Annotated in this window: 67 protein-coding genes and 1 pseudogene (1 of these 68 running past the window's edge); 41 read left to right on the top strand and 27 right to left on the bottom strand. The window is 67.6% G+C overall.

Annotated elements, in window-relative coordinates:
• The 5 genes from MYCSM_RS34530 to ligD form a co-directional block, all read left to right on the top strand.
• Positions 1–259, top strand: partial view of a PIN domain-containing protein gene (locus MYCSM_RS34530; protein ID WP_015298185.1) — the 3' portion only. The gene continues 146 nt to the left of window position 1, outside the view; only the last 259 of its 405 coding nucleotides appear in the window; its start codon lies beyond the left edge, outside the window; its stop codon occupies positions 257–259.
• The gene (locus MYCSM_RS34525; protein WP_015298184.1) at positions 256–642 is read left to right on the top strand and encodes a hypothetical protein; all 387 of its coding nucleotides are present in this window, start codon (positions 256–258) and stop codon (positions 640–642) included. Before MYCSM_RS34530 ends, MYCSM_RS34525 begins: the two co-directional genes overlap by 4 nt.
• A 2-nt stretch (positions 643–644) precedes the next feature.
• Positions 645–1,565 (top strand): discoidin domain-containing protein, encoded by a 921-nt coding sequence (locus tag MYCSM_RS34520; RefSeq protein WP_015298183.1) that lies wholly within the window; start codon positions 645–647, stop codon positions 1,563–1,565.
• Positions 1,566–1,773: 208 nt separating this feature from the next.
• Positions 1,774–2,775 carry an FtsK/SpoIIIE domain-containing protein gene (locus MYCSM_RS34515; RefSeq protein ID WP_015298182.1) on the top strand — a complete coding sequence of 334 codons (1,002 nt, stop codon included), beginning with the start codon at positions 1,774–1,776 and terminating at the stop codon, positions 2,773–2,775.
• Between the two features lie 321 nt (positions 2,776–3,096).
• Positions 3,097–4,089, top strand: a complete 993-nt coding sequence (gene ligD / locus MYCSM_RS34510) for a non-homologous end-joining DNA ligase (protein WP_015298181.1) — start codon at positions 3,097–3,099, stop codon at positions 4,087–4,089.
• A gap of 8 nt (positions 4,090–4,097) precedes the next feature.
• Here ligD and MYCSM_RS37645 read toward each other — a convergent pair whose 3' ends face one another.
• Both MYCSM_RS37645 and MYCSM_RS34505 read right to left on the bottom strand, forming a co-directional pair.
• Positions 4,098–4,274, bottom strand: coding sequence for a hypothetical protein (locus tag MYCSM_RS37645; RefSeq protein ID WP_015298180.1), 177 nt, complete (start codon positions 4,272–4,274; stop codon positions 4,098–4,100).
• Between the two features lie 35 nt (positions 4,275–4,309).
• On the bottom strand, positions 4,310–6,061 hold the full coding sequence (locus MYCSM_RS34505; RefSeq protein WP_015298179.1) for a serine/threonine-protein kinase: 1,752 nt from the start codon (positions 6,059–6,061) through the stop codon (positions 4,310–4,312).
• A 152-nt stretch (positions 6,062–6,213) separates the two neighbouring features.
• On the opposite strand from MYCSM_RS34505, the gene MYCSM_RS34500 reads away from it, so the two are divergent.
• Together MYCSM_RS34500 and MYCSM_RS38665 are read left to right on the top strand one after the other, a co-directional pair.
• Positions 6,214–6,441, top strand: a complete 228-nt coding sequence (locus MYCSM_RS34500) for a hypothetical protein (protein WP_015298178.1) — start codon at positions 6,214–6,216, stop codon at positions 6,439–6,441.
• 142 nt (positions 6,442–6,583) lie between these two features.
• Entirely contained in the window at positions 6,584–8,140 is a 1,557-nt protein-coding gene (locus MYCSM_RS38665; protein ID WP_015298177.1) for a hypothetical protein, read from the top strand.
• A 47-nt stretch (positions 8,141–8,187) separates the two neighbouring features.
• On the opposite strand, the gene MYCSM_RS34485 is transcribed toward MYCSM_RS38665, so the two are convergent.
• Positions 8,188–8,568, bottom strand: a complete 381-nt coding sequence (locus MYCSM_RS34485) for a type II toxin-antitoxin system death-on-curing family toxin (protein ID WP_015298176.1) — start codon at positions 8,566–8,568, stop codon at positions 8,188–8,190.
• Positions 8,565–8,768 (bottom strand): hypothetical protein, encoded by a 204-nt coding sequence (locus MYCSM_RS34480; RefSeq protein WP_041316222.1) that lies wholly within the window; start codon positions 8,766–8,768, stop codon positions 8,565–8,567. Before MYCSM_RS34480 ends, MYCSM_RS34485 begins: the two co-directional genes overlap by 4 nt.
• Positions 8,769–8,815: 47 nt before the next feature.
• Between MYCSM_RS34480 and MYCSM_RS34475 the strand changes: the two genes are divergently transcribed.
• The 7 genes and pseudogenes from MYCSM_RS34475 (at position 8,816) to MYCSM_RS37970 (ending at position 12,111) form a co-directional block, all read left to right on the top strand.
• Positions 8,816–9,067: a type II toxin-antitoxin system VapB family antitoxin gene (locus tag MYCSM_RS34475; RefSeq protein ID WP_015298174.1), complete on the top strand. Its 252-nt coding sequence runs from the start codon at positions 8,816–8,818 to the stop codon at positions 9,065–9,067.
• Positions 9,068–9,184: 117 nt separating this feature from the next.
• Positions 9,185–9,661, top strand: coding sequence for a type VII secretion target (locus MYCSM_RS34470; RefSeq protein WP_015298173.1), 477 nt, complete (start codon positions 9,185–9,187; stop codon positions 9,659–9,661).
• A gap of 13 nt (positions 9,662–9,674) precedes the next feature.
• Entirely contained in the window at positions 9,675–10,100 is a 426-nt protein-coding gene (locus MYCSM_RS34465; protein ID WP_015298172.1) for a hypothetical protein, read from the top strand.
• Between the two features lie 146 nt (positions 10,101–10,246).
• Positions 10,247–10,894, top strand: a pseudogene (serB, locus tag MYCSM_RS34460) (phosphoserine phosphatase SerB); the annotation flags it as partial.
• Positions 10,895–10,951: 57 nt separating this feature from the next.
• A complete protein-coding gene (locus tag MYCSM_RS34455) occupies positions 10,952–11,305 on the top strand; it encodes a hypothetical protein (protein WP_015298171.1) in 354 nt (117 codons plus the stop codon).
• A 354-nt stretch (positions 11,306–11,659) separates the two neighbouring features.
• Positions 11,660–11,818 (top strand): hypothetical protein, encoded by a 159-nt coding sequence (locus MYCSM_RS38660; RefSeq protein ID WP_232425905.1) that lies wholly within the window; start codon positions 11,660–11,662, stop codon positions 11,816–11,818.
• A 131-nt stretch (positions 11,819–11,949) separates the two neighbouring features.
• Positions 11,950–12,111, top strand: a complete 162-nt coding sequence (locus MYCSM_RS37970) for a hypothetical protein (RefSeq protein ID WP_015298169.1) — start codon at positions 11,950–11,952, stop codon at positions 12,109–12,111.
• Here the strand turns inward: MYCSM_RS37970 and MYCSM_RS34445 are convergent.
• Complete coding sequence (locus MYCSM_RS34445) at positions 12,108–12,317, bottom strand: type II toxin-antitoxin system prevent-host-death family antitoxin (protein WP_198345152.1); 210 nt, start codon at positions 12,315–12,317, stop codon at positions 12,108–12,110. The genes MYCSM_RS37970 and MYCSM_RS34445 overlap by 4 nt on opposite strands.
• A 306-nt stretch (positions 12,318–12,623) precedes the next feature.
• Here MYCSM_RS34445 and MYCSM_RS34440 point away from each other — a divergent pair, with 306 nt between their 5' ends.
• On the top strand, positions 12,624–14,111 hold the full coding sequence (locus tag MYCSM_RS34440) for an RNA-guided endonuclease InsQ/TnpB family protein (RefSeq protein WP_015298167.1): 1,488 nt from the start codon (positions 12,624–12,626) through the stop codon (positions 14,109–14,111).
• 221 nt (positions 14,112–14,332) lie between these two features.
• Here the strand turns inward: MYCSM_RS34440 and MYCSM_RS34435 are convergent, their stop codons facing one another.
• A complete protein-coding gene (locus tag MYCSM_RS34435; protein ID WP_015298166.1) occupies positions 14,333–14,755 on the bottom strand; it encodes a hypothetical protein in 423 nt (140 codons plus the stop codon).
• A gap of 168 nt (positions 14,756–14,923) precedes the next feature.
• Here MYCSM_RS34435 and MYCSM_RS34430 point away from each other — a divergent pair, with 168 nt between their 5' ends.
• The 5 genes from MYCSM_RS34430 to MYCSM_RS34405 all read left to right on the top strand — a co-directional run bounded on the left by MYCSM_RS34430 (position 14,924) and on the right by MYCSM_RS34405 (position 20,074).
• Positions 14,924–15,283 carry a hypothetical protein gene (locus tag MYCSM_RS34430; protein WP_015298165.1) on the top strand — a complete coding sequence of 120 codons (360 nt, stop codon included), beginning with the start codon at positions 14,924–14,926 and terminating at the stop codon, positions 15,281–15,283.
• 35 nt (positions 15,284–15,318) lie between these two features.
• On the top strand, positions 15,319–15,927 hold the full coding sequence (locus MYCSM_RS34425) for a hypothetical protein (protein WP_015298164.1): 609 nt from the start codon (positions 15,319–15,321) through the stop codon (positions 15,925–15,927).
• A 719-nt stretch (positions 15,928–16,646) separates the two neighbouring features.
• Positions 16,647–19,097 (top strand): hypothetical protein, encoded by a 2,451-nt coding sequence (locus MYCSM_RS34415; protein ID WP_015298162.1) that lies wholly within the window; start codon positions 16,647–16,649, stop codon positions 19,095–19,097.
• A 12-nt stretch (positions 19,098–19,109) separates the two neighbouring features.
• A complete protein-coding gene (locus tag MYCSM_RS34410; RefSeq protein WP_015298161.1) occupies positions 19,110–19,694 on the top strand; it encodes a hypothetical protein in 585 nt (194 codons plus the stop codon).
• 5 nt (positions 19,695–19,699) lie between these two features.
• Complete coding sequence (locus MYCSM_RS34405; RefSeq protein ID WP_015298160.1) at positions 19,700–20,074, top strand: hypothetical protein; 375 nt, start codon at positions 19,700–19,702, stop codon at positions 20,072–20,074.
• Between the two features lie 241 nt (positions 20,075–20,315).
• Here MYCSM_RS34405 and MYCSM_RS34400 read toward each other — a convergent pair whose 3' ends face one another.
• Both MYCSM_RS34400 and MYCSM_RS34395 read right to left on the bottom strand, forming a co-directional pair.
• Positions 20,316–20,579: a hypothetical protein gene (locus MYCSM_RS34400; RefSeq protein WP_015298159.1), complete on the bottom strand. Its 264-nt coding sequence runs from the start codon at positions 20,577–20,579 to the stop codon at positions 20,316–20,318.
• Positions 20,580–20,810: a hypothetical protein gene (locus MYCSM_RS34395; protein WP_015298158.1), complete on the bottom strand. Its 231-nt coding sequence runs from the start codon at positions 20,808–20,810 to the stop codon at positions 20,580–20,582. It lies immediately after the preceding gene.
• A 76-nt stretch (positions 20,811–20,886) separates the two neighbouring features.
• Between MYCSM_RS34395 and MYCSM_RS34390 the strand changes: the two genes are divergently transcribed.
• On the top strand, positions 20,887–21,171 hold the full coding sequence (locus MYCSM_RS34390) for a hypothetical protein (RefSeq protein ID WP_157681635.1): 285 nt from the start codon (positions 20,887–20,889) through the stop codon (positions 21,169–21,171).
• 24 nt (positions 21,172–21,195) lie between these two features.
• Here MYCSM_RS34390 and MYCSM_RS34385 read toward each other — a convergent pair whose 3' ends face one another.
• A complete protein-coding gene (locus MYCSM_RS34385; RefSeq protein ID WP_041316218.1) occupies positions 21,196–22,398 on the bottom strand; it encodes a hypothetical protein in 1,203 nt (400 codons plus the stop codon).
• 194 nt (positions 22,399–22,592) lie between these two features.
• Here MYCSM_RS34385 and MYCSM_RS34380 point away from each other — a divergent pair, with 194 nt between their 5' ends.
• From MYCSM_RS34380 to MYCSM_RS38825, 5 genes are read left to right on the top strand one after another with little or no spacing between them, the layout of a single operon-like run.
• Positions 22,593–22,790: a hypothetical protein gene (locus tag MYCSM_RS34380; RefSeq protein WP_015298155.1), complete on the top strand. Its 198-nt coding sequence runs from the start codon at positions 22,593–22,595 to the stop codon at positions 22,788–22,790.
• 47 nt (positions 22,791–22,837) lie between these two features.
• Positions 22,838–23,080 (top strand): hypothetical protein, encoded by a 243-nt coding sequence (locus tag MYCSM_RS34375; RefSeq protein ID WP_015298154.1) that lies wholly within the window; start codon positions 22,838–22,840, stop codon positions 23,078–23,080.
• Positions 23,077–23,400, top strand: a complete 324-nt coding sequence (locus tag MYCSM_RS34370) for a type II toxin-antitoxin system PemK/MazF family toxin (protein ID WP_015298153.1) — start codon at positions 23,077–23,079, stop codon at positions 23,398–23,400. Before MYCSM_RS34375 ends, MYCSM_RS34370 begins: the two co-directional genes overlap by 4 nt.
• Entirely contained in the window at positions 23,397–24,038 is a 642-nt protein-coding gene (locus tag MYCSM_RS34365; protein ID WP_015298152.1) for a hypothetical protein, read from the top strand. Before MYCSM_RS34370 ends, MYCSM_RS34365 begins: the two co-directional genes overlap by 4 nt.
• Positions 24,035–24,169: a hypothetical protein gene (locus MYCSM_RS38825; protein ID WP_015298151.1), complete on the top strand. Its 135-nt coding sequence runs from the start codon at positions 24,035–24,037 to the stop codon at positions 24,167–24,169. The genes MYCSM_RS34365 and MYCSM_RS38825 overlap by 4 nt, the downstream gene beginning before the upstream one ends.
• Here the strand turns inward: MYCSM_RS38825 and MYCSM_RS34360 are convergent.
• The 5 genes from MYCSM_RS34360 to MYCSM_RS34340 all read right to left on the bottom strand — a co-directional run bounded on the left by MYCSM_RS34360 (position 24,166) and on the right by MYCSM_RS34340 (position 27,093).
• Complete coding sequence (locus MYCSM_RS34360) at positions 24,166–24,570, bottom strand: hypothetical protein (protein WP_015298150.1); 405 nt, start codon at positions 24,568–24,570, stop codon at positions 24,166–24,168. The genes MYCSM_RS38825 and MYCSM_RS34360 overlap by 4 nt on opposite strands.
• A complete protein-coding gene (locus MYCSM_RS34355) occupies positions 24,557–24,874 on the bottom strand; it encodes a hypothetical protein (RefSeq protein WP_015298149.1) in 318 nt (105 codons plus the stop codon). Before MYCSM_RS34355 ends, MYCSM_RS34360 begins: the two co-directional genes overlap by 14 nt.
• Positions 24,875–24,968: 94 nt before the next feature.
• Complete coding sequence (locus MYCSM_RS34350; protein ID WP_015298148.1) at positions 24,969–25,451, bottom strand: hypothetical protein; 483 nt, start codon at positions 25,449–25,451, stop codon at positions 24,969–24,971.
• Between the two features lie 3 nt (positions 25,452–25,454).
• Positions 25,455–25,742 (bottom strand): meromycolate extension acyl carrier protein AcpM, encoded by a 288-nt coding sequence (gene acpM, locus MYCSM_RS37625; RefSeq protein WP_041316247.1) that lies wholly within the window; start codon positions 25,740–25,742, stop codon positions 25,455–25,457.
• A gap of 337 nt (positions 25,743–26,079) precedes the next feature.
• Positions 26,080–27,093: a hypothetical protein gene (locus MYCSM_RS34340; RefSeq protein WP_015298146.1), complete on the bottom strand. Its 1,014-nt coding sequence runs from the start codon at positions 27,091–27,093 to the stop codon at positions 26,080–26,082.
• A gap of 181 nt (positions 27,094–27,274) precedes the next feature.
• Here MYCSM_RS34340 and MYCSM_RS34330 point away from each other — a divergent pair, with 181 nt between their 5' ends.
• The gene (locus MYCSM_RS34330) at positions 27,275–27,472 is read left to right on the top strand and encodes a hypothetical protein (RefSeq protein ID WP_015298145.1); all 198 of its coding nucleotides are present in this window, start codon (positions 27,275–27,277) and stop codon (positions 27,470–27,472) included.
• 206 nt (positions 27,473–27,678) lie between these two features.
• Positions 27,679–30,264, top strand: a complete 2,586-nt coding sequence (locus MYCSM_RS34325) for a DEAD/DEAH box helicase (protein WP_015298144.1) — start codon at positions 27,679–27,681, stop codon at positions 30,262–30,264.
• A gap of 17 nt (positions 30,265–30,281) precedes the next feature.
• On the opposite strand, the gene MYCSM_RS34320 is transcribed toward MYCSM_RS34325, so the two are convergent.
• The 4 genes from MYCSM_RS34320 to MYCSM_RS34305 form a co-directional block, all read right to left on the bottom strand.
• Positions 30,282–30,512: a hypothetical protein gene (locus MYCSM_RS34320; RefSeq protein ID WP_157681633.1), complete on the bottom strand. Its 231-nt coding sequence runs from the start codon at positions 30,510–30,512 to the stop codon at positions 30,282–30,284.
• A gap of 143 nt (positions 30,513–30,655) precedes the next feature.
• The gene (locus MYCSM_RS34315; RefSeq protein WP_015298142.1) at positions 30,656–30,943 is read right to left on the bottom strand and encodes a hypothetical protein; all 288 of its coding nucleotides are present in this window, start codon (positions 30,941–30,943) and stop codon (positions 30,656–30,658) included.
• Positions 30,943–31,389, bottom strand: coding sequence for a hypothetical protein (locus tag MYCSM_RS34310; protein ID WP_015298141.1), 447 nt, complete (start codon positions 31,387–31,389; stop codon positions 30,943–30,945). The genes MYCSM_RS34315 and MYCSM_RS34310 overlap by 1 nt, the downstream gene beginning before the upstream one ends.
• Before the next feature lie 49 nt (positions 31,390–31,438).
• Positions 31,439–31,888 (bottom strand): hypothetical protein, encoded by a 450-nt coding sequence (locus tag MYCSM_RS34305; protein WP_015298140.1) that lies wholly within the window; start codon positions 31,886–31,888, stop codon positions 31,439–31,441.
• Positions 31,889–32,038: 150 nt separating this feature from the next.
• Between MYCSM_RS34305 and MYCSM_RS34300 the strand changes: the two genes are divergently transcribed.
• From MYCSM_RS34300 to MYCSM_RS34275, 6 genes are all read left to right on the top strand, one after another.
• Positions 32,039–32,467 carry a hypothetical protein gene (locus MYCSM_RS34300; RefSeq protein ID WP_015298139.1) on the top strand — a complete coding sequence of 143 codons (429 nt, stop codon included), beginning with the start codon at positions 32,039–32,041 and terminating at the stop codon, positions 32,465–32,467.
• Entirely contained in the window at positions 32,454–34,304 is a 1,851-nt protein-coding gene (locus MYCSM_RS34295; RefSeq protein WP_015298138.1) for a hypothetical protein, read from the top strand. The genes MYCSM_RS34300 and MYCSM_RS34295 overlap by 14 nt, the downstream gene beginning before the upstream one ends.
• Entirely contained in the window at positions 34,301–35,050 is a 750-nt protein-coding gene (locus tag MYCSM_RS34290) for a hypothetical protein (RefSeq protein WP_015298137.1), read from the top strand. The genes MYCSM_RS34295 and MYCSM_RS34290 overlap by 4 nt, the downstream gene beginning before the upstream one ends.
• A gap of 441 nt (positions 35,051–35,491) precedes the next feature.
• Positions 35,492–38,656 (top strand): helicase-related protein, encoded by a 3,165-nt coding sequence (locus MYCSM_RS34285; RefSeq protein WP_232425904.1) that lies wholly within the window; start codon positions 35,492–35,494, stop codon positions 38,654–38,656.
• A gap of 89 nt (positions 38,657–38,745) precedes the next feature.
• Positions 38,746–41,388, top strand: coding sequence for a DUF1156 domain-containing protein (locus MYCSM_RS34280; protein WP_232425903.1), 2,643 nt, complete (start codon positions 38,746–38,748; stop codon positions 41,386–41,388).
• A 40-nt stretch (positions 41,389–41,428) separates the two neighbouring features.
• Positions 41,429–44,434: a DUF499 domain-containing protein gene (locus tag MYCSM_RS34275; protein ID WP_015298134.1), complete on the top strand. Its 3,006-nt coding sequence runs from the start codon at positions 41,429–41,431 to the stop codon at positions 44,432–44,434.
• A gap of 23 nt (positions 44,435–44,457) precedes the next feature.
• On the opposite strand, the gene MYCSM_RS34270 is transcribed toward MYCSM_RS34275, so the two are convergent.
• The 9 genes from MYCSM_RS34270 to MYCSM_RS34235 form a co-directional block, all read right to left on the bottom strand.
• Positions 44,458–45,066 (bottom strand): uracil-DNA glycosylase, encoded by a 609-nt coding sequence (locus tag MYCSM_RS34270; RefSeq protein ID WP_015298133.1) that lies wholly within the window; start codon positions 45,064–45,066, stop codon positions 44,458–44,460.
• On the bottom strand, positions 45,063–46,016 hold the full coding sequence (locus MYCSM_RS34265; RefSeq protein WP_015298132.1) for a hypothetical protein: 954 nt from the start codon (positions 46,014–46,016) through the stop codon (positions 45,063–45,065). Before MYCSM_RS34265 ends, MYCSM_RS34270 begins: the two co-directional genes overlap by 4 nt.
• 79 nt (positions 46,017–46,095) lie before the next feature.
• Positions 46,096–46,803 (bottom strand): 8-oxoguanine DNA glycosylase OGG fold protein, encoded by a 708-nt coding sequence (locus MYCSM_RS34260; protein WP_041316208.1) that lies wholly within the window; start codon positions 46,801–46,803, stop codon positions 46,096–46,098.
• 45 nt (positions 46,804–46,848) lie between these two features.
• The gene (locus tag MYCSM_RS34255) at positions 46,849–47,559 is read right to left on the bottom strand and encodes a hypothetical protein (RefSeq protein ID WP_015298130.1); all 711 of its coding nucleotides are present in this window, start codon (positions 47,557–47,559) and stop codon (positions 46,849–46,851) included.
• A 4-nt stretch (positions 47,560–47,563) separates the two neighbouring features.
• A complete protein-coding gene (locus MYCSM_RS38820) occupies positions 47,564–47,689 on the bottom strand; it encodes a hypothetical protein (RefSeq protein ID WP_015298129.1) in 126 nt (41 codons plus the stop codon).
• On the bottom strand, positions 47,686–48,402 hold the full coding sequence (locus tag MYCSM_RS34250) for an HNH endonuclease family protein (protein WP_015298128.1): 717 nt from the start codon (positions 48,400–48,402) through the stop codon (positions 47,686–47,688). Before MYCSM_RS34250 ends, MYCSM_RS38820 begins: the two co-directional genes overlap by 4 nt.
• Positions 48,399–48,710, bottom strand: coding sequence for a hypothetical protein (locus tag MYCSM_RS34245; protein ID WP_041316205.1), 312 nt, complete (start codon positions 48,708–48,710; stop codon positions 48,399–48,401). The genes MYCSM_RS34250 and MYCSM_RS34245 overlap by 4 nt, the downstream gene beginning before the upstream one ends.
• Before the next feature lie 52 nt (positions 48,711–48,762).
• The gene (locus MYCSM_RS34240) at positions 48,763–49,344 is read right to left on the bottom strand and encodes an exonuclease domain-containing protein (protein WP_015298126.1); all 582 of its coding nucleotides are present in this window, start codon (positions 49,342–49,344) and stop codon (positions 48,763–48,765) included.
• A 386-nt stretch (positions 49,345–49,730) separates the two neighbouring features.
• Complete coding sequence (locus MYCSM_RS34235; protein WP_041316203.1) at positions 49,731–50,177, bottom strand: helix-turn-helix transcriptional regulator; 447 nt, start codon at positions 50,175–50,177, stop codon at positions 49,731–49,733.
• Positions 50,178–50,312: 135 nt separating this feature from the next.
• Between MYCSM_RS34235 and MYCSM_RS34230 the strand changes: the two genes are divergently transcribed.
• The 7 genes from MYCSM_RS34230 to MYCSM_RS34200 all read left to right on the top strand — a co-directional run bounded on the left by MYCSM_RS34230 (position 50,313) and on the right by MYCSM_RS34200 (position 53,846).
• Entirely contained in the window at positions 50,313–51,047 is a 735-nt protein-coding gene (locus MYCSM_RS34230; RefSeq protein WP_015298124.1) for a hypothetical protein, read from the top strand.
• 281 nt (positions 51,048–51,328) lie between these two features.
• Positions 51,329–51,598, top strand: a complete 270-nt coding sequence (locus tag MYCSM_RS34225; RefSeq protein WP_232425902.1) for a hypothetical protein — start codon at positions 51,329–51,331, stop codon at positions 51,596–51,598.
• Positions 51,595–52,131, top strand: coding sequence for a hypothetical protein (locus tag MYCSM_RS34220; RefSeq protein WP_015298122.1), 537 nt, complete (start codon positions 51,595–51,597; stop codon positions 52,129–52,131). Before MYCSM_RS34225 ends, MYCSM_RS34220 begins: the two co-directional genes overlap by 4 nt.
• Positions 52,128–52,463, top strand: a complete 336-nt coding sequence (locus MYCSM_RS34215; RefSeq protein ID WP_015298121.1) for a WhiB family transcriptional regulator — start codon at positions 52,128–52,130, stop codon at positions 52,461–52,463. The genes MYCSM_RS34220 and MYCSM_RS34215 overlap by 4 nt, the downstream gene beginning before the upstream one ends.
• Complete coding sequence (locus tag MYCSM_RS34210) at positions 52,460–53,092, top strand: hypothetical protein (protein WP_015298120.1); 633 nt, start codon at positions 52,460–52,462, stop codon at positions 53,090–53,092. The genes MYCSM_RS34215 and MYCSM_RS34210 overlap by 4 nt, the downstream gene beginning before the upstream one ends.
• Positions 53,089–53,568 carry a WhiB family transcriptional regulator gene (locus MYCSM_RS34205; protein ID WP_232425901.1) on the top strand — a complete coding sequence of 160 codons (480 nt, stop codon included), beginning with the start codon at positions 53,089–53,091 and terminating at the stop codon, positions 53,566–53,568. Before MYCSM_RS34210 ends, MYCSM_RS34205 begins: the two co-directional genes overlap by 4 nt.
• Positions 53,565–53,846, top strand: a complete 282-nt coding sequence (locus tag MYCSM_RS34200; RefSeq protein ID WP_015298118.1) for a hypothetical protein — start codon at positions 53,565–53,567, stop codon at positions 53,844–53,846. The genes MYCSM_RS34205 and MYCSM_RS34200 overlap by 4 nt, the downstream gene beginning before the upstream one ends.
• Positions 53,847–53,870 lie beyond the last annotated feature (24 nt).

The following is a 53,870-nucleotide window of genomic DNA, read 5'->3' as shown; positions in this document are numbered from 1 at the left end:
CGGCCTCCCCACCGAGGCCACCGAGCACGCCCACCACGTCCTGGCCGGCATCGACGCGGTGGGAGTCACCGATCGTCTCCTCGACGCCGCCATCGCCCTGCGCCCCGCGCCGGCACGCACTGTCGACGCCCTGCACATCGCCGCCGCGCTGAGCGCCGGGCCGCGCCTGCGCACCCTCGTCACCTACGACCCAGAGCTGGCCAGCGCCGCCGCCGGCCACCACATCACCACCGTCAGCCCAGGAAGGGAGTCACCGTGATCCGCGCCCTCATCGCCGCGGCACTGATGACCGGTGCCGCGGTTCAACTCCTCCACGCCGACCCGTACAACGCCGGCCTCTACAGCGTGGTGCTCAGCCTCGGGCTGTGGTTCTTCTGGCCGCTGCTGCGCCGAATCATGCGCCTCGCCGCCCACCGCCGCGGCCGCCGACGCCACCAGCCCACCCGCACACCAAAGACCACCACCGCAACGCCTGCCCTGACGCAGGTGAACCACTACCACTTCTACGGCCAAACCCCGCTCGTGCCGAACGTGATGCCGCGCCCCGACTACAGTCGCCCGGCGCTGCCCCGCCGCACGATGGGCCAGCAGGCCTCCGACGAAATTCTGCACATCATCGACCTGAACGACGAGACGCGGTGACCATGCCCGACGACGACCTGCAGCCCGACCTCGGATGGGAAAACAGGCGCCTAATCCTCGCCTCCCTGGCCCCGCGCACGACCACCCGGCCCGCCCGACGCGGCACCACACCCGACGTCGACGACACCGACCTCCGCGACGCCACCGCCAGTCCCAAAAAGCCGGGACTGCTCAGCCGCGGAGTGCGCGCCGGCGGCCGGGCCGCAGCCGCCGGCGGCCGCGCATTCAACAACCGAGTCCCGCGCGAAAACCGACTGCGCGTAGCGATCCTCACCGTGGGCGCCGTAGTCGTCCTGCTGATCGCGCTCGCCTTCGTCAACTTCGTCACCACCGACGTCAGCCCCAAGCCGACCCAGACCACCCCAGTCGCCGCGCCCCCGCCTCCACCCACGCAGGCCCCGCTCAACCGTGATCAGATCCTCAACGGCGTCAAGGCCGCCGACGTCTGCCCCAAGGACGCCAACTACTCCGACGCCAACCGCGCCTTCGACGGCGACTTCAACACCGCCTGGGTGTGCACCCGCGCCAAGAATCAGGACGGCCAGCAGCTGCAAGTCGACTTCGGCCGACAGGTAACCCTGACCCAAATCCGCATCATCGGCGGCTTCGACGCCACCGCCCCCGACGGCACCGACCAGTGGTCCAAGCACCGCATCGTCACCAAACTCGAGATCTACTTCCCGCGCGAGCTGCACCGCGATCCCGTCACCATCGACACCGGCGGCGCCCGCGACTGGCGCTTCGTCGCACTCAACCCGCCAGCCACCGTCAGCAAACTACTCATCCGCGTCGCTGAAACCTCCGACCCGCCACAACCTGTCACGCCCACAAGCGAAACCGCCGCGCCCAAAGCCGATGACGTCACCTCCGTAGCAATGTCGGAAATTCAGTTCATTGGCTCCGATGGTGCTGCCGGCAGTTAGGTGCCCTCGGGTGTCCCAGTCGCCCCCTACACTGTTTGGTGTGCCGCCCGCGGCGGCCTGACTCCCGATCGGAACGAATCGCCCACATCGGTTCGCACCACCTACGGGACAAGACCCACGGGGTTCCGCGACACCCAACCGAAGACCGTTGCACCGCAGATGTGGGCTGCGCCGCAACGGATACCTTTGGACGGGAGAACAATTCGCGATGACCGACGACAACGCGTTCAAGCGCAAGGCACGAAAACACCAACAAGCGACTGGCGACTCCTACACCCGAGCACGCCGCCAGGTAGACGATCAGCGAGCGGACACGGCGGACGCCACCCCAACGGCCACACTGCTGAAACTGCTGGATGAAACCACCTCATTGGGCCCCTCAGCGCCCGCCCTCCAGATCCCGGCCGGCCTTCAACCCGATGGCACGCCCATCTGGCTGGACCTGCGCGACGAACACGAGGGCGGCAGTGGACCCCACGGACTCATCACCGGCACAACAGGCAGCGGCAAATCGACCGCGCTGATGAGTCTGATCTTTGCGCTGTGTATCCGGCACTCACCCGACGAGGTGCAGCTGATCCTCGGAGATCCCCGCAAGCACAGCATCGCCGACACCTTCGCCGACTTCCCGCATGTCCGTGCTTGCTTCACCGACCTGGAACGTGTTGACCGTTCGGCCACCGAGTTCGTCGACACCATCCGATCCGTCCTCGCCGAACGCACGCGCATCCTGGCCGACGCCGGCCCCAACGGCGCACCGTTCGACACCATCAGCGATTACCACCAGGCCCACGCCGCACCGAACTCCACCCTGCCCGCGCTGCCCTTCCTCATCGTCGTTGTCGACGACGTCTATACCCTCCACAGAAGTCGCCCGACGCTCCTCGACGCCCTCGACGTACTCACCCGGAAGGGGCGCGCCCTCGGGGTGCATCTGCTGGCCTCTACGTCCAGAATCAGTTCACCGCGACCGCTTTTCGACAACACGACTTGTCATATCGTGCTCAGAACCGCCACCGAGGCCGAATCCCGCCGGCTGCTGGGCACCGTCGAGGCCGCACACCTTCCTGCTGCTCGACCAGGCGCGGGTTGGCTGGTCACAAAAGGCAACCAGACCTCCGTTGCGTTCAACGGTTTTCACCCATCACGCTCGGCCATTTCGGCGGCAGCTCGACGGTTCGCACCCGCGACGCAACAACAGCCTGGGTGACACCGCGAAGCTGGTACGAGCCCACAGCGAAGCGCTAAGATCAGTGCGTCTCGGTGAAGAGCCGGGGAAGTGGAGCCGGGAGCCAGCACGTTTTGCTGGTCGCCCGGCTTTCGCGTTTCTCCGCATGTTTTCGCCGGGCCGCGGTGTCCATCAACGCTGTTAGCGTGAAATTCAGCGCCCCCTCCCCCCTGGGGCGCGTCCGCGCCCCGGCCGTCCCTCCCCCCTGACGGCCGGGGCGCATCACATTCGCAGGTGATGCAGGCTGCATCACCGCCCGGTCACAGAAGCGGCACCGTCGGGTCTCGCGCGTACCGTCGAAACGTGTCCACCAGCCGCAAGCTCGCCGTACGCGATCCCGCGTTCGCGCCGATGCTCGCCACCCTGGGCACCCCACCCCCGGCCAGTGACGACCAGGCTGTCGAAGTGAAATTCGACGGCCAACGCGCGACCCTCCTGCTGGCCAACGGCAGGGTGACCGTGTTCTCCCGCAACGGCCTCGACGTGTCGAGCTGCTTCCCGGAACTGTCCCGCGTCGCCGCAGCCGTCGGTGATCGCCCGATGGTGCTCGACGGCGAAATCGTCGCCGTCGACGCCCACGGTCGGCCATCGTTCACCCGCTTGCAGCGCCGCTGGCCGCAGCAGCGCCGGCCCAGCGCCCAGCTGCTGCGTGAGGTTCCCGTCCGCATGCTGGCCTTCGACATCATCCAGCTCGACGGGCGCGACCTCACCAACGCCCCGTATGGGCAGCGCCGCGAGCTGCTCGACACCGTGATGGTGGTGGACAAGTCACCGGTGCTGACGGTGCCCCGCGCGATGCTCGGCGTCGCCCCCGCCGATGCGCTGCAGGCCTGCGCCGCGCACGGCATGGAAGGCATCGTCACCAAACGACTCGACTCCCCGTACACACCGGGGGAGCGCAGCCCCCATTGGCGCAAGACCCCATACCGGGCCAGCGCTGAGCTGCTCGTAGCGGGCTACTGGTGCGCCAGCGGGCCCGGTGGCCGCAGCTGCGTGGGCTCGCTGCTGGTCGCCGGTCACGACGCGGCCGGGGACCTGGTGGCGTGCGGTCAGGTCGGCACCGGGTTCAGCGACTCGACCCGGCGGCGCCTCTACGCGCAGCTGCATCCGACCCGGCGGGCCACCTCACCGGTGAGCAACCCGATCGAGGTGCCGGGGGTGCGGTGGGTGGAGCCGCGTCTGGTCGTCGAGGTGGCGTACCGCGAGTACGTCGAGGGTCGCTGGCTACGGCATCCCTCGTTCAAGGGTGAGCGCGCGGTGGAGCCCGCGGAGGTCCGGCTGCCGGTGTGCACATGAGCGCCGTCCTACTTGCGGCGCAGCCCGGCGGCGACGGCCAGTGCGGCAGCGTTGATCCACATCAGCTTGGAGTTGGCGATGTCGGCCAGTCCGTCGGTGCTGCCGGTGGTGTGGACGGTGTAGAACGCCAGCGCCAGGAACAGCAGGGTCTGGATGGCCAGGATGGAAACGATGAATACCTTCACAGGAATTCAGGGCGGAACTGCCCTCGTTCACAGGCTCAGGAGTGCGACGTCCACCATCGGTACAGGTCATCCATGGTGGTGACGTTCGCACGGGTGACGCTGAGCAGCCGTTCTGAGTCCGTGGTCCAGGCGACGATCGCCTGATCGCCGGTGGTCGCGCAGTACAGCGTTCCGGCCGGCACGGTCGGGTTGGCGTTACGACGCCACGGGCCTGGCGACTGGATGTTGCCGGGGCAGACCACCTGCGTCGAGGTGGTGATCACCGCGTTGAGGGCAGACTGCAGCGCCGCCGAATCCTGGGCCAGCGTGTAGGTCGCCGAGGCGGGCCCACCGGGGTCGGTGTTCTGCGTGCAGGACACCGCGGCGCGGGCACCGGCCGGCGTCGAGGTAGCCGGGGTGCAAGCCCCGGCGGGGTAGCCGGCGGGCAGCAGCTTCCTCAGCTGGGCCGTGTAGTCCGGGCCCGCCGCGGCCGTGGCGCTCGTCGACGACGAGGCTGTCTCGGTGGAGCTGGTGGAGAACCTGTTGATCACCACCGTGATGAGCACAGCGGCGATCACCGCCAGGACCGCTGCGGCCGTCCACAGCCAGCCGACCGGGGACAGCCTCGGGGCCTTCGGCAACTGGGGACGCTGCCGGCGCGGCTTGATCGTCGACCGGAAGTCGGTCAGGTCGCTGAACTTCTGCCCGTCCTCCGCCGGCGGCGGCAACGCCTCGGGCTCCGCCGCCGCTAGTGGGACCTCAGCCGGGGACGCGGACGACTCCGGCGTCGGTAGCGGCTGTGAGTGCGCGGCGGGCGGGCTCGAGTTGGTTCTCGCTGGGGAGGGCGTGAAGGTGTAGGGCGCCTGGCCGGCCGGCGGCGGTTCCGGAGCGGCCCGGTACGGCGCTGGCGCACCCTCGCCAGCCGGCGGCGCGCTCTGGCGCACCGGTACACCGGCCTGGCGCGCAGCCGCGGCGTCACGCACTGCGGCGGCGGCCGCTGCCGCGAACTCCCGCGCGGAGGTGTACCGCTGGGCGGGGTCCTTGGCGAGCGCTTTCGCGATCACCGCGTCGACGTCGGGGGTGGCCCACGACAGGTGGTCAGACACCAAAGGCTGGGTCTGCTGCAGGTGCGCCCGGATGGTGCCAACCACGTCGTCAGCCTGAAAGTACGGCTGCTTACCGGTCAGCAGCCGGAACAAGGTGCAGCCCAGGGAGTAGAGGTCAGCCCGGCCGTCGGCGTACTCGCCGGTGATCACCTCGGGCGCCGAGTAGGCCAGGGTCGCGGTGAACGCGCCATCCATGGCGCGGTCGGTGTCGTCGATCGGGCGCGCCACCCCGAAGTCGGTGAGCAGCACCCGGTCGAGCGCGCCGTCCTCGTGGGCCAGCAGTAGGTTGGCCGGCTTCACGTCGTGGTGCACGACGTTGCGCTGGTGCGCGTAGTCCAGGGCCTTGGCGACCTCGGTGACGATGTGGATGGCCTGGCGCGGGGTCATCTTCCCCGAGCGCAGCGCTTCCTCGGCGTCGGTGCCGTTGACGTATTGCAGGGCGATCCACAGTTCGCCGTCGGAGGTTTCACCGCGGCCGTACACCGAGACGATGTTGGGGTGGTCGAAGGCGGAGACGATGTCGGCTTCGCGGATGAAGCGGTCCCGGAAGGTGCGATCGCGGGACAGCTCGGCGTCGAGGACCTTGAGTGCGTCGTAGCGCGGCAGGGTTGGGTTCTTCGCCAGGTAGACCGTGCCCATCCCGCCGGTGCCCAGCACGCGTTCGATGCGGTACCCCGCAACGATGGACCCGACCGACACCATGTGTACAAGTTTGCCTGGCCGGGCGGTCACGGTGCGCAATCCCCTGATCACTTTTTGGCCGCGCCGCGCCGCTGGGAGCTTGCTGACCGTTCGGCGGCGGTGTCTCGCGGCCCACCTACGGTCGCGCTATCCCACAACGAAAGGTGCTATCCGTGAGCCACACCGTCATTCCCGACACCCAGCACGCTTGGGCTGCCACCTCTCACCACGGCAGTGGTGGTGGCCTTGTCGACACCCTGATGCGTGGCTTCGCGTGGCGAACTGGCAGCGACGTGGCTCACTCGCTGTTTCGCCTCGCCCCGACGTTGGTCATCGGTGTTGTGCTCGTTGTGCTCCTGGTGGTCGGTGTGCGGTGGCTACGCGGGCGCAGCCGCTCCTGACACCCCGCAGAGACCCACTGTCACGTGACGTAACACTGTGCGGGTCTCCGAGGCCGGGGCGAGACGTACGTACCCGGTCATATTCGGCGCGGCCATCTGTCACGAAGCGGTGCGATACTCGGATCTGAGCGGAAGGACGAGCATGCGGTTGGTCTCCCCAGGCGAGTGGATGTCGCACTCGCGGTGGTTCCGGCGCGACCTCAGCGCCGAACGCATCGGAGAGATCCTGAGCTTCGACAAACGGACCCGGCCGCTGCTGCACGACTTCCTGAACGCCTACCCACCACGCCTGCACAACGAGACGCGGTGGAGCTACGCCGACATCTTCCAGTGGGTAAACGAATCCGCCGACCCACGCGGCACTCTCGGCCTCATGCCGCGCCTCTTTCCGGTGCCCGACGCCCCGCGACGGCCGGCACGGATGCTCTTCGCCACCAGCGTCGAGGTCGGCGCCGGCGGCCAAGAGTTCGTCGTGCACGCCTGGGAACCGTCCGACGGCCGCGGCCATGTCGCGGTCGGCTACCCGGTCCGCGATTGCCCAGGGGCCACCAATCCCGAGACCGCGCAACGCCTTCTCGGACACTTGAGTTGGGCCAGTGCTGTCGCCATTCCCACCGGCGATGACGCACCAACCGGCAATCGCGGGGTGCAGCCGGCAGTGTGGGTCGCCGACGGCCGACCCGTTGTCCTCGGTGGCGGCGACGACGATCTACCCGCCGGCGTCGAACGCTGCGTCTGGGGCGACGTCGCCAACTTGCTGCGCACGGACCTGCCGTGGTGGCCCCATGGACTGCGGGAACGCGACGCGATGCTCATGTGGCGGCCAGGCGACGACCCCCTGGCCATCACACCAGCCACCGCGGAGCGTGACCCGGCCGCACTGCTCGACATCCTCACCCCGGACAGCTCCACCGGACTCCGCCACACGATCGCCAAGATGATCCGCACCATCGAGCACGACCTGTGCGGCCAATTCGTCGGCGGCAGAGACCAATACGCGCCGTTTCCTGGCTTGACCCACGCCGCGTTCCCCGCCATCGGCAACGACAGCACCCCGCAACCCCGCACGCCCGGCGAGGCGGCGCTGTTCCTGCACCAGCGGGTACCGAACCCGCTCATTGCCGCCCGCGCCGCCACGGTCGCAGGCGGCTATCCGGTCGCGCACTTGACCTACGTCATCAAGCCGACAAACCGGCAGCACCCGTTGGTCGACGAATGGCTGACCCGGCTCCGCCCTGCCAGCACATCACGCCGCGACGAGATCGGCTACCAACTCGCCCTGTCGATGCTTCCCGTCGAACTCGGCCCCGATGATCACCTGGCCCCCACTGGTTTTCACGTCGACCCGGACTGGCCGGACTGCTGGATCGTCAGCCTGGGGGAGACCGTGATCGTGACGTGCGGGGTATCCGTGCCGGCCCGCGGTGTGCTGCGTCAGGCCTACCTCGCTGAAGGTGCCGCGTTCTTCCGCGACAGCCTCGGGGGTGTCTGGCCACTGCCATGCAAGCGGTATCGGCCCACCGACACTGACGAAGACCTCGCCCAGACCCTCACCCGACTCCTAGTCGACGCCGGCGCCGACGTCGAATCACCGGACGCGGCGGTCGAGACGAACCTTCTGCTGTGGCAGCAGATTCAAGCCTCACCCCTCCCCATCGCCATCCACGCCGACGAGGTCATGCCGCATCGCCAAGCGTGACCGGTGATGCAGCCTGCATCACCGCAATAGCCCTGGCGTGGCCGGAGCTATGCCGCGAATCCTTCTAGCGCGCTGGCTATTTCGTCGACCGATTCCTGTACACCCGTAGCTACGTCGAGCATGAGCTGCTCCGCGGCGTCGACGTCGTAGGTTGCAGACAACTCCACGCCGTTGATCGTCAGGAACGTCCACGCCGCAGCCCACGCGGTGCGCTTATTGCCATCGACGAGGGCGTGGTTGCGAGCCAAGGAATGCAGTAGTGCCGCGGCCTTCGTGAGCAGCGACGGATAAGCATCTAGTCCGAACACCGTTGCGCTGGGCCGTGCGACCGCTGCATCGAGCAGCCCGTAGTCGGCTATTTCGGGCAGACCGTCGAGTGCCGCCGCAGCGGCGCACAGGACGTCATCGCGGTCCAGAAATGTCGTCACTCGTCACGCAGCCTGCGGTTCAGCTCTGCCGAGCGCTGCGCGACGAGTTTCGCCGCCGCTGCTACCTGTTCCTTGTGGCGGTCAGCCCGCTGCATCGCGGCGTCGTGCACGTAGTCCTTGAGGGATTGGTCCGACTGCTGGGCAGCAGCACGCAGCGCTTCCATTTCGGTGTCGTCAAACGGGACGTTCAGGGCGGGCATGGTTAAATGGTACCGCATTTGGTACCAAGTGCGGTACCGTTGCAGTTATGCCGCTCACCGTCGAAGACGAAGAGGTCATCCGCCTCGCCGACGACCTCATGCAGCGCCTGCACCTGCCCAGCCGCATCGACGCCATCCGGTACGCACTCCAGGCGCAGATCAACCTCACGCAGTCCCGCACCGAAGACCTGCTCAACGTCATGGCCACCGAAGTGTGGCCACTCCTCAACGACGGCCACCCCATCACCAAGCAGGACCGCGAACAGATCCTCGACTACGACCCAGGCGCAGGGGCATAAGCCGATGACCGACAGCATGGCCACCCTTCCGCGCACACCAGCGACCACAGCCCCACATGTCCGCCACCGCCTTTACCGTGGACAGCAACCGCTACCCGCCCCGCCCGAAGGCCCACCATGGCGCATCTAGACGTCAACCCCGCCGACCTGCTCCGCGCCGCCGACAACTACGCCGAGCTGCAGCTGCGCGCCGCCGCGATCGGGCCGAAAGCCGTCGAGGAAGTGCAGCGCATCATCGCCACCCACGGCCCGATGGGCTATCCCCTCGCCGTCGGCGTCGTCGCCGGCCTGGCCCGTAGGCAAGCCGCCCTCGACGCCAAGGCCGCTAACTTCGGGCAGTACAGCCAGCGATTCACCGAGCACGCCGCCGCCTACCGCGACCAGGACCTCCAGGGAGCCCGCGACTACGCGGCTCCGGCCGCCACCATGCTCGACCTCGGCGGCCCCGGCCACATCCCGCCACCCGAGGGCCGCGTCATCTGCACCGAGATCAACGCCGGCGGCTTCGGATGCTCTGAATTCCTGCCCGGCGGCATGATCTTCCACTGGCTCAGTCCCGTCGACCTCACCGGCCACTGGCCCGACTTCCCGTAACCAGGAGACCCCTATGACCACCGAGAATCCCGCCGGCGAGGACCTCACCGCCCTCTACGAGCGCTACGCCACCCACTTCCGCCCCGTCATCACCCGCACCGACGACAACCGTTGGCGCGCACAACTTCCCGGCGTCAGCTGGCACGTCACAGCCGACACCGAGCAGGCCGCCGGCGATGCCATCACCACCGAAGCGCTGCGCCGCCTTGACGCCGGCGAACCCGAACCGCAGCCACCGCATGACCTGCTGGCCCGCCACCTCCAGAACCCGATCCCCGGCGTCTACGCCATGGACCGCGAACTGTTCCTGCACGTGCGGACCCACGCCGGAAACACAGCCACCCAACAGGCGTTCGAGGAAGCCGAACGCCGCCGCGCCGCCGGCCGGTCCTACACCAAGAGCGACTACATCGCCGAAAACAGCTCGCCCGCTGAGTGATCGGCCACGATGTCACACCTGCGCCATACCCTCTAACCCAGAGCGCACCGATATTCACTGGACAGCCGCGGCAGTCTGAAAGACACACCGCCCACACAACTTTGAGAAGCGAAGCCATGCACACCCACGCCGAACACGACACCGCCCGGCTCATCATGTTCGACGTCGACTCCACGCTCATCCAAGGCGAGATCATCGAAATGCTCGCCGCCAAGGCCGGGACCGAAACCCACGTCCGCAACATCACCGAAGCGGCCATGCGCGGCGAACTCGACTTCGCCCAAGCACTTCACGCCCGCGTCGCCACCCTCGCTGGCCTAGACGCCGCCGTCCTCGACGACGTCGCCGCCAACCTCACCCTCACCCCCGGCGCGCACACCACGATCCGCACCCTGCAACGGCAGGGATACCACTGCGGCGTCGCCACAGGCGGTTTCGCCCAAGTCATCGACGGCCTCGCCGCCCACCTCGAACTCGACTACGCCAAGGCCAACCACCTCGAAGTCGTCGACGGCAAGCTCACCGGCCGCACCACCGGCCCTATCGTCGACCGCGCCGCCAAAGCCGCCGCACTTTGCGAGTTCGCCGCCCAGACAAACGTGCCGATCGCACGCACCGTCGCAGTCGGCGACGGCGCCAACGACATCGACATGCTCACCACCGCAGGCCTCGGCATCGCCTTCAACGCCAAACCCGCCCTCCAAGCGGTAGCCGACATCGTCGTCACAGCACCGAATCTCGACGCCGTTCTTGGCGCCCTCAACACCGCAGCCGACGGCGACGAAGCCGCCTAAAACTGGACCTCGCAGCGGAATCCTCTCCGTGTCCCGCTTCGCACTTAAAGTGCGGTCATGGCGATCGCCTTCCACTGGTCACCGAGCACGCGGCGCGCGTCAATTCGTCGACGCGGCTTGATCATCGGTGCGACGCCCGCCGTGAACGGCGTCGAGGACGATCACCGCAACCCCTGGATCAGCCTGGCACCCACACCCGCCCTGGCCTGGTGGATGTCCGGCGAAGCACTGGAAGGCGGCGGATTCGCCGCAGAAGACCCGGTGTGGGACCTCTGGGAGGTCAACCTCGCCGGCATCGAGCACACCACCGGCACCCCGAGCTACCCCGAGATCACCGTGCCCAGCTGCATCCCACCCGACCGGCTCACCTGGATCGGGACCCGCACCTTCGGCGTCGGCGACGCCGCGTGACACGGCGGGCTCCGGCGCCGGCCTACGTCGACGTCCCGTTGCCGCTGGAATGCGCCGATTGCCACCATTCCTGGCCCACCGGATGCACCTGCCAACATCACGCCAGCTGCCGCACATGCCACCGCGACCTCGCCCACCCCGCGACGGCGGCCGGCTACTGCTCGATCGACTGTTTCCGCTCACCGCCCCGCTGACGCCGGAACTCGCACCCACCGCTCACACCGCCCCGCAAAGTGTATGGGCGTTGAACTGGCCTTTTGCGGCGCAGCTGTTGTGCGTGCGTTTTTGCACCCCCGCTCTCTACTGTCTCCATCGACGGATTTCAGTAGGTGCCGAGCAGCGGAGGACACGGCAATGCCTGCACAGGCGTGGGTGACGTTGATCGTCGGATTGGTCGCGACAACCGGCGTGCTGATCACGTGGTGGCAGAAGAACACCGCAGACCGCCGCAGCGAATGGTGGCGCCGCGTCACCTGGGGCCTTCGAGCGCACCTTCAGCCCGGACGACACTGAAGCAGCTCTCGGCTGGAAGATGCTCGATACGCTGCTGGAATCTAGACTGGCCACACGCGGAGACTCCGATATCGTCCAGGTCATCGGGGAACACACCGCCCTAGGCGACCAGACAGAAGAGGGGAGTGCCGATGACGACGAACGCCAACGACAGCACCCCCCAGAAGCCCAAGACCGGCCGTAGCCTCACCGTCCGCCAAGCTGCTGCCCGCGCCGCCGTCACCGCCAGTAAAAAGACAGGCCGCCCTGTTGATGAGCGAGTCCAGAAGCTCGCCAGCAGCCGCGACCGCTAACCCCCGCCGCCGGCCGCGCGCAGTTGGCGCGCCTCGACATCATCGGCGTGCTCATGCAGACGCTCGTAGTCAGCCATCGAAATGATCACCGCGCGTTCGGTCGTGCCGTCACGGTCCAGGACGATGACCTCTTCACCCGTGCGGGCCACCTCGTTGATCACCCAGTCCAGCGTCCAGCGAAGATGGTCGATGTTCTCAGTGGCCACGCTGCTCAACTTTGCGGCGCCGCATTTCTCCCCGCTGAATCCCGACATGCCCGTTTGCTGTCGCTCAGGATATCGCGCAGTCCCGACACCCGCCGACTGACTCCCCAGGGCCCACATCACTCGGCCGGTGATGCAGCCTGCATCACGGGAAGGTCACGACGTCCACCATTGGCGCGCTGCGCCACGGTGCGCCAGCACCGGCCCCCTGCGCGCCGCCGGCGCGCCGAGACTCGCCACCCCCCAAAGCGCGCCGCCAGCGCCTGCGAATTGGGCTCCGTGTCGCACTACCGCTCTACAGTCCCAACCATGACCACCGGCGACGTCGAAATGCGCGCGTACCGGTTCGCGCTCGACCTCACGCCGACCCAGGAACAGCAGTGCCGCCAACACGCCGGCGCCGCCCGCTGGGCCTACAACCACGCGCTCGCCGCCAAGTTCGCCGCACTCGACGCGCGCCAGGCCACGATCACCACGCTCGTCGAGCAAGGCGTAGATCCGAAAGTCGCTGCCACACAGGCACCGAAGATCCCGACCAAGCCGGCAATCCAGAAGGCCCTCAACGCCACCAAAGGCGACAACCGGACCGACCTCGACGGTGACTGCCCGTGGTGGCACACCGTCTCCACCTACGCCTTCCAATCCGCAATGATCGACGTCGACACCGCTTGGAAGAACTGGCTCGACTCGATCACCGGGAAACGCCGCGGCCAGCGAGTCAGCCGGCCGCGGTTCAAAACCAAGCACCGCTCACGCGACTCGTTTCGCATCCACCACGACGTCAAGAACCCGTCGATCCGCCCCGACACCGGATACCGACGCATCATCGTGCCGCGCCTCGGATCGCTGCGCGTCCACGACTCCACCAAGAAGCTCTGCCGAGCACTCGACCGTGGCGCCATCATCCAGTCCGTCACCATCAGCCGCGGTGGACATCGCTGGTACGCCAGCATCCTCACCAAAACCCCCGCAGCGATCACTGCAGCGCCGACCCGCCGGCAGCGCAAGGCTGGCACGGTCGGCGTCGACGTCGGAGTCCACCACCTCGCGGCACTCTCGACCGGCGACATCATCGACAACCCTCGCCACCTCGACCGCGCACGGGCCCGCCTCAACAAAGCTCAACGCAAGCTCTCCCGCACCCAGAGGGGATCAACGCGCCGGCGACGCGCGGCAGCCGTCGTTGGTCGCCGGCACCACGAAGTCGCCGAGCAACGCGCCACCACTCTGCACACCCTCACCAAACGACTCGCCACCGGCTGGGCGACCGTGGCCATCGAGGACCTCAACGTCCTCGGCATGACGCGCTCCGCGCGCGGCACCATCGACCAGCCCGGCACCAACGTGCGCGCCAAAGCAGGGCTCAACCGCGCCATTCTCGACGCCGCCCCCGGCGAACTTCGCCACCAACTCAACTACAAGGCTCGCTGGTACGCCTCCACCATCGCGGTCTGCGACAGGTGGTACCCGTCCAGCCAGACATGCTCGACCTGCGGAGCGAGAACCAAGCTCCGTTTGTCTCAGCGTGCATATCGGTGCGCCGAATGTGGCCTCGACCTCGATCGAGACGTCAACGCGGCCATCAACATCGCCACCTACGCGGTGGCCGTCACCCCCGACACCGAGGAGACGCAAAACGCCCGCCGAGGCCGAGCGCCCGCCCCCACATCAGTGGGCCGGCGACGCCAGGTCACTGACGCGGGAAGACCGCACCACCACGGTGCGGCCACCTCAGCCGAGCAATCGACTGATCATCCGAAGACTGCGGATCAGCGTCCATTAACACTGGTCAGCTAGCGTGCGCCCCACGCGCCCGCGCACACGGGTGAGTCGAACCCGTATCACGATCGGCCCGGCCGGCCGGCCGCCGGCTGGCGCTGATCGTGGTGCGCCCTACGCGCACACGGGTGAGTCCCGCTGCTTGGCGACATTGCTTGCTTGCCCCTGCCCCTGCCTACAAGGCGTCGTGCGCCCCACGCGCACACGGGTGAGTCACGGGCCGAGCGTCGAAGCCGCCGCTAACGGGCCGGACAGATAGCTGCGCCGTCATGCAGGTAGAAGACGGAGTGGCTTTCGGTGTCGTCCGGATTACCCTCGAATCCCCACTCGCCGTCCTGGCTCTTCCACACCGCTCCGTCCACTAGCGTCTGAGCCGCGTGATCGCCTCCGACCACGTCGACGTTCGATCTCTGCGATCCATCCTTGGGCCGTACAGCTGTCACCTGGGTGCCGTCCGGCGCAGTGATGACGACCTTCAGCCCAGCGTCATCCTGGCTACAGAGGATTTTGACGTCGGCGATGTTGTAGGTCTGATCGTAGAAGTCGATCGTGTGGGTGTTAGAGAAGAATTTGCCTGGCCAAGGGGCTGGGTGGCTGGGACTGGTGCTACATCCTGCGATTACCAGAACGCCTAGTGCCGCCGCTGCCACACGCAAATGCATCCCCACAGTTCATTTATAGGCGCGACCCCCGTCCTGTGATGCCCGGCTGAGCTATGGGATGCACGATCTCCGCCTCGCTGGCTGCCCCTGCACGCAACACCTCCAGCGGCCAGGGTCTAGGGCTTTTTGCGGTTCCCAATGTCGTCCGGGCCTGGGACAATGGCCTCTATGGGCGCGAAATCCAAGCTCGACATCGAGACTGACCAGCTTCACAAGGCTGCGGCCAAGGCCGGTCAGACGCTGGCTGCCAGCGTCATCCCGACCATCACGCCGCCGATCCCCGCCGCGATGTCGCAGCTCGATATCGCGCTGGCCGCAGTGTCGGGAAAGGCGGAGCTGCTGCGCTCCAAGGTCGATGCCACCGACAGCACCTGGGCCACCAAGCAGTCCGGTGCGCTCGCCGAGGGGCCGACCGTTCTGCAGAGCCAGGACAAGGAAGCGGTACCTACCTACGAACAGCCCGTCACGACGTTCCCGATGCCAGGTGTTAACCCGATGCAGCCGCCCGGCGGCACGATGCCGGCCTGACGAGGACACTGGAGACCAGGACTAACGAGGGAGGGATGGACGTGTCGATCGCGCCACCTACCGCACCGCCGTATCCGTACCCACCGGCGCCGCAGAAGCCGCGTCGGCGGTGGCCTGCGCTGGCAGCCGCGGCAGCGGTCGGGGCGGTCGTCGCCGGTTCCGTCGCCACGCTGATCACCTTCGCCGTCACCAACCCGGCCTCGACAAGCAACACCGTGTCGTCGGCGCCATCAACGGTGACGGAGACCGCGGCGCCCGCGGCGGCGCCAGCACCGTTGCCAGTTGCCGAGGCCGACGCACAAACGTGCCGCGCCTGGAAGAACACCGACACTCTGGTGACGGCCGGAGCCGCTGCGATGAACGCCATCCCCGCCGGCATGAACATCACCGATCCCGCCGTTCAGAACAACCCAGCGTGGAAGGCGTCGGTCGCGCGCGCAGGCGACCTGTTCGGCCAGGCGGCCGACACCTTCGAGGCGGGTATCGCCGCTGGAGCCAACCCGACCCTGATGGGTGTCGCCGATACGACGGTCAGCGCCCTGCGGACCCTCTCGGAGGCGTACAAGTCGGTAGATCCGGCTAGCGGTAACGCCGTGGCGGTCTTCAAGGCCAGTCAGCAGGCCGTGGATTGGCTTTGCCAGTGAACCCGAAGCCATTTGGAGTCGATACGGCCTTCCCGCCGAACTCCCCGCAGGTGTCGCCGCCGGCCCCGCCGGGGTACCCGCCCTTTCCGCCGCCCGGATACCCGCCCGTGGTGCCCGCGCAGCGCGTTGACCGGGAGCGTCGTCGGAACCGATGGCCGTTAATTGTGGCGGCCGGTCTTGTAGGCGCCATTGTGGCGAGCACGGCGGCTGTCGCGATCACTCTGCAGTCCAGGGATACGTCGACCCCCTCGACAGCGGCGCCGGCCTCGCCCGTGACGGTCACCGTCCCAGCCCCGACACCGGCGCCTCCGGCACCTCTACCGACCGCCCAGGCAGATCGCCAGACCTGCCGGGATGGATATCTGGGTTCCGACGCCCCGTATAAGGCGGCCACCGACACTCTCGCCGTACTTCCTCCGGGTACAAAGATCTTGGATCCGGCGACGCAGCAGAATCCGGAATGGGCCGACGCCGTGCGTAAGGCCGGCGGACTCTACATTCAAGCGGCCGACATACTGCAGTCAAAGATCGCGCCCGGCTCGACTCCGGTTCTGTCAGAAGCCGCGACCACTGCAGCGAAGACATATCGGGTTCTTGGCAACTCATACAGGAACTTTGAGCCCATCGTCGGCAATGCGCGTGACATGGCTCAGGAGGTTTCTGACGAAATGGCAGCCCTGTGCACACGTCTCGCTCCCTAGCAGGAAGGATTGCGGGCCTTGGCATTCGCTGACATCTCGAAGCCCCACACGGAGCATTCGGAGGAGATTCTCGCTGGGGCGTGGCCGGAGTCCGACGTGATGGACTGGTCGGGCTATGCAATGACCTACTCGCAGAAGGCCAACGAGTTGTTCCAACAGCTCGATGCGCAGATGGACATCAAGCAAATCCTTGCTCCCATGAGCGGTGCGTTCATCGAAGCGGCTCGCGGGCTGGAGGCCGGACGAGAGACTGCGCTGCAGAACCGGATCGAGGCCTATCGGCAGATCTCCAAGAAAGCGCACTGGGCTGCCAACGAGCTGCAGTCAACTAAGCAGGACCTGGCCGAGATCGTGCATCAGGCCGAGGAGAATGTGAAGACGTCGCGCGACAACGCCGAGAAGGCAAAGGACGCTGCGCTGAAGGCTGCTCCGCTGGTTGCCCCGGCGGCGATCGCGGCGATCGAGGCACAGCTCGAAGCTAGCATCGCCGCGATCGTCGCGACCGCGAAAGCCGATGCCCATGCACGAGACATGCAGGGCGCCGCGACTGTGACAGCGCTTTCCACGGACATCGCTGAATGGAAAGATCCCTACGCCAACCACATGCTGCCCGAAGCTGGCGGCCTCCCCGGTATCGGCGCCCCCGCCGCACCACCTGCCATGCCCTTGCCACAAACCCCCGGCACCAGCGCGAAGCCAGTCGACTACACCGTTAAGAGTCAGAACACTCCTCAAGCAGCGAACACCGACGCGCCCCAAAAGAGTGCCACAACCGATCCAACGTCCAACTCGGACAGGCAGATTCAGCAGACCGCGTTCAAGCAGCCCGACAAGATTGATCCTTCGGACCTGGGTAAGGAGAAGCAGGCTGCGCCGATGTCGCCGCCATCGACATCCGCGCCCTCGACAGGCAGTTCTGGTGGGGGAAGCAGTAATCCGGCGTCTTCGATCGGCCAGATTTTCAAGCCGACGTCGTCAGGCAGCTCGTCGCCCGCGTCTTCTTCGTCGCCGGCATCGAGCAGCGCGAGTAGCCCTAGCTCGATGGCGCAGTCCGGCCAGCTGGCCAATGCGAATGGCGCGAATGCCGCCAACGGAGCTGGCGCGGCTAATGGAGCTGGTGCCGCGAGCGCGGCCGCCGGCCGCGGATCCGGGGTCGCCGGGCTGAGTTCGGGGATCGCGGAGTCGTCTGCTCGGATGGCAACGGGTGCGGTGAATAGCGCTGCAAATATTGCAAGTTCGGCAACCAACGTAGGCTCCAGCATTGCTCAGAACGTTGCGCAGGCGGCGGCGCAGGCGCCTGCAGCTGCCGCACCTGCGGCCGCGACGTCGCCGGCCTCGTTCGGTGGTTCAGGGGCAGCAGCGCCGCCGATGGCGATGATGGCGCCTCCGGCCGTGGGTGGAGGGGCGGCGCCGGTGACTCCGGTGACCTCGGCCGGCCCGCCGGCGGCGGCGGTTCCGACCACGCCTGCGGCTGCGGCGACTCCGGTAAGCGGGGCGGCACCGTCAGCCGCGGCGGCCGGCGGGGCGTCGGTGACACCCGTTCCGGTGCAAGGCCCGTCGATCCGTGGGATCGGCGCGGACGGGGCCAGCGGTGACATCATTTTCGATCAGGCGATGGACGCCGGCCGCGAGGTCATCACGGCGATGATCGCGCAGACCTTGGCCACCGGGTACGTCGAGATTCACTATGCAGCGTCGGTGATTTGGGATCGTGGCGGAACGATCTCGGCGTGGCTGGCGACCAGCGAGGGCGCGTCCTACATTCCGCTGGGCGTGCGGATCCCACAGGATGTGCGCCTGGCGGTGACGGACCCGATCGTCGGCCACCAGCTGTGGAACGCCGCCGCCGAAGCCGGCGGCTCCAACCCGCTCGAGACTGTGGTCCGGCAGGCCATGGCGCGCGAGCAGGCCGCGCCTGGCTCGCGCGTCCTGGCAGTGGCGTCGTCGCTTCCGCTGGGTCAGGTGATCGACTGGGCCGGCGAGGTGGGCGCTCGACCGGTCAGCATCAATGCCAAAGAGGTCGCCCGTGCCACGGCGGTCGATCCCACGGCGTCGCATCGCTGTGCGGTGGCGATGCCGTGGGAGTGGCGGCAGGCCAACGCATTTACCGATCAGGACATGCTGAAGGTGGCCGCTCGGCATTCGCAGATGGCGGCCTCTGTCGCGCAAATGAGCGGACAGGCCACCGACCGCGTCATCGACCTGTTCGAGGCGCGCAAGCCGATCGACGACGCCTTGTGGGCAGATGTCGCAAAGCAGCGGTTCATGGCCATGATCGAGTACCAGAGCGCGGTGTCCAACGCCGGCGCCGGCGGGGCGGATTCACCCGCACGATTGCTCGCCCAGGCCCGCGCTGCCGAAGTCGTTTTGTGCCTTCGCAATTACGACACCGTGGACGGTTGCGCAGACCTGCTGTATGCATCTCGGCTCGCGGGCGCGCCACTCAACCCGGCTGCCGCCGTGGCCTAACCGGGGGCGACGTTGGACACGATCCGCTGGTACATCAAAGGGCTGCTTGATCAGCCGTACGCCCCGACCTACGACTACTTCACCGTGCCGACCGTCACTGGCACGGGGTGGCTTGGGATGGTCCAGATTGCCGCGGTGAATCACTACAACGCCGTCAACGGAGCGCTGTACAGCGACCACATGGCGGCGCGGCAATCGTGGATCGAGTGCCGCGATCGCGTTCTCGGGTGGCTTCGGCTGCTCGACGCCGGTAATGACATCGACTGGGCTGCAGAGGAACTCCCGAAGGTTCCCGAGGTGCGCGGCGACGGCCGGGAGAGCACCACGACGATCTACGACTCGTTGGACGAGATCGCGGTGCTCGAAGGTCGACTCAACGCCGATCGCGTCAGCCTCAAGCGCGCGATCGCGTTCTACCTGGGCGCCGTGGACAACGCTGTGCAGAAGTTTGTCGAGTTCATCGACTGCGAAGACGACCCGGCCGAACAGAGGCGATTCGCCGAACACACCGTTTCAATCATCGACCAGTTCACCCGCCGAATCGAATTCATCCAGCAAGCCTGCCCGGCCGGCTCCGGACAGCGGCCCTTTGCGTGACGCCTATGACCGGTGCTGCACTATCGACCCCAAACCTGCTGTTCTACTTTCCGCAGGAATCCGTTGCCTCACTTGAGGATCGGTGGAAGGACTGGGTGGTGCGTGATGCCACGGTGTGCACGCGCAAGGATCAAAGCCAGGACGCTCCGGGAGTCCTGTTCGAGCTGCTGCGCACGCACATTCAGCTGCGGCCGGCATTGACGGAGGCGGTGGCGTTCGCCGAGCTGCACCTAGACCGGACTCGCAGCGCTGGTACAACGTTGATCTTCTATCCGTTTCTGCCGTGGCCATGGCCTCAGGCGATCGGGGCGCACCTGGCCGCCGGCGACCCGGACACCCTGTGGCTGATGCCGCGAGCACTCACTGTCGACGACTTCTGAACGGGTCGATTGTCGTGGAGGGGAAGACACCGAAGAAAGTGGTGGTGTCAAAGGATGCTGTGAAGCGCTCCGCTCGACGATCAGTGGAGGCGTCGGCCAAGTTGGAGGACCGGGTGGTTCCCCCCGATCATGAACGTTCACCCGAGGCGGAGGCTTACATCCGGCGATTCGCGCCACCGCACCAGCCCTGACCGCGGCGACGGTCGGACTTGGAGGTGTTGTCGTCCAGCGTGTTTCGGTTCTATGGGTGCGGGAAAATTGCCTCTATGCGTGGCCCTTCGGTGGACCAGAAGACCTTGTAGGGCGGGTGTCCGATGACGGGCAGTCGTAGCCGGATGCCCTCGTTGGTGGTGATCGCTGTCGACAGCGCGTGAGCCTGTCCTGGCAGCTGGAAGATCAGTTCGATCGTGTCGAGGACCGCGTTGTATAGGTCGACGTCGGGGCCTTGTTCCAGCTCGTCGAGTTGGGCGTCGGCAACCTCTGAGTAGTCGGCTTCGGCGCTCATCTAGCGGCGTTGGCGGGTGCGTCGCACTGTGGGGGAGGCGGTAGCTCTGGCGAGGAGGTCGCGCAGCTCGGGGTTGGAGTCGTACTCCTGCTGCGCGTCGGTGACGATGCGGGCCGGCTGCAGCAGAATGCTGCCGTCCTCGTTGACGCGCATGAGGAAGCGCTGGTTGGGCTGGCCGGGCAGTACTGCGCGGCTGCGTGCGTCGGTTTCGATGAGCGCTGGCTCGGTCATACCGTGATTCTATGCCCATTTGCCCACTGTGGGAATCGGTGCTGTGGGTGGGATGTCGCAGGTATCTTGCAAGCTCGTGACCAACGCTGATGACACCCCCGCCGTCCTACTGCCTGTGGCGACCGAGCGCGTCGACCCGTGGGAGAACTCCGACGACGAAGGCCGGTTCCGGTACTTCCTGGGCACACCACGGGGCGAGGCTGCGACTGTGCGACTGGCTGGCTTCCAGCGCGCCGACGGCACGCTCTACGACCTGGCGCTCAGCGTCGACGCCCAGGAGCCGTTGGATGCTGCGGCCGCAGAGCAGCTCATCGAGGACTTGGGTACGGCGCTGGAGGAGCTTCGACGTCTATCGCGGTGACCCCGGCCTGAAGACGGGCCTGGCTCAGGTCGCCTGTTTGGTGTTCTGTTTAGCGGCGCGGGCAGCGCGGGCGTCATCGCGTTTGCGGGAGCTGCCCGACCACATGGCGTACCGGGGGATCGGCCAGTTGAGGCGTTCGATCGCAGTCTCGATGGCGGGCTGTTTTAACGCGTCGAGGTTGAATGCGCGGTCGGTGGAGGGGAATCCGCCGAGCACGATCGGGTCGAGTAGGTACGGGTCGGGGCGCTTGCCGCCGGTGCGTTCGGGGGAGATGCGGCCGCGGCGCCGGCCTTCGACTGGGTCGTGCACGTCGATCAGCCGGAACTCGGCGAGGGTGTGGATGCTTTCGTAGGCCTCGTCGGAGAGGCCGAAGTGCTTGTCGCGCAGTGATTTCGCGAGATAGATCTGTCGCGGCGTCTCGCTGGTTGGGTTGCGGGGCAGGATGCGGTCGGCGTAGTGGCAGATGGCGAGGAACGTCGCCAGCTCCGACGGGGTGAGGATCATCGGCCAGCCGGCGGTGAAGAACGCGGCGGGCAGGCACAGGTATGCCGCGCTGTCGGGTTCGCCGGCCGGGACGGTGTAGGTGTGGCCGGATCCGTCCTCGGCGTTGAGGGTGTAGGTGGCGTACCGCTGCCGGTCGGGGCCGTAGTCGATGAGTTCCGCGCTTTGCAGCGCGTCGAGGGCGCGGTTGAAGACCCGGCGCTGGTTGCGGCGGTCGTTGCTCGGGAGCCCGATGAGTGAGGCTTCCGATGGCGCTCCGTCGACGTTGTAGACCGCTTTGCGGCGGCGAGGTCCGACGACGCCTGGGTCGCCGTGGGCGGCGCGGAAGGCCAGCATCTGCTGGACGAACAGGAGGGTGAGGTACAGCGCGATCGCGTACTGGTTCTTGCGGCGCAGGACTCGCGACAGCGGCGGCGGGAGCAGGGTGAGGTCGTCGGGGGCGTCTGGGGTGGCCACCTGCTGGGGTCCGTAGATGAACGGGCTGCGGATGGCGATGTAGTCGAGTTCGGGGTGGGCCAGGGCGGTGAGGCGTTCCGTGGCGCGGTCGATGGCTCGGCGGGTGACGCCGTCGCGCAGGTGCGCCAGGCGGCGTTCCCGTGCCTCGTAGAGGTTCTTCTCGGCGTTGCCGATGTAGACGGATTCGCGCGACGGTTCGGCGGCCCGCGCCAGGGCTGGGGGCACGGCGAAGAACCTCGTCAGTTCGTCGTCGGGCGGTGGACTAGTCACGATCAACAAATGTACCGAGTTAGCGGGTCCCGAGTTAGCGGGTTAAGCGTCAACGTCATAGATAACTGTCACTTATCCCGTCAACGTAGTCCTTCAACACCCGCGAACCTGGGCCTTTCAGGCGGGTGTGTGCAATCCAGATTTCCGGGAGTGTGCAGGTCGACAGTGTTTTCACGGAAGGACCGCACGACCTCATGACCGAGCAGCACGACACCACCTCGAACCCGACGCCCGGTTGGCGCGGCCGCGCTGGCGCGATCACCCGCGCCGTGACCGCCGTCGGCGCCGGCCTCGGCTACGACTACGCGACGCACGACGTCGGCCAGGCCCTGACCGTCACAGCGGTGGTGCTGAGCCTGCTGCGCGAGGGCTTCGGGCGCCCGCCGCAGTGACCTGCGACCTTCTGCCTGGTGTCCCGCATGCGTGCCACACTTATGCCATGGCCCGCAATCGCACCCGCGTGAGCACCACGGTCGACGCCGACCTGCTCGCCAGTGCACGCAGCCTGCGGACCGGAGCCAAGGACCACGCGCTGTTCGACGAGGCCCTGGGCGCGCTGCTGGCCGCCAACCGGGCCGCCGAGGTCGACGCGAGCTACGCCGCCTACGACGAGCACCCCGCCGACGAGCCCGACCAGTGGGGCGACGTCGCCGACTGGCGCCGATCTGCGGGCCGACGATGACGCTGCCGGCGCGCGGTGAGCTGTGGTGGTGCGAGGTCCCCGGCTCGGGTGCCCGGCCGGTGGTGGTGCTCTCCCGTGATGCGGCGATTCCGAAGCTGAGGCGGGTGCTGGTGGCGCCGTGCACGACGACGGTGCGCGGGTTGGCCAGCGAGGTGGTGCTCGACCCCAGTGACGATCCGGTACCTCAGCGGGCCGCGGTGAACCTGGATCTGGTCGAGAGCGTGCCGGTGACGGCGTTGGGAACGCGGTTGGGTCGGCTGGCGGACTCGAGAATGGCGGCGGTGTGCGCCGCGCTGGTGGTGGCGGTGGGCGGCCGGTGAGCCAGTACGCCGAATACGAGGCTCTGAGCGCCGTCGGGAACGCCTATCTGGAGTGGGTTGAGGTCAGTGCCCGGCTGGCGTCTGCGATGGACGCAGCGGCCGCTGCAGGGGCCGCGCCACCGGTGGCGGTCATGGATGCCGATTTCACCGCCGGCCTGCTGGTGGTGCGGGCGGCGATCGTGTTCGCCAGGGCCTGCCCACCGACGGGACCACACCTGGATGACCTGCCGGGGCCGGCGTTCGTGCAGGCACTGTTTCAGGCGGTGACGCCCGAGCTGCCCGGCGAGGTCGACGAGCTGGTCGCGGCGTGGGATCAGTGGCTTCCGCTGGTGGCGCAGTGGACGCCGGCCAGTGCTGAGCAGCCACCCCCGCGGCCGACGTCGACGTCGGTCACTCACGTCCTGGAGGTCGTCGACGCGTGGTTCGACGCCGGGCGTGACGCCGAGGATGAGCGGGTCATTCAGATGTTGACCGCGGCCGGCGGCACCAACGTCGGCACGTCGTATGCGACGACATCGGACGGCCGCCTGGTCACCACCACCCACATCACCGGCCTGCCAGTGAAGCCCGCGGATGATCCGGCGGGCCCGGTAGCACGGTGGTGGCGGCGAATCCGAAGACACCAGGGGGCGTCGTGAACGGCTGCCGGGCCGAGCTGTGCTCGATGTGGGGCGGCGACGAATGCTTGTGCGCGCTGTTCGGGTTCGATCCCGACGATCCCCCGCGTGATGGCACCTTCACGGTGGTCCTGCCCAACGATCCGGACTAGCGGTCGGCACTAACGTCCCAGGAGCCGTCCTGCCCGTAATCGGTGTCGTCGAGATCCCATGCTTGGCCGGCCGGGTCGAGGACGTGGTCGTGTTCGCAGGTGGGGCAGCGGAACACGGTGATCAGACCGACGAGGTGCTTGCCGCCGCGCAGGCGGGCACGCCCGATAGCTGTTGGCGCGCTGTGCTTGTCGGTCCAGATGCGGCCGATGTTGATCAACGCAGCCGAGGTGCTGCCGCATCGCGTGCAGCGGTCGGGGTGCTTGGGTGGCGGGCAGATCATCACGCCGCCGGTGTCGCCCCAGGCGCCCCATTCGACGGGTAGGCCGTCCCAGCGTGGTGGGAGGTCGTGCTCGCGCGGCCACAGTTCCAGGGACTGTTGGCGTGGATCAGTGCGCGGCATCGTCGATCGGTGCGGGGAGGTCGGCCATGCCGGCGCACGTGGCAGAAGGCTCTGGGATGAGGTGTCCGTTCGGGCCGACGGTGTAGCCGGTCGGTGGTGGAAGTGGCAGAGGGACAACGGTTCCGCCGCTGGCGTTCGCATATTGCTGGGCTTCGGTTTCTTCGGTGGCGGTGAAGACGCGGATCGCCTCGGGGCGGCCGGGAACCTTGACCATCATCGTGAAGTCGGACACCTGGACGTTGTCGGTCCGCTTGCGCGGCTTCTGCGTGACGTGGTGCGGGGACGGTTCGCCGGGTTTGCTCACATGGTCATTGTCGGGGCGGGCACCGACATCGCCCTGTATTGCTCAGGCCGGCGCTCGCCGTTCGTCGACCGCAGCACCACGTCGAGGCCCCATCTCAGCCCCGCATGTTGGCGAACGGCAGGCGGCCGTGATGTTTGCGGAATTGGGCGATCATCGCCGTCTCGGTGGCGGCGGCGGCGCCTTCGTCGGTGGCGCGCCATCCCACGAGCAGGTCGGCGTGGTCGGCGAGCTGCCAGATGCGGCGGCCGCCTGTGTGGCCGACCGGTTCGCCGGCACCATGACGGCGGAACTCGTCGAGACGCTTGCGCAGGCCGCGGCGTCCGCTGGCGCCGGCGTTGGCCTTGCCGATGTAGACGATGCGGGTGCCGGGCACCCACAGCGCGTGCAGCTCGGCGATGGGCACCGTTGGGTCCTTGCCCTTGAAGTGGCCGGCCGGCGAGGAGTCCAGGAACGCCGGGGGATCGTCGGTGGGCCGGACGATCACGTACACGCCGGGGCAGGTCGGTACGTCGGTGGTCGGCAGGGCGGCGAACGGCACCCAGCCGGTGAACCCGGCCAGGTCGATCGGCTCCGTCATCGGTTAGGCGTCCCACTCCCTCATGTCGAACACCTCCAACGCCGCCGCGGCGGCCTCCGGGTTCTCCTCTTCGAGCTTCTGGATGTAGGCGACGACGTCGCCGACGGTGCGCAGACCGGCGAGGTCCTCGTCGGGGATCTTCACGCCGTACTTGTCCTCGGTCTGGACGGCGATCTCGACCATCGACAGCGAGTCGATGTCGAGGTCGTCGACGAAGCTCTTCTCCAGGGTCACCTCGGACGGCTCGATACCGGTGACCTCCTCGACGATTTCGGCGATGCCCGCGATGATCTCGTCGACGTGCGCACCTCGCCGTTGCGGCGGCCGAGGGCGGAATGCCTGTTCGGTGTGCGCGAGGAGTTCGGCGTGTCCCGTCGACGACGTGGTCGGGTTGCCCGCATCTGGTGCGGCCAGCAGCTCGCGCAGGTGCTTATCCATCGGATCGGTGTCGGTGTCGTCGTCAGTGTCGGTGGCAGCAGCAGTAGCAGCTGCGGTCACGACTTGCGCGATCCTCTCGGCGCGCTGGCGAGAAACACGGCCGCGCGCGGCACGGGCCTCCGCCGTGCCGAGCGGAGACTCCTCGATCAGGCGCCGAAAGTCGGCCAGCGCCTTGGTGTCTGCATCGTGTTCACTCATCGTGGTTCCCCTCCAGTTGGGAACGGGCTCTGCGACGAAGTCGTCGCAGGGTGTTGGAAATCTCGTCGGATGTCTCGCCGAGGTATTCGGCGATTTGGTTGACCGTCAGCCCTTGGTCGCGAAGGTCAAGGATTGCGCGTTCTCGGTCGTCGAGCTGAAGCTGAGCTTCGGTGTTGTTGAGGTCTTCGAGCTGGATCAGCGCCTCCGATGTGGGGTCGCGGTGCGCTTCGGGTGGGCGCGGTTCTTGTTCGGTGTAGCCGTGGATGTCGGTGGGGTCGGCGGTGGTTTCGTGGTCTCGCCATTCGCCGAGGTTGCTCTGCCAGGTCCGGAACTCGTTGCCGAACACCAGCAGGCAGGTGTTGATGAAGAACGTGGTGATCGCGGCGCCGCCATCTTCGTGCCATCCGCGCCCTGCGGCCGTTTCCTCCTGGAACTTCAGCAGCGCCGCGGTCACAACTGCGTCGGCGAGGTCCTGGCGGAGCGTCTCGTCGGTGCGCAGCAGGTGCTTGTCGATGCCGGTGGCCTTGACGCCGCGGTGCCTGTCGCGCAGTTCGGTGTAGATCTGGCCGGTGATCAGCCAGCCCTCGATGACACCGAGGCCGTATTCAGCGAGGACGGTGACGAGTTCTTTCCACCGCGGGCCGCGGAATCCGTCTGCCCTGACCAGGCGGTACAACCTGACGGCCTCCTCGTTCCGATGGCGTGCCTCGTCATCATCGGGCAGTGGTGGAGAGTCGCGTGCTGAATCCGTGGTCGTGTCGTGCGGGTCTGCGTCGTCGGGCGCCTCGTCGTTGAGTTCGTCGTCGTTGAGTTCGTCGTCGTCGAGTTCGTCGTCGCTTTCGCTGTACTTCGGCATCGTCAGGACGACGTCGTCGTCGACCGAGTTTCCGTCGGTGCGTACCTCCTCGACGCCGCCGTCGCCCACGACGTGGAAGGAGTTCGACTCGTGGTCGCGCGGCGGCACGCTCTCGTCGCCTCCGTCACCCAAAGTGGTCACGCTGTCCACAGGCCACCTCCTTCCGGATTGTTCGCCTTACTTGACTTATATGTGCGCGGGGGCTGGCTACAGACCACCCGATGGTTGTGATTTGGATCACTCGCCGTGGCCGTCCCGACAGGGGCGGTCCTGCACATATAAGTCCTGGTAGATGGGCAATTTCGCCCATCGGCCGAACAGGGAGAGTCCAATGAGTGAAGTGAACGGCTCCGGCCGTAGGCAAGAGCAGTCCCGCGTCCGCGGTGTCGCGGTCCGGTGTGCCGGCAGGATCGTCGTGCGCGTGTGCGCCGCGGTGGTCATCGGCCTGCTGGCGCCGCATGTACCGGGGGTCGAACCGCCGCACGGCAACTTCCACCCTGACGTCTGCGTCGTCGACGACCGCACCTGATCAGCCGGGAACTCTCCTCGGCTGATCTACTGCTCACCCCAACAGGGCCACCGGAGATCCGGTGGCCCTGTTTCACGTTCTGGTCCATGTTCGGCGGCACGCTAAAGCCTTACGGCGGCCGTATTCGCCTGAAGTGCGATGCTGATGCCAGCGCGCGCGACGGCGTCACCTCAGCAACCGCCCACCGATGGAGGAGAGATCACATCGTGGCGAGACGATCGCCAGGCCACCTCAAGCTGCGCGACTACCAACGAGCCGCGGTCCGGGCCGTGGACCCCAGCCTGGAGCGCGCCCTGTGCGTCGCGGCGTGCGGCACCGGCAAGACGCTGATGGCCGTGCACGCCGCGGCCCGACTGCTCGCCGGCGGTTCGGATGCGGTGCTGGTCGTGTTCCCCACGCTGGGGTTGTTGGAGCAGACGTATCGCACCTGGCAGCGTGAATCACCGTTCCGGTTCACTGCTATCGCGGTGTGCTCGAACCACATTCGTGACACCGAGGACATCCACAGCGACGAGCTGTCGGTGGACAGCACGACCTCGCCCGAGGTGTTGGCCCGGTGGCGCAGTGAGCTGACCGGTGTGGGTGTGGTCTTGTGCACGTATCAGTCGCTCGGGGTCGTCGCCGCCGCGCATCGCGACCTGGGGATGGCGGCGTGGACGGTCATGGTGTGCGACGAGGCGCACCGGACCGCGGGATTGAAGGGCAAGCCGTTCGGTGTTGCGCTCAATTCGGCGAAGATCCCGGCTGCGCATCGGTTGTTCTACACGGCCACTCCGAAGGTCCACAGCGGCCCGCGTACGCGCAGTGGAAAGCCGCGGCGGCGGACCGTGGCGTCGATGGACGACACCGGGCTCTACGGCCCGCAGGTGTTCACGCTTCCGACTCGGGTGGCGATCGAGCGGGGCATCCTGTCGCCGTTCAAGGTGGCGGTCATCGCCGTGTCGAATACCGCCGTGCGGTCCGCCCTGAAGGACTTGCGGACGATCAGCTTGGCCGCCGGCGAGGACGGGAGTGCGCGTGCTGATCATGTCGCTGCGGCGATCGCGTTGACACAGGCTGCATCCGACTACCAGTTGTCGAGTGTGTTGGCGTTTCACAACACCATCGACGCCAGCGCGCAGTTCGCGGCGACGTTTCGCCGGACCCATGCGCTATTGACCGCCAAGGGGTTGGTCCGCGACGGGCGTGCTGCTGGGATCGTGCACATCGACGGGCGAACCAAGTTGCGTGATCGTCTCGCTGCGACGGACACCCTCGCGGTGCAGGATCCGGGTCAGTGGAACATCGTGACCAACGCCCGGTGTTTGACCGAGGGCATCAACATTCCGGCGTTGGATGCGGTGTTGTTCGCAGAGCCGCGGTCCTCGGAGATCGACGTCGCCCAGGCCGTGGGCCGGGCGATCCGCAGGAACCCGTATCACGATCGGCCGGCGCTGATCGTGTTGGCGGTGACCGTCGCCGACGACGAGGATGCCGAAAGCGTCATCAACATCAGCGAATTCAAGCGGGCCCGGCAGGTGCTGCGCGCCCTGCAGAGCCATGACCCGAGCCTGCGCCGCGATCTGGCGGTGGTGCGGGAGCGGATGACTGACTCGACGCGTGAGGACGCGGACATCTTCGAGAGCGACATCCTCGACGTCCACTTGCCGGCGAAGCTGTCGCGGCGCCTGGCCGATCAGTTCTTCCGCGCGTTCAGCATCCACACTGTGGACACGTTGACTCGCCGCTGGGAGGAGGCTTTCGCCGGTGCGGCCGAGTTCGCAGCGGAGCACGGCCACATGCGGGTGCCGCGCGGGTACCGGACAGCACTGGGCATCGACCTGCACACCTGGATTGGGCATCAGCGGCAACTACATCGCAATGGGCAGCTGCTCGCCGAACGGGTGGAGCGGTTGGAGGGATTACCCGGATGGAGCTGGAACGCGCGAGATTCCGACTGGATGCGGCACCTGGCCGCGCTACAGGCGTTCAGTGCCGAACACGGCCACACCGCACCAGGGCACCGCTATCGCACCGCAGACGGGCTCCCGCTTGGGATCTGGGTGCAGAACCAGCGCACCACCTACCGCAACGGGTCCATGCCGGCCGAGCGGGTCGCACTGCTGGAGGCGGTGCCGGGGTGGACGTGGCGGGTTCTGGACAACGCCTGGGAGCGCAACTTCGCCGCTGCGGTGGCCTACGTTGCCGAGCATGGCCATGCCCGGCCGGCCAAGGACACCTCGGTTGACGGTCTGGCTGTGGGCAACTGGGTGGCGATTCAGCGCAAGCTGCGCAACGAGGGACGGCTCGACCCTGAGCGGGCGGAACGCCTTGCGGGGTTGCCGGGTTGGACGTGGAACGCGCTGGAGAGCGTCTGGGATGAGAACTTCGCGGCGTTGGTTCAGTACGTCGAGGAACACGGTGATGCCCGGCCGGCGCAGGACTTCCGGACCGGTGACGGCTTCGCCCTTGGTCACTGGGTGACTGACCAGCGGCGCCGGCGCGCCAAGTTGTCCGAGGATCGCAGGTCGCGGCTGGAGTCGCTGCCGGGGTGGGCGTGGGACCCGGCGGGTGCTCGGTGGGCTGAGAACTTGGCGAAGCTAACGGATTTCGCTGCCCAGCAAGGTCATTCGTATCCGCCGCGTGACCAGTCCTCGCCGGAGTTGATGAAGCTAAATCAGTGGGTGGTCACCTTGCGGCGACCGGGGCGCCGTGAGCGGCTCACCGTCGAGCAGCGCGAGCAGCTCGAATCTCTTCCCGGCTGGTCGTGGGAACCGCGGCGTCACGGGCGTCGCACTGCACGGCAGGCGTGACCGCCCAGGGCAGGTCCTCAGATCAGTGCTGAGGCAAACAGCAGTACCAGCAAGCCGGTGCAAACGAACAGCAGCGTTATCCCGAACGCCCACCGGATGATTTGGCGCTTGACCGCGCGTTCGGCGTGCTCCTCTGGCGGTATGCCCTGGCGGATCCAGGCATTGGCTTTCGTCGGTCGCACCGTGTCGAACTCGCCGGGTTGCAGTAGGGCGCCGGCGTGGATTTCTTCGAGTCGCTGAGGGCTCACGTCGATTCCCAGCCGTTCAAGCCTTCGGCTTTGCGCCTGAGCCGCCTTGTGATTCACCATGTGACGTCTATTTCCTCCGAGTCGACTTGTTCCTATCGTCGCAGCGTGGACTGACATCCGGGGTTGGCGGCCACCCGATGGTTTCAGCGGCGACGCTTGCGGCGTTCGGTGGCGAGGTCGACGGCCCCGTGCGCTTCTGCGACGCCGGCGGCGATGCGGTCGGCTAGCTCGCCGATCACCTCGTCGGTGACGTAGACCTTGGCGGCCTGGCGGCCGATGCGCATCATGCGGGCTACGAAGTCGAGGTGGTCACTGATGTCGTGACGCACCGCGTCTTCAAGGCCGTCGGTCATGGGCAGGTGATGACGATTGGTGAGCTGGCTGATGAGCAGTTCCGTGCGGTCGTCGAGCCAGGGAGATCGTCGCGGCATCAGCGGCGCCGGCCCAAGCTCGGCGCGCCGCCGGAGACGCTGCCGGGCTGGCGCACGCGGTCGGTGTCGGCGCGGCTATCGGGAAGGTCGGTGCGGTCGGTGAGCTTGGGGATACGGGTGCCGGGTGTCCGCGGGGGCGGGGCCGCGTTGCGGACACCCTTCGATCGTGTGCCGAACGCCGGTGCGTAGCCGCCCGGCTTGAGCCAGGAGGGCACCACCGCGCGGATCGGTTTGTCGTCGGTGCCGTGGCATCGCCCACCGCGGCGGGTCGAGTGGACCGGCAGCAGCCCAGTAGAGGTCAGCGTCTTGGGGAAGTATCCGCAGGCCGAGCAGACGGCGCATCGCCGCTCAGCGTCCGGTGTGGCCCTCTTGGCGGCGCGTCGCTTGGCCGCCATTCGACGCTCGGCGGTCGGGTTGATCTTTTTGGCTCGGCGCTCGGCTGCCATGCAGGAACGGTACCGGCCAGCGCCTAACCAGTGCGTCCGTTTGCCGGTGCTACCAGGACCGCAGGATGCGGTCGGTGCGGGCGGCAGTGTTCATGCGTAGAGAGCGGCGGCGGTGGCGTTCGTCGCGGGCGAAGCGCCGGCTCAGGGTCCACTCTTGGCGGGGGCTGGGTGCGCTGTTGATCAGGTGGGTGATCTGCTCGTCGGTGAGGTCGGCCGGGTCGCCGTGGGCGTCGTTGCCGGTGATGACGATGTCGCCGCGCAGCAGCGGGACCTGGTGGGCGGTGAACGTCGTGGTGGCCAGCAGCAGTTCGGTGGCCAGACGGTTGACCAGGGTGTGGGCGGGGTGTCGCGACGGGGTGAACCAGAACGCCAACGTTCCGTCGATGCTGGTGGCCGATTCGAGGCTGTGCTCGCGCACGAGGTCGGCGATGTCGCCGCGGCCTTGCACGTGCACGCGATACAGATGGCCGTCGTGGTTGGCGTGCAAAGCGTTGAACATCGTGTTGAGGTCCCCGATCGTGTTGCTGGTGTCCTGATGCTAAGTCCGGTTTTGGACACCGTTGGCGATCACTTTCGGGCGTTCTGATCAGGTCCCCTGGTGTCGGTCCGGGCAGGCATCATCGGGTGGAAACACCGGAGATGACGGGGGATGGCGATGGCGGACGACGGGGCCGAGTTGGCGCGCCTGCAGCGGGAGGTGCGGGCCACGATCAAGGCCCGTACGGACCTGGAGAGTGGGTTGGCCAACCCGGAGGCGCTTCGTTCGGCGATCGCGCGCGCCTACCGGGATCGCGATGCGGTGACCAGCCCCCTGCTGGAGGAAGCGCGCGAGAAGGTCGCCGCTGACATCGAGGAGTTCCACAAGCAGTGGCGTCACGTCGACAAGATCGCTCGTAGCGTCGAGCGGCTCAACGATCTGTTGGTGGATGCGCCGGCACATGTGCTCGGGCATCGGGACGCAGTCGTGGCGGCGCTGCCGGGGGTGCGTGAACAGCGGACTCGAGTTTCCCGCGAGATCGCCGCGGCGGGGCTGGCGAGCATCCTTCCCGAGGAGGACACCACCGATGGCGAAAGGTAAGTACAAGCAGCGCAAGCAGAATCGGGACGCCACCCAGTTGGCCGCGGACCTCGCACAGGTACGTGCGCAGCTGGCCGAGGCGCAGGCGAAGCTGGCACGCGTGCAGCAGCGCGCCGAGGTGGACGCTCAACTTCGGGCGGATCTGCGCGTGGCGATCGCCGCGCGTGATGCGGTGTGTGCGCCGCAGCTGCAGCGCATCGCCGCCGACCGTGATGTCATCCGTGCCGGCGCCCGGCAGCTCGAAGAGGCCACCCGTGGGATCGCGCGGCATTGGTCGAAGGTCGCTGATTGGGGGTGGGAGGAGTTCGGGCCGGAGTCGTTCTATGCGCTGCTCTCGGGTAACCGGGCGTATCTGACCTCGGGGGTGGTGTCGACGCGGCTGAGTCACGATCAGACGGAGGCGATTCAGCGGGCCCGCGGGATTCGCAAGGACACGGCCCTGGACTTCACTCCGGAGCAGAAGATGGCGTTGGCGCAGTCGTCGGCCTACGCGACGGGCACCGTGTTGCCCGGTGACGTCACCGACGTCGATGGGCCCGCCTGGGATGCCTACGTCGCGGAGGTCGAGAAGGATTCTGCGGCGGTGATTGCGTTCAAGTCGCCGCCGCCGTGGCTGGATATCGCCGGGCAGGACGAGCACCCGGTCAGCCGGATGCTCGGGGCCAGCCCCGCCGTGGACGCGGTGACGGTGGAGGCGCCGCAGGCGGTGGCCTCGGTGGTCGAGCTGTCCACCGGTTCGGCGGCGTTGCGCGATGCGACGGTCGCCGCGGGCGCGGCCGCCGTCGCTGACGCCTTCATCGGCGGGCTGCAGCACAACGTGACGATGGCGACGCGCTCGCAGATCCGGTCCATGGTGGCGGGCGGTTCGGCCTATCCGGCGCCTGCGGACGCTGCGGCGTTGCAGGCCTGGTACGCGGTGTCGGCGATGGGCGCCTGGGGCCGGATCCGGGACGTCACTCACGGGCGGATCGCCGTAGCCTCCGCGGCCGCGGTGCCGTTCTGGTTGCCGCCGGGACACACGATCGCCTACCTGGATTCCGAACCGCTCTCGGGTGAGGACATCGAGGACATGCGCATGCCGTTCGCCCAGGTGCTCGTCACGTTCGCCGAGCCGGCACGGCTGCCGGCGATCGACACCGGCGTGCTGCGTGATGACCCGCGGATGCGGTGGATCGACCACCTCGTCGGCGCCGGCGCCGGGCTGCCCGATCCGCGCGAGATGATGATCGCCGGCACCAACAACTTCCAGTCACCTCCGCCGGCGCTATGGGATGCGATCGCCGCGCGCGGCGCGCACGTCGAGGCGGTGCTGCTGCTCGCCGATGCGCACGGCCGTCTCGACGACCTGTTCGGGTGGTGTGTGGCGATCCCGTCGGCAACGGCCGGTTCGGCGTTGGGACGGTGGGTCATTCCGGCGTCTCGCAGCGCGACCAGCTATGCGAGTTTGGTGGCCAACGCGGCGGCGGTAGCGGCGTGGGCGGATTGGCATCGACCCGGCCACGCCCGCGGTGAGGATGAGCAGGAGCCGGCGGCCACAGCCGGCGGTGGCAAGACCACAGCGCAGCGAGCCGAGGACACGGTGCACGTGCTGAACGTGACGGCCACGACGCCGGCGGATGATCCGCAGCTCACCGCCAAGGGCGAACCGACGGGGCGCACGACCGCACCGCACCGGCGGCGCGGTCACTGGCGGCGTCAGCACTTCGGGCCCGGCCGAAGCCAGACGCGGCGGGTGCGGATCGCCCCGGTGATGGTCAACGCGGGTCGTCTCGGTGCGGACCGGCCGCAGATCTACCGGCTGCCAACCCCGACATTGAGTGAGACGAGTTCGTCGTGAAGGGTAAGCGGCGCCCGGCCCTGCCGGTGCGGTACTGGCATGGCCTGGGCTTGTGTCTCGATCCGTACAACGTGCGGCGTATCGAGACGGCGCAGATGCGTGGCCATGGGGTGCGCGACGACGCGTCGCCGGAGTCCGCGGGGTATGTATATGCGAGCACGTCGTGGGAGGCGGCGTTGGCGTTCAGTGTGCTCGGTCGCGGCAACGCGGTGTGCGAGGTCAAACCGGATTCCCTACTGGCGGAGCCTGATCCGGATTTCCCGACGCTTGGAGTGCGGTTCCGCGGGCCCGTGAGAGCAGTGTCGGTCAAGGTCGTGGAGCCGGAGGCGTTGCCGAATGCCCGCGAGATTGTCAAGGCGCTGGCCGCGGACTACCGCTGGACGGACAACACGCCGCAGTACTTCGACGACGGGTACCTGCGGGCGCCGCCGCTGTCACGCTCTCGCGGCTACGCCGACGAGGACTTCCGGTGGCTCGGCCAGTGGTGGCCGTGGCACTTTCTTTTCCCGAACGCCAACGGCACGGAGATGGTGCTCGACGAGCACGGGCAGCCGTATCTGATGTTCCCGCCCGGCTATCCGGGCCTCAATGGACGTCCGCGTGTGCCGACGAGTTCACTCGACGGGGCCTGGACGCGGCCCGGCTTCTATCCCAACCACGTGGACTGGCTGCGGCGGCACCAGCAGCGCATGCATGCCGGCGGCACGGCCGCTCTGGCGCAGATCCGGCTGCCCTGGGAATGGTGAGGGTTTAAGTACAGAACCAACGCATCGCCGCGGCCAGGCCGGCGACGTAGTCATCCTGGGCGGGGCGAGGCTGGCGGGTGATCCACGACGGGTGCGGAGCGAACAGCAGCCGGGCTGGGGCCGCCGTGGTGGCGCGTGGTCGGGTGCGTTCCGTCGATGCTGGTGGCCGATTCGAGGCTGTGCTCGCGCACCAGGTCGGCGATGTCACCGCGTCCCTGCATATCGACCTCGTAGAGGTGTTCTGGAGTGCCCGTCGCCGCGGCGGTCGACGTCTCGCTGTGGCCGTGGGTCCCTGGGGTCGGCGGGTCGGCGCGTGCACTCCGTGGCGGAGGTGATCAGCAACTATGGTGCATGAGGGTTCTCCAGCGAGGGAGGCGGCATCCGAGGGGGTTGGCTGTGACGTTCGACCGCGGTCAACGGGTCCGTGTCCAGGCTGCCGGGGTGCCCGAGTTCGCTACCATCCGCTTCGCGATTCCGGGGGATTCCGAGGGTTCTTGGGACCTGATCCTTGTCGACGACGACGACCGCCGTCACGAGATCAATCTGGCGGCTGGGGACACCCAGACCGTGCGCGCCCTGGTCAGTGATGGTCACGGCGATTCGGCGCGGGTTCTTGCGGCGATGTGGACGCAGTGGATGGATGCGGCCGCGACCAATGCGGAGTCCAGTGCCATGGCGTCGATGCCGCTCAAGCCGTACGCCCATCAGACCACCGCGGTGTACGGAGCGATGCTTCCGCAGCCACAGCTGCGGTTTCTGCTCGCCGATGAACCTGGCACCGGCAAGACGATCATGGCCGGCCTGTATCTGCGCGAGATGCAGCGCCTGGGACTGGTCAAGCGGGCCGTGATTGTGTGCCCCGCCAACCTGGCCTCGAAATGGGTCGATGACTTCTCCCGTCTGCTCGGCGGGGGGCTGCGACAGATTACCTCGGCGACGGTGCGCGAGGATGCGCTGAACTCCAACGACCTGTGGGTCGTCTCGCTCGAACTGGCTGCGGTTAACCCCGCCGTTCAGGACGCGCTGCGCCCGGACAAGGCCGGCTGGGATCTGGTGGTGTTCGACGAGGCGCACCGGCTGACTCCGACGGCGGCTGGGTTTCACCAGGTGGGTCGGCTGCTGGCGAAAAACACCCCGCGGGCCCTGCTGATGACCGCCACTCCGCATCGCGGGAAGGAGTGGCTGTTCAGGCACCTGCTGCATTTGGTCGACCCCGCGATCTATCCCGATCCGGGTAGCGATCCGAACGTCGCACTGTCGGCGTTGCGCCCCGGCCCGATCCACTTCCTGCGCCGCATGAAAGAGGACCTGGTCGATTACGACGGCAAGACGCGGCTGTTCAAGGGGCGTTCAGCGCACAACCACAGCGTGGCCCTTTCCCAGGTCGAGTACGCCTTTTACCAGGCCGCACTCGACATGGTGGAGCAATTTTTCCCGCAGACCGCGCAGCCGTTGGCGCGGATGGTGTACGGCAAGCGGGCCGCATCGAGTCTGTACGCGCTGGCCGAGACGTTGCGGCGGCGGTCGGCCCACATGGGGGAAATGAGCGAGGCCGAGGCGGCGCTGATCGCCGAGAGCAGCGGTGACGGCGACGAGAACGAGGTCGACGAGGCGAAGGTCATCCACACCGGGTCGACGTCGACGCGGGCGGAGCGCTCGGCGATCAAGGGACTGGTGGACCGGATCGACGCCACTCTCGCCGATGCTGCGTGGCTGCCGTCGAAGTGGCGGCGCCTGACCGAGGACTGTTTGGCCAAGCATTCGATCCTGCCGGGCAACGGTGAGCAGGCGGTGGTGTTCACCGAGTACGCCGACTCAGCGCAGTGGATCGCCGATCGACTCAACGCCGAGGGTTATACCGCGAAGATGTATTCGGGCCGGCAGAGCAAACCGGATCGCGACGAAGTCCGGAAAGCCTTCATGCGGGGCGACTTTCAGGTCATCGTCACGACCGACGCGGGCAACGAGGGTATCGACCTGCAGGCAGCGCATGTGCTGGTCAATTACGACATCCCGTGGTCACTGGTGCGTCTGGAACAGCGGATGGGCCGCATCCACCGGGTGGGTCAGCATCGTGAGGTTTATCTGTACAACCTTGTCGCCACCGACACCCGCGAGGGTGAGACGTTGCTTCGGCTGCTCGATAACTTCGTCACCGCGGCCAACGAGCTGCACGGGCAGATGTTCGACAGCCTTTCGGCAGTCGCCGAGATCACCGGCGTGGACTACGACCGGTGGCTGACAGACCTCTATGGCAACGATGAGGCCAAGAAGCAGACCGCGATCGACGCGGCTCGCGCGGTGCAGGCCCAGGAGTTGACGCGTGTGGCTCGCCAAGTCCGCGACAACGAGCGCCGGCTGGCCAGCCAGGTCGATGCGGTGGCCGCGTTGACCTTGCTGCAGCGCGACCTGTTCGCGCGCATCAACCCTGCCATCGTCGAGGCCTACCTGGACCGGCTGTCGGCGGCAGGGGTGCTGCAGTCCGCGCCGACGGCCGCGGGGCCGGGGTTCCGGCGCTTGTCGTTGGCTGGGCAGGCGCTGCCGGCGTCGCTGGGGGGTGGCGTGGACGCGCACATCGCCACGAGTGGGGAAGCCGTGCGCGCGGCTGAGGAGAGTATCGACGTCGGCGATACGGTGACTCTTGGACCGGGTGAGGAGGCGTTCACCGACCTGATCGACTTGGCTGATCGCGCCTTGGCTGAGGATCTGTATCAGTCGGGTGCGGCCGCCGATCCCAGCAGCTTGACGCCGTATGACCTGTACGCCTACGAGGCGACGATGACCGAGAGCGACGGCAAGCGGGCCAGTGTGTGGGCGACGTTGGTCAAAGTCGATGACAGCGGCAGCGCTCGCGCGGTGCGGTGGGAGACGTTGGCCAATCTGGTGCCCACTGATGTTCCGGGTACGGCGGCCCATCCCGCGCGGGAGGGGCGCGCCTTGGAGGTGGCGCGGGCGGTCGCCGAGACCACGGTCACCGAGCATCGCAAGGTGCGCACGGATTGGTTCGGTCAGGCCAGGCGCGACCTGAACAACTTGCCGTTGAACCTGGCTGAGGGCATCGAGGACCGCGACACTCGTGTGGCGCTTCGGCGTCAGTTTCAGGTCCAGACCGCGGCGCGGATCGCGGAGTTGGAACGTCTGACCGACGTGCAGTTGACCGAGCCGAAGCTTGTGGGTCGGATCCGGGTGGTGGCGGCCGCCGATGCCGGCACTCAGGCGGAGATCGACGCCGAGATGGTGTCGATGAGTCACGTCCGTGAGCTGCTGGTCGATGACGGCTGGGTGGTCGAGGACGTACACACCGAGGGCCGTGGTTACGACTTGGAAGCCCGTCGCAACAGCCAGATCCGACACGTGGAAGTCAAGGGAGTGCTCGACAGCGCGGCCAGCAACGGCATCCGGATGACCGGCAACGAGGTGCTCATCGCCACCCAGCACCGTCGGAGCTACTGGCTGTACGTCGTGGATCAGTGCGCCGATGGGGTGGGCCGTTTCTTCGGTGCCTACGAGGATCCCGCCACGTTGTTCTCTACCGACATGACCGGGGATGCGATCTTCCGCGTGCCCGGTAGCAGCCTCAAGAACGCGCCGGGAAGCAACCTATGACGTGGATGATCGAACGTTGGTTTCCTTGCGCCGAGGTCAGTGCGAATAGCCAATCCGGTTGGGGCAGTGGGAACGCCGAAGTCGGCATCATGACCTGGTTTGCGAAGCGGCCCACGGCGCAGGCCAAGGCGGCGACCATTTGTTCGCTGTTGCCGTGGCCCGATGATCCTGCCGAGCAACAGGACTTGCAGCGGCTGGTTCGCGAGGCGATGACGGGGCGCTTCGCCGCGGTCGAGGAGATCAACAAGAGGATCTCGGCCAGCCACAGCTCGCCGGTGTCGACGCTGGATCCGTTCAGCGGGCGCGGCATGCTGCCGCTGGAGACGGCACGCTTAGGTCTACCGGCCTATGCGATCGACTACAGCCCGGTGGCGGTGCTCGCGTCGCGGCTGCTCACCGATTTTCCGTTCCGCAGCTGGGAGGACGAGCCCTCGCTGCCGTTCGACCAGACCTTGCTGGGCACTCGGGCGCGCCTCGTCGGTGACGTCGACGCCGTGTTCCGTGAAGTCTCGATGCGACATCAGGAGGCGTTGGCTCGGTTCTATCCCGAAGTCGGCGGTCGGCAGGCATGGGGTTACCTGTGGGCGGTCACAATTCCCTGCCAGGAATGCTCGCGGCCGTTCCCGCTGATCGGTCGCCTCAATCTGCGTCAACCGAGCACTCGCCGAAACCGCAAGACAAAGACCACCTTTCAGGATCCTGGGCAGGCTTACTACATCGACGCCGATGCCGCGTCGGGTACCTGGTCGGTCGTCGTGCATGACGGCGAACCGCAACGTCCCCCGACCCGCCAGGTGCCGCCGGGGCGCAGCAAATACGACAGCAACGGACGGTTGGCGGTGTGCCCGTTCTGTGGTCACGCCCACGATCGGCATATGCAGATGCGGATCCTCGCCGAGGGCGGCGGTAACGATGCGCCACTGCTGGCAGCGGATCTAGACGCCGAGGTGGGCAAGTCCTATCGGGCGCTGGAGCCCGTGGAGTTGGAGGCCATCGCCGCGGCCGCAGCGGTCGTCGGCGACCAGCCTCGGTTCGGTCCGTTCCTGCCGGCGGTGCCCGATGAGCGCATTCCCGACGGCAACACCTGGACTGTGCAGGCCACGGTGTACGGCACGCGCACCTACGGCGAGATGATGAACGCCCGCCAGACGCTGTCGTTCGTGACCTTGGCGCGGGTGATCGGTGACATCGGCAGCGAGCTGGTCACCAACGGCAACAGCGACGAATACGTGCGGGCGCTGACGGGGTACTGCGCCGCCGCGATGGCGCGCAAGGTCCGTCGCGCCACGCGCGGCTGCACTCTGGACCCGAAGCTGAACAAGGTCAACGACGTGTTCGCCACCGAGTCGAGCCTGAATTTCTCGTTCGACTACTTCGAGGTCGGCTTGGCCGACGGGCCCGGCAGTTGGGATTCGGTGGCCGGCGGAACGTTGAGCGCGTTGGAGGCGACAATGCCGCCCTCGACTGGTCACCCCTGCGATGTGCGACGTGGGTCGGCTGTGAGCCTGCCGTTCCGTGATCGCAGCATCTCCGCGGTCGTCACCGACCCGCCCTATGACGCGATGATCGACTACAGCGACGCCAGCGACCTGTTCTACGTGTGGATCAAGCGAGCGCTAGCCGTGTCGTGGCCCGAAATCGCCTTCACTGCACACGAACTGGGTGTGCAGGAGAAGCAGGAAGAGATCATCGTCAAGAAGGGTGGCACCAGCAACAACGATCACCGCAACCGCCAGCATTACGACACGCTGATCACGAAGGCGTTCGCCGAGGCGCAGCGCGTGGTGGCCGAGGACGGCATCGTCACGATCGTGTTCGGTCACGGCGAACCCGAGGTGTGGCAGCGGTTGCTGACCGCTATCCGAGATGCCGGATTGGTGCTGACCGGCGCGTGGCCAGCCAAGACCGAACCCGGCGGCAAAGTGGGCTTCACCAACATCGTGACCACGTTGACGATGACGTGCCGACCTGCCCCGGCGGGGCGCTCGGCAGGCCGCAAGGGTGCCGTCGAGGCCGAGTTGAAGGCCGAGATCCGCCGGCGGTATCCCGACTGGGAACGGTGGGGTCTGGCGCCGGCGGACATGCTGATGGCCGCAGCTGGGCCTGCGATGGAGGTCGTCGGCCGCTACAGCGAGGTTCTCGACGCCCGCGGCAATCCGGTCGACATGCACACGTTCCTGCCGTTGGCCCGCGCCGCGGTCCAGGAGGCGATGGCCGTTGAGATCAATCATCAGCCGCTCGACAGTTTTGACGCCCGCACACGCTTCGCCCTGTGGTGGGTACGGCTTTACGGCCGCCAGGTGCAGGCCAAGTCGGAGCTGCGTTGGCAGACATTGGCGTCGGCGTTGGAGATCGCTCAGATCCGGGACCTGATTCGAGACTCGGGCAATGGTGTCCAGTTCGTCGACGCGGCCCACTTCACGACCAGGATCGACGCCGACTCGGCGGCGATCGACGTCGCCCTGGCACTGGCGCGGGTTTCGGAGGAGGGCCTCGACGCGATGGGCCAGGTGCTGTCCGCGGCGGGCCGCGACGCCGACGACGTGCATCTGTGGGCGGCCATCCAGTTCTTGGCCGACCGGCTACCGGACAACGACCCCGACGCGGTTGCGCTCACACGCATGCTGCGTACCCGCACGGCCATCGGGACCGCGGCCGGCGCCGCGACGGCCAGCAGCACCGCCGCGGCGCAGCGCCGCCAGGACGCCGACGACCAGCTCAAGCTCTTGTGATGACCACCATCTTCGTCAACGCTCACCCAGGAGGACCACCATGACGACCCCGGTAACGCCGTGGTGGAAGGCGCTGAAGATCCGGCAGGAGATCCTGTCGGCATCCGGGCAGATCGACGACGTGCAGATGTCGTTGTTCGCCGCGGTGCATGGCGCCGGTGCGGCGCGTCCGCTGTACGCCGACGCCGCCTACTACGGCGACATCACCCACCCCACCGAGCGGCTGGTGGATCTGCTCACCGAAATCGCCATCCGCATCGGCGGCGGCGACGACTACCTGAAGGCCCGAGCAGTCACCCGTCTCGACCAGGGCATGGGCGGCGGTAAGTCCCACGCATGCATCGGTGCGTTCCACCTGGCCGCCAATCCCGAAGCGCTGTTCAGCACCGAGCTGGGCAAGCAGGTCGCCGCGCGTGCGAAAGCCAAGATCGGTCAGCCGCTAGCGACGGATCTGCGTGGTCCGCACGTCGTGGTATTGCCGTGCGACAACATGACGCCGGGCGCCTCGGTGCAGGAGTACGACGGCCCGGCGGTCAACCTCTACGAGCGTTTCCTGTGGCGGCTGTTCTCCAAGGATTACGCACTGTTCGAGCGCTACCAACCATTTTGGAGTGACAAACACAAGATCGCCGAGGCGATCCGAGCGGTGAACCGGCCCGTCCTGATCATCGTCGACGAAGTGCTCGACTACATCGGCAACGGCCTCGACGGTGCCAACAAGCCAGATCTTGCAGCACAGGACATGGCGTTTCTGCGGGCCTTACTTGATGTGGTCAACGACGTCCCCAACGTCTCGATGCTCATGGTCATGATCGCCTCCGACGCCGACCAGACCGCGCTGTCGAAAGCCGCCCAGGAACGGCGCGACGATCTCAATCGTCTCCTGGAGCGCAACGGTTTTCCCGCTGTGGTCACCGAAGTCGCCGACTTTGCCGATATTCTGCGCCGGCGCCTGTTCGACGCCGAACCCGCCGCCGAGGTACTCAGCGCCACCGCCGCGCAGTACTCGGCCGTGTTCGCCGACAAGGGGTGGAACAAGAACGTCTGGGACGCCATCGGCGCGACGTGGCGCGACCGCTGGGCCGACGAGGTCGCCGCCTGCTACCCATTCCACCCGATGCTGATGGCGCTGGCCAAGGACGAGTGGAGCAAGGTCACCGGATTTCAGCGAGTCCGTTCCACCATCCGGATCTTTGCCGCGACGGTCTACGCGCAACAGGAGCGGGGAAAGGCCGGCGAGTGGGTGCCGACCCTCATCGGGCCCGGAGATTTCCCCCTGTCGGATTCGGCTGTGCGTGAGGCGATCCTGGGTAGTGGTCTCGTCGAAGATGAGCGCACGATCGCCAACTACCGCAGCCTGGCTGAGATCGAGGTGGTCAACAACGACGGCAGCAGCGGCACCGCGCGCCGGCAGGACCTCACGCGCGAGGTCCTTCTGTGGAGCGAGGCCAATCCGCGGGCCGCGGAGCGGGCGGCGACCTTCATCTTCATGGCCAGCATCGTCGGGACGCTGCGTCCGGGACGTGGTCGCGGGGCGAGCGCTCCAGAAGTAAAGGCCGCCACCGGCATTCCCGATGCGGCGTACACGATTACCGACGCCGATGCCGTGGTCGCCGAACTCGTCGACGTCGACCACGGCCTCAGCGCGCTGGACATCATTCCGGGGCAGGGCAATAACAAGCCGGCGCGCTACTTCCTGTCCACACGGCTGACGCATCGGATGTTGGTCAACAACATCCGGCGCACGATCACTGAAGCCGAGCGTGACGCCGTGCTCGTCGAGTTCGCTCAGCGCCTCGCCACCACCGGCCCGTTCCGCGAACTGCGGTTCGTCGCGGCCGACGCCACCCGCACACCGACGCAGGTGCTGTCCACGGCGGGGCTGGACACGGCATTCACCACCCGGCTCGTCGTGCTCGATCCTGCCCAGTTCAGTCTCCGCAACGGAGCCGAAGCGGCAACCTTGGAAGCGTTACAGGCTGCGATGGGTCTGGGCCAGGGGCCTGATCAGCTGCCGGTGCAGTGGGCCAGCAGCGCGGTGTTCGCCGTCGTGAACACACAGCGGCGCAGCCTTGCGCGGAGCGTCGCAGCCGAATACCTGGCTCGAAGCAAAGCGTTGGCCGCACCCGAGGTGCAAGCCGATGACGAATTGAAAGCAACGGGCACAAAGGAACTCGCCGCCGCAAAGGAACAACTCGAGAAGGCGTTGAAGCGGGCTTATCAGCACGTCGCGTACGTCGCGCAGCCCGACCCCGACGGGGAGCGCTACCTCGATCAGCTCACGTTCGACGACGATACGCTCACCGCGCTGAACGGCACCATCGTGTGGAAGGGTCTCGCGGACCGGGACAAGGTCTTTGACGCCGGCCAGTTCGGTGCGCAGGCGTTGTTGCACAACCTGCGTGAGCAGGACTACGGCAAGACGCTGGCCGACATCCGCGCCGCGTTCTACAGTGCGCCGCGGCTGCCGCTGCTCTACGAAAGTGACCGCGACCTCCAGCAGGCCATCTACGACGCTGTGGGGCAGGGGTCGTTGCGCATCGTCGACGCGTCCGGCACCGCCGTCGAGGTGACTACACCTGGGCAGGTGAACCTCACCAGCACCGCATTGCGGATCGCCACCCCCTCGCCGCCGGCCAGCGACGAGTCTGATGGCACCGATAGCGGCGGACAAGGCACTGGAGCCGGGGCCACAGGCGGCTCACAGGCCGCTGCTGCCAGCGGTGGGTTTGGTGGCGGGTCGACGGCGCCTTCGGCAGGGGCGGGCTCCGCTGCGGCCGCCGCAGGCAGCGGCGCCCAGTCTGGGTCCGCGGCGCCGGCGGTCGAGCGTCAGGTCGCGTTTTCCTTCACCAGCAACCTGCTGGCCGGCGCGGATGCCGCCGACGGATTCGCGGCCCTGTTTCGCGCGTTCTACATGGCGCTCGACGAGCGACAGATCAGTTACCTCCAGGGCACGCTGCAGCTGGTTGTCGATGCGTCGGTGATCGATCAGCTGCAGCCGCTACTGACCGACCTCGGCATCTCGGCGACGGTCAAAGAGATCTGACAGCGGCCCGGTCGGCGCGGAGGTCAGGAGGGCGCCGCCCTGGTGCCCGTGACCGCCCACCGCAGCGCCTTGGCGAGGCTCGTGACGTAGTCATCCTGGACGGGGCGCGGCTGGCGGGCGATCCACGACGGGTGCGGGGCAAATAGCAGCTGGATCGGATCGGTTGCGGGGGCCCGTGGCCGGGTGAACGGCCACGGCAGCACGGGCGCGGTAGGGTGCAGCTGTTCGAGCGCGGCGCGGGCGTCGCGTCCCAGGGTGATGATCAATCGTGGTGTCAGGATGTCGATTTCGCGTGCCAGGTAGGGGCGGCAGTTGTCGATCTCATGGGGCAGCGACGGCCGGTTCTTGGGTGGGTGGCAGTGCACCACGTTGGTGGTGAACACGGCGTCCTTGGTCAGGTTGGCGGCGGCCAGGGCGCGGTCGAGGAATCGGCCGCTGCCGCCGGTGAATGGGATCTGGGTGGCCATGCACGGCCCGCAGAGGCTTTGGCCGACGATCATCACCGGTGAGTCGAGTGATCCGTAGCCGGGGGCGGCCTGGGTGATTTCGGGGATGTTCATTCCAGGGCAGGCGGTGCAGCCGGTGATCTGGCGGGCGAGGATTCGCATGCGGCGCGCTCGGGTGTCGGTCATCGTCGCCACACGTTGACACGTTCGGTGGAGAGTGGTTTGTCTTGTGGGCCTTTGACGTACGGGGCGATCCAGGTGGGTCGGCGCTGGCTGTGTTCGGGTCCGCAGGGTTGTTGGCGCCAGTGGCCGCCGACCCACCAGCGGCGGTTGTACTGCCGCTCTGCGGTCGAGGGTTCGGACTTGTCGTGCGGTGCGCGGACGGGGCGGTGCACGTCGACGAGGGTGACTGCCGGCGCCGTGGTGGTGGGGTCGGGGCGGCCGGGCCCGGCGGGGCGCGGGCTGGCGCTATCGGCGATCGTGCGGGTCTGGGTGACGGAGGGTTGACCCATGAGCAGCCAGGCCGCGCCGACGACGGACACGAAGGGGTGCGCGTCTTCGGTGCCGTTGACCTCTTCGCGGCGTGGCTCGTTGGGTCTCACGACGATGGTGTGCGCGGACCACAGCGGGGTGCTCACTTCATAGGGCGCGATCAACTCGGGGTGTTTGGTGAATCGGCTGGCCGGGGTGAGTTGCAGCAGGCCGTCGGGACGGAGCCACCACCACACCGCATCCCACGGAACATCTGTGGTGGCAGTGGGTTTGGGGCCGTACGGCACGACGCCGGCGGGTTTGGCCCAGCACAAGAGTCCGTTGTGGGAGGGCCAGCACATCGACGGTGACCATTCCGGCAGCGAGGTTGCGGCGTCGAGGGCGACATCGACCATGTCGCGTGACACCCAGTACAGATCGGCCTGGCGCAGGGCGTCGGTCTCGGCGGTCATGATCTGCATTTCGGCGGCCAGCTTGGACTGCATGCGCGCGAGCTTGCGCACCCCGGCGGTGTCGGTGGTGTGCTCTGGCGGGGTCAGGCCCTGTTCGGTGAACCGTTCGACGAGCTGGTCAAGGGCGCGGGTCCACTGCCGGCGCACCTCGGGGACGCTGGTCGCGGCCCAGGTGATCTGCCGGCGGCTCATCGGTTGCCCATGTCGAGTCGGGCCCCTCCGCGGCGGCGGAGGCCCCGCAGGGCGGCGGCATCGCGGTCTTCGACGGTGCTCACGTCTGGTTTCCTGCGCCGCGGCGGACGCGTTTGCCTTCCTCGAACAGCCAGCGTTCGATCGTGTCGCCGCGGCCGAGGTCGTGTTCGTCGACCCACATGCCGAGCAGGGTGGCGTAGCGGCCGTAGGCCGACGCCAGCCAGCCCTTAAGGGGCAGCGAGGTCCAGCCGCAGGTCTTCTGCAGGGCCAGGGCGACGTTCTCGTCGAGGATGGCGCACGGGTGTGCCGGATGGCCGCCGCCGGCGAAGTACAGGTACTTGGTGAAGAACGCCGGGCCGAGGTCGGAGATCGCGGTGCGGTTGTTCGGATACAGCAGGTCGTAGGCGGCCTGCGGGTCGGTGCGGCTGAGCACGGCTGCCCGCTGCAGCAGCGCGGCCGCGGCGGCGGGATCGGCGGCTACCGCGGCGATGCGGGCCTTGTTGTTGCGGCGTTTGTCACCTGACCCCCACGCCAGCGCGTTCCACAGCAGGGTGAGTGCGGCTGCGGGGTCCTCGCCGGCAGCGTCGGCCAGGGCGAAGATGTCGGCGCGGCGGATGGTGTCACCGGTGAGGGTGTCGTCGAGGCCGGCGGCGGTCAGGGCGTCCGTCCACCAGCGGCGGCCGACCGGGATCGCGTGGTCGTCGATCCACTCGGCGACGTCAACGTCGGACAGCTCGGAGACCGCGCGCTCGGGCAGGTGGATGTCGGTCAGGGGCGTTGCGCTCATCACCAGCGATTCTCCCAAACGCCGGCACCGCGCGACGCAGATATTTCAGTCGGTGGCGGCGGCCCAGCGTTGCAGGCGTTCGGTGGTGAGGCGGCGCTTGTCGTACTGCAGCTTCGTGCCGTTGATGAGGTCGATGGCGATCTGGCGAAGCGCCTCGGGGCCTTCACCACCCCACTCGTTGCGTAGGGCTTCGACCATGAGTGCATCGGGGTCCAGGCGCACGCCGGCGTCGCGCAGGTAGGTCAGGGCGTGCACCGCCTCGGAGCGCTCCCGCTTGTCGAGCAGCCCCTGGTTACGTACGGCGATGCCGGTCAGATCACGGACCGCGGCCCGCAGTGGGGCGGCGGCCGGTGCGACGGCGGCGATGGGGGTGCCGGCGAGGTGTTCGACGTCGAAGGCGGTGATCCAGGCGGAGTGGTGTTGCCCGTACCGGGAGTAGGGCTGGGGGCCGTAGGCGTCGATGACGATCAGCCCGTCGACGGTGGCCGGCAGGGTGCCTCGGGTGCGGCTGCGGCGTTCGACGTCGAGGACCTGGCCGAGGGTGAGGAAGGTGGCGATGACGGTGCCGCGGGGATACCCGTGGAATCTGGACCTGCTCGATGCTGCGGTGACGGGGACGCCGAGGTCGTCGAGGCCGTTCTCGTCGATGCTGGCGGTGTCGGGGGCGTGGATGGTGGCGGTGTCACCGGCCCAGTGCAGGGCGCGTTCGAGGGCACGATCGAGGGGCTCGTCAGCGGCGATGTAGGCGCGGCGCATTCGGTCAAGAGTAGTGCTGTGCCCCGATGAGCCAGATGAGGTCGACGGCACCCAGGATCAGCGTCCAGCAGCCGGCGGCGAGTACGAGCGTGGTGATGATGTGGCCGGCGCGTCGGCGGGGGCCGGTCATGCTGCTGCAGGCGCCGAGGCTGCGGAGCAGGTTGCGGTTGCGGTCTTCTGCTCTGCGGTGGTGATGGGCAGCTGGTATTTCACGGCGACGGCCAGGTAGCGCTGAATGTAGGTGCACGGCTGGAAGCTGGGCAGCCATTCGTCGAGCCCGGAGTCCGATTTCGCGCGGTTGGCCGGGCCGGAGACCGCGACGAGTTCGTCGAGGTCGTTGGCGAAGATCTGGCGGCGCTGTTGATCCCACTGGGCAGCGCCGGCAGCGTACGCACGGGCTAGGGGATAGCGGTGGTCAATCTGAATTCCATTGCTGCTGAACGGTATTCGTTGCCCAGTGTACGGGTCGGGGTCAAGGACGCCGCTGGTGACCTTGCAGTCAGGTGTTCCCGGTTTGTACGTGACATTCTGTAATGCGTTGCGCAGTACTCGATTACGCGTGTCGCAACCGGTTCGGTCAAGCGGATCATTCCACGCCGGGCCGAACGTGCATGCCTGATCCTTGCCGCACCCGCGCTGGTATCCGGTGACGTGGGGCAGCTCGTCGATGACGCGGACTTGTCCGAGCAGGGTGGCGATATCGGCCGCGGCGACGGCCGCCGGCTGGGCAGTGCCGAAGGCGGACGGGCCGGCGTCATGGGCGAGTCCGGGGTGCAGCCAGGCCACGGCGCCGATCGCGGCCGCCAGCACCGGTGTCCATCGGGCGAGGCGTCGCCTGCTCATCGCATCACCCGCAGCTTCAGCGAGGGGCGCCGGCGCACGATCTGGTGCACGGTGCGGATCTGCAGCGTGGCGAAGTGCGCGGTGACGACGGTCCACGATCCGAGGCCGGCAACCGGCACCAGAGCATCGAACGCCGTGGGGGTGTCACAGCCGGTGGCGGTCAGGCAGCTTGGGATGAGCGTGAGCGTGAAGGCCAGGCCCGTGATCGGAAGGGCCACACCAACCGAAATCAGCGCTGCCACTGCGATGTTGACCGCGTACAGCCGCACCAGTTGCGACCGCGAGACCAGGAAGCGGGTGTCCTGCATGCCGGTGACGGTAACGCCACACAGAGACACCGCGGCCGAACGCTGTTGGCGGCTACGCGGCCGCCGGGTAGTGCACCGGCGGCAGTGTCGCGGGCTGGCGGATCGGGACGGTGACGCCGCGGTCGGCGGCGACGGCCAGGGCGCGCGGCAGGATGGCGGCCAGCACGCGGGCGTCGTCGAGCGCGTCGTGAGGCCGGGCCTGCTGGATGCCCCAATGTGCGGCGAGCGCAGCCAGGCTCAGGCTGGGCAGGCCGAGGTCGAGCCGGTCGGCCAGTTCGTGGGTGCACAGCACGTCGGCGACGGGCAGGTCGGCGCCGCAGCGGCGGGCTTCGGCGGCGAGAAAGGCGTAGTCGAAGGCCGCGTTGTGGGCGACCAGGATGCGGCCGTGCAGCAGTGGCGCCAGCTGATCGGCGATGTCGGCGTAGCGGGGTTGGCCGGCCAGCATCGCCGCGGTGAGTCCGTGCACGTGGGTGGGACCGGGGTCGACGCCGGGGTTGAGCAAGGTGTGCAGGGCGTGCTCCGGGGTGGCGGCCGGGGTGAGGGTGAGCGCGGCGACGCTGAGCACGCGGGCGGTGGTCGGGTCGAAGCCGGACGTCTCGACGTCGACGACGACGAAGCCGCGATGGGTGCTCACCCCTTCAGCATGGCCAGGCGCACCGACAAGTGCCGAGGTAGGGGCTAGATTCGCAATACAATCGTATTGCCGGGAGCGATTGTTACCGAATCGTTATCGTCAGCTTGTCGTATTTTGCTTTGCCCAGTTTCGTGACTTTCACTTGCCGGCCTGTTGGAATTTTGGTGTGCACACCACCCCAACCGGGGCGGTAGCGTCACAACTTCGAGGAGGGCCGCATGGGGGTGCAGAGACTCGCCACCAGGACTTATCGTCCTGTGTTGGCATCTTCGCCGTCGCCGCTGCGACCTCCGAGTGCGCTCATGGTGCAAGACAGCGGGCGGTACGGAATCCGTTGCGCACAGCCGTTGTCAGGCGCCGCATGTTTGCCGCATCCGGCCGTTGCGTCAGACCGGCGTCCCAGCCGGGCGCTGCCGAGCCCGCTGATAGGCGGCCCGGTACACGTCGACGTCCAGGCCGAGCAGGTCGGCGAGTTTGGCAGCGTTTTGGTCGGTCAGGCCGATGTCGGCGCGCTCAATGCCTCGCAGCGTGGTGGTAGCGATCTTGGCGGCCGCGGCCAGTTCGGGTTGCGTCAGTCCCTTCAGGACGCGCCAGTCGCCGGGGTAGCGCTCACCGGGCGGGATGGGAACGACCTGCTCGATGGGCGTGTCCAGGATGCGCATGACGCGAGCCAGCAGGTCGATCTGCGGTGTCCCTCGGCCGGCCTCCCAGGCGTGGAGCGTGGACTGTCCAACGGCGGCGAGGCGGGCCAGATCGGGGACGCTCATACCGCGCTCGCGACGAGCTGCGGCAAAGGCGCTCGCGTCGAATCCGCGCAGGACACGGCGGGTCATGCGAGGCCTGCGGCGCGGTTCATAGTCAGAAAGGTTCACCGAGTCCTCCGTGGATCTGTCAATGCCGTTGTCTTAACCCGTTGTCTTAGTCTAGAGTACGGTGATAGCAAGACCGGCACGATGAGGAGGGTTTCCGTGAAATTGCCCCGCACGCTCACCTCTCGACCTGCTCCGCGCATGCCTGAGCTGGCCGGCTTCGAGCCCTGCTACGACGCCATCGCCCCACTTCGCTCGCACCATCCCGCCGAGGTGACCCGGCCGCTGTACTGGTGGGCCTGCGCCCTGCGCGACACCGGTGACGTGCTGGCCGATGCGCACTTCAACGCCGGGACGATGACCGCCAACGTCAAGGTGCGGTTGGCGTCCTACCGGATCGTCGAGGTAGTCCGCCGGCACGACGACAAGCCCCACCTGCCGGGCACCGTGATCGAGCTGATCGCCGAGGCGGTGTGGCGGCTGGGCTCACTGGGCTGGACCACCGAACTCGAGGACATGACCGACCTGCTGCGGGCCCGCGGCCTGATGGTGTGGCTGCCGAAGGTCACCTCCAGCACCCGCTACCTGCCCGGCTGGGTCCAGCAGCCCGACCGCGCCGTGCGCATCGCCTACTGGTGGGCCGCCACGCTCAAGCAGCACGGCTGGAAGCTCTACGCCTGCGGTGACGCCGCCGCACAGCACGGGTTCATCGCCGAGATCCCCGGCACCGAGAACGGCGATCCGGTCTTGGCGGTCTATCCCGGCGACATGGCCGACGACGGCACCGAGGCCTCCGCGCTGGCCAACCATCTCGCGCGCCTGGGCTCGACCCAGCGCCGCTACGTTCAGCGGGTCATCGACGACACCGCGACCGGACAAGGTCGGGTGAGCTGAAATGCCTGGCGCACAGCGTGTTTTGAAGGCGGTGATACCGCTGCTGCTCTAGCCGCGTCCGCCGCCGGCGGCGCACCCCAGACATTTGCATAGCGGTGACCTTTCCCCAGACAGCAGGAAAGCCCCCGAAGGGGCTTCCAGGGGTGGACGTGAAGCTGGCACTTCCCGTCCGGGTCTCCCTCAATCAAGGAGAAGAGATGACTTTGCTCGGTCAATCTCAGGGTAGAGGCTACGCCTCAACGGATGCAAGAGTTCCAGCCCTTAATGTCCGATCGTCACATTTGACCTGCACCAACCCGGTGCGCGCGGCCGGTATCACCGCCAGCGCCGACCACTTCGCCAGCGATAGCTGGAAGACGGCGTCGATCTTCGACGACTGCCCGATGTGCGGCCAGCAGCCCGTGGAGCCGGTGCGCGTGGAAGGGCAGCTCGCCTGCCGCAGCTGCACCAGCGCCTGCACCATCTGCGGATCGGCGTGCGTACCCGGCGATGACGCGTGCATCGAGTGCGTGCGGCTGTTCAGCGTCGAGCGGGCGGCGGTGCCGGCATGAGGACGCCACACCTGCTGGCCAGCGCCTGCACCACCAGCGATCCCGAAGCCCGCTACCACCAGGCCGAATTGGCGTTGTGGCAAGAGCTGACCCGCAGCTACGCCGAGTACCCGCAGATCTGGCAATCGCTGGAAGAGGGCGCGATGGTCCTGGGCGAGGAACTCGACGAACTGTGGGACGAGATTCGCGCCAACCACATCGGCCGGGCCCGCGCCGAGGCCGCCCAGGTCGGAGCGATGGCGCTGCGGTTCGACGCCGACCTCTACCAGCAGTCCGGTTCGGCACGCCAGCGCGGCCGGGTGGCCGCCGATGAAGCCCGCGCCGTGCTGAAGGCGACTGGCCCGCAGGGCAGGTTGTTCGCGTCCAGCCATGAGGCGTTCGGGTTCCTCAAGCGCGAGTACGACGCTTTGTGGTCGGCGGTGCGTTTCGATGAGCCGGCACAGCCGATGGCGGGGCGGGTAGCCGCCTTGTCGGTGCGCTTCATCGCCGAAATCACCGGTGCGACAACGCCACTGGCGGTGTCGGTCCGATGAGCACCGCGGCCGAGGTCCAGCAGTGGCAGAAGCGGGCGGTGTGCTATCTGGAGACTTCAGATGCCCCCGAGATGTGGACGTCAGACCGCCGGCCGCGTGACCTGCTGCGCAAGGAACTGCAGCGGATGTGCCAGCGGTGCCCGGTACGGGTGCAATGCGCCACTGAGGCGGTGCTCACCGACGCCGAGACCGGCACCTACGCCGGGGTGTACCTGCCGCAGAACATCACCGCCAACGTCGCCCGGCGCACCGTGGCGCTCAACGAGCTGCGCGCGGTGGCAGGGCTGCCGAGCATCGGCGAGGAGATGTCCGCGCTGGGGGTGTCGGCGTGACCGCGGCGCACAGCCCGGTGCAGCGCCGGCAGCCTAGGCCCACCAGCTACGGGGCGGTCACCGCCGCGGCGCGGCTGCACCTGTGCGCGGTGGCCGAAGAGCCCGACGTGCGGGCACGGCATGTGGGCGCGCTGCTGGCGTTCACTCCGACCGTGCGCCGTATCGGCACCCGGATGCGGATCCAGTTCGAGCACGGGCCGACCGCACTGTGGTTGACCGAAGCGCTGGCCAGCACTGATGTCGAGCTGCTCGACGTCGGTGGTAACGGCGGCACCGTGCAGGTGACCAACCCGCAGATCGTGTTGGGCCGGTACGGGTTCCGCGACGGCCGGTGGGTGTTCGGACAGGGCATGGCGGCCGCGCTGGGCATCAGCCGCGGCGCCGTGCACGCGGCCGGGCTGATCAATGGCCACGGCCTGAAGGTGGCGTGCCCGAGCGCGCCGATGATGCTGACCCTGACCGCGGTGATGTCGCGGCTGGGTATCGCGGCCAAACCCACCGATGGGGATCCGCGTACGGCGATCGCGCCGGCGGATGTGGCCACCGCTTTGGAGCAGCTTGGCATCGCCGACGTCGCGGATCTCTACCGCCGTCTGCGGGAAGCACATGTTATGGGGGATGAAGCGTGAATACTGCTGTGACACAACAACAAGCCATTGCGATCCGCCATCGGATCACCGCTCATCGGATGCATGGGCGTGGGTCGTCGTTGGATGCGATCGCCGACCACCTGCGGGTGAGCAAGCGTTCGGTCAGCCGGTATCTGGAGAAGCCGTGCCCGGAGCCGCTGCCGACGCCCCAGCGGGAGGTCCACCTCGAAGACTTCTATCTCAAGGGCGCCTGCGGCGAATTCCCGGAGTACGACTGGGTTTCGCGCAGCCCCGGCGTGCAGGCTGAGTGCAAGGCGATCTGCCAGTACTGCCCGGTCTTACAGGAGTGCCGCACCTACGGATTGACCAAGGGCCGTGAGCATTCCGGCATCTGGGGTGGCCTGACGAAGAATGAGCGTGAGCGTGAGGTGGCGCGGCAGCGCGCCGCGCAGGATCAGCGCGGCGGCGTCCGGCGGCCGGCGGTGGTGAGCGTCAAGCAGCAGGGCGCAGCGTGAGCACCGAGGCCGAGCCGCAGTTCTCCGGAACGCCGCGGCGCGCTCCGGCCGCCGCGGGTACCGGCATCCCGAAGGACCGGCACGAGGCCTACCGGCGCGGATTGTGCGTGGACTGCTTCACCGCCTGGCAGTCGGCGGGGCGCACCCGCTGCGACAGCTGCCACGACGTCTACACCAGCGGCGGGGCAAAGCCGGCGTTGGCCGCGGTGCCCGGCGGGCGGTCCGGTTCGGGTCCGTGGCGGCCTCGGCCGCAGCTCTCATTGGTGAAAATTGCATGAATACCAACGTTTTACGAGCATCGG

Source organism: Mycobacterium sp. JS623, from assembly GCF_000328565.1.
Lineage (GTDB): Bacteria > Actinomycetota > Actinomycetes > Mycobacteriales > Mycobacteriaceae > Mycobacterium.
This window is presented reverse-complemented; position numbering and strand designations above follow the sequence as displayed.

Coding starts and splice junctions, on each gene's coding strand:
- MYCSM_RS34520 (WP_015298183.1), top strand. CDS start 645: ATGCCCGACGACGACCTGCAGCCCGACCTCGGATGGGAAAACAGGCGC.
- MYCSM_RS34515 (WP_015298182.1), top strand. CDS start 1,774: ATGACCGACGACAACGCGTTCAAGCGCAAGGCACGAAAACACCAACAA.
- MYCSM_RS34505 (WP_015298179.1), bottom strand. CDS start 6,061: ATGGTGTCGGTCGGGTCCATCGTTGCGGGGTACCGCATCGAACGCGTG.
- MYCSM_RS38665 (WP_015298177.1), top strand. CDS start 6,584: ATGCGGTTGGTCTCCCCAGGCGAGTGGATGTCGCACTCGCGGTGGTTC.
- MYCSM_RS34480 (WP_041316222.1), bottom strand. CDS start 8,768: ATGCCCGCCCTGAACGTCCCGTTTGACGACACCGAAATGGAAGCGCTG.
- MYCSM_RS34475 (WP_015298174.1), top strand. CDS start 8,816: ATGCCGCTCACCGTCGAAGACGAAGAGGTCATCCGCCTCGCCGACGAC.
- MYCSM_RS34470 (WP_015298173.1), top strand. CDS start 9,185: ATGGCGCATCTAGACGTCAACCCCGCCGACCTGCTCCGCGCCGCCGAC.
- MYCSM_RS34465 (WP_015298172.1), top strand. CDS start 9,675: ATGACCACCGAGAATCCCGCCGGCGAGGACCTCACCGCCCTCTACGAG.
- MYCSM_RS34455 (WP_015298171.1), top strand. CDS start 10,952: ATGGCGATCGCCTTCCACTGGTCACCGAGCACGCGGCGCGCGTCAATT.
- MYCSM_RS38660 (WP_232425905.1), top strand. CDS start 11,660: ATGCCTGCACAGGCGTGGGTGACGTTGATCGTCGGATTGGTCGCGACA.
- MYCSM_RS37970 (WP_015298169.1), top strand. CDS start 11,950: ATGACGACGAACGCCAACGACAGCACCCCCCAGAAGCCCAAGACCGGC.
- MYCSM_RS34440 (WP_015298167.1), top strand. CDS start 12,624: ATGACCACCGGCGACGTCGAAATGCGCGCGTACCGGTTCGCGCTCGAC.
- MYCSM_RS34435 (WP_015298166.1), bottom strand. CDS start 14,755: ATGCATTTGCGTGTGGCAGCGGCGGCACTAGGCGTTCTGGTAATCGCA.
- MYCSM_RS34430 (WP_015298165.1), top strand. CDS start 14,924: ATGGGCGCGAAATCCAAGCTCGACATCGAGACTGACCAGCTTCACAAG.
- MYCSM_RS34425 (WP_015298164.1), top strand. CDS start 15,319: ATGGACGTGTCGATCGCGCCACCTACCGCACCGCCGTATCCGTACCCA.
- MYCSM_RS34405 (WP_015298160.1), top strand. CDS start 19,700: ATGACCGGTGCTGCACTATCGACCCCAAACCTGCTGTTCTACTTTCCG.
- MYCSM_RS34400 (WP_015298159.1), bottom strand. CDS start 20,579: ATGAGCGCCGAAGCCGACTACTCAGAGGTTGCCGACGCCCAACTCGAC.
- MYCSM_RS34395 (WP_015298158.1), bottom strand. CDS start 20,810: ATGACCGAGCCAGCGCTCATCGAAACCGACGCACGCAGCCGCGCAGTA.
- MYCSM_RS34380 (WP_015298155.1), top strand. CDS start 22,593: ATGACCGAGCAGCACGACACCACCTCGAACCCGACGCCCGGTTGGCGC.
- MYCSM_RS34375 (WP_015298154.1), top strand. CDS start 22,838: ATGGCCCGCAATCGCACCCGCGTGAGCACCACGGTCGACGCCGACCTG.
- MYCSM_RS34370 (WP_015298153.1), top strand. CDS start 23,077: ATGACGCTGCCGGCGCGCGGTGAGCTGTGGTGGTGCGAGGTCCCCGGC.
- MYCSM_RS34360 (WP_015298150.1), bottom strand. CDS start 24,570: ATGCCGCGCACTGATCCACGCCAACAGTCCCTGGAACTGTGGCCGCGC.
- MYCSM_RS34350 (WP_015298148.1), bottom strand. CDS start 25,451: ATGACGGAGCCGATCGACCTGGCCGGGTTCACCGGCTGGGTGCCGTTC.
- MYCSM_RS34330 (WP_015298145.1), top strand. CDS start 27,275: ATGAGTGAAGTGAACGGCTCCGGCCGTAGGCAAGAGCAGTCCCGCGTC.
- MYCSM_RS34315 (WP_015298142.1), bottom strand. CDS start 30,943: ATGCCGCGACGATCTCCCTGGCTCGACGACCGCACGGAACTGCTCATC.
- MYCSM_RS34310 (WP_015298141.1), bottom strand. CDS start 31,389: ATGGCAGCCGAGCGCCGAGCCAAAAAGATCAACCCGACCGCCGAGCGT.
- MYCSM_RS34305 (WP_015298140.1), bottom strand. CDS start 31,888: ATGTTCAACGCTTTGCACGCCAACCACGACGGCCATCTGTATCGCGTG.
- MYCSM_RS34300 (WP_015298139.1), top strand. CDS start 32,039: ATGGCGATGGCGGACGACGGGGCCGAGTTGGCGCGCCTGCAGCGGGAG.
- MYCSM_RS34295 (WP_015298138.1), top strand. CDS start 32,454: ATGGCGAAAGGTAAGTACAAGCAGCGCAAGCAGAATCGGGACGCCACC.
- MYCSM_RS34280 (WP_232425903.1), top strand. CDS start 38,746: ATGACCTGGTTTGCGAAGCGGCCCACGGCGCAGGCCAAGGCGGCGACC.
- MYCSM_RS34275 (WP_015298134.1), top strand. CDS start 41,429: ATGACGACCCCGGTAACGCCGTGGTGGAAGGCGCTGAAGATCCGGCAG.
- MYCSM_RS34270 (WP_015298133.1), bottom strand. CDS start 45,066: ATGACCGACACCCGAGCGCGCCGCATGCGAATCCTCGCCCGCCAGATC.
- MYCSM_RS34265 (WP_015298132.1), bottom strand. CDS start 46,016: ATGAGCCGCCGGCAGATCACCTGGGCCGCGACCAGCGTCCCCGAGGTG.
- MYCSM_RS34260 (WP_041316208.1), bottom strand. CDS start 46,803: ATGAGCGCAACGCCCCTGACCGACATCCACCTGCCCGAGCGCGCGGTC.
- MYCSM_RS34255 (WP_015298130.1), bottom strand. CDS start 47,559: ATGCGCCGCGCCTACATCGCCGCTGACGAGCCCCTCGATCGTGCCCTC.
- MYCSM_RS38820 (WP_015298129.1), bottom strand. CDS start 47,689: ATGACCGGCCCCCGCCGACGCGCCGGCCACATCATCACCACGCTCGTA.
- MYCSM_RS34250 (WP_015298128.1), bottom strand. CDS start 48,402: ATGAGCAGGCGACGCCTCGCCCGATGGACACCGGTGCTGGCGGCCGCG.
- MYCSM_RS34245 (WP_041316205.1), bottom strand. CDS start 48,710: ATGCAGGACACCCGCTTCCTGGTCTCGCGGTCGCAACTGGTGCGGCTG.
- MYCSM_RS34235 (WP_041316203.1), bottom strand. CDS start 50,177: ATGACCCGCCGTGTCCTGCGCGGATTCGACGCGAGCGCCTTTGCCGCA.
- MYCSM_RS34220 (WP_015298122.1), top strand. CDS start 51,595: ATGAGGACGCCACACCTGCTGGCCAGCGCCTGCACCACCAGCGATCCC.
- MYCSM_RS34215 (WP_015298121.1), top strand. CDS start 52,128: ATGAGCACCGCGGCCGAGGTCCAGCAGTGGCAGAAGCGGGCGGTGTGC.